The 57,671-nt window shown below is 36.4% G+C and carries 47 protein-coding genes (2 of these 47 only partly in view); 22 read left to right on the plus strand and 25 right to left on the minus strand.

All coding sequences use genetic code 11. The annotated features are described in order from the left end of the window. The 3 genes in view from ahcY to tsaE are tightly spaced (at most 51 nt apart) and all read left to right on the plus strand, a layout consistent with a single transcriptional unit that may run on beyond the window. Nucleotides 1–986, plus strand: partial view of an adenosylhomocysteinase gene (gene ahcY, locus ACFIKG_RS02065; RefSeq protein ID WP_375651657.1) — the 3' portion only. It extends 412 nt beyond the left edge of the window; only the last 986 of its 1,398 coding nucleotides appear in the window; the start codon falls outside the window, past its left edge; it ends in the stop codon at nt 984–986. Between the two features lie 33 nt (nt 987–1,019). Then, nucleotides 1,020–3,485, plus strand: a complete 2,466-nt coding sequence (locus ACFIKG_RS02070) for a PAS-domain containing protein (protein WP_375651658.1) — start codon at nt 1,020–1,022, stop codon at nt 3,483–3,485. A 51-nt stretch (nt 3,486–3,536) separates the two neighbouring features. Beyond that, nucleotides 3,537–4,007 carry a tRNA (adenosine(37)-N6)-threonylcarbamoyltransferase complex ATPase subunit type 1 TsaE gene (tsaE, locus tag ACFIKG_RS02075; protein WP_375626156.1) on the plus strand — a complete coding sequence of 157 codons (471 nt, stop codon included), beginning with the start codon at nt 3,537–3,539 and terminating at the stop codon, nt 4,005–4,007. A 777-nt stretch (nt 4,008–4,784) separates the two neighbouring features. Here the strand turns inward: tsaE and trxA are convergent. The 6 genes from trxA to ACFIKG_RS02105 form a co-directional block, all read right to left on the minus strand. Beyond that, nucleotides 4,785–5,108 (minus strand): thioredoxin, encoded by a 324-nt coding sequence (gene trxA / locus ACFIKG_RS02080; RefSeq protein ID WP_375625497.1) that lies wholly within the window; start codon nt 5,106–5,108, stop codon nt 4,785–4,787. 175 nt (nt 5,109–5,283) lie between these two features. Continuing rightward, nucleotides 5,284–8,760, minus strand: coding sequence for a double-strand break repair helicase AddA (addA, locus tag ACFIKG_RS02085; RefSeq protein ID WP_375651659.1), 3,477 nt, complete (start codon nt 8,758–8,760; stop codon nt 5,284–5,286). 2 nt (nt 8,761–8,762) lie between these two features. Then, nucleotides 8,763–11,882, minus strand: a complete 3,120-nt coding sequence (gene addB / locus ACFIKG_RS02090) for a double-strand break repair protein AddB (protein WP_375651660.1) — start codon at nt 11,880–11,882, stop codon at nt 8,763–8,765. Nucleotides 11,883–12,783: 901 nt separating this feature from the next. After that, nucleotides 12,784–14,358 carry a peptide chain release factor 3 gene (locus ACFIKG_RS02095; protein ID WP_375651661.1) on the minus strand — a complete coding sequence of 525 codons (1,575 nt, stop codon included), beginning with the start codon at nt 14,356–14,358 and terminating at the stop codon, nt 12,784–12,786. Further along, on the minus strand, nt 14,358–16,019 hold the full coding sequence (locus tag ACFIKG_RS02100) for a lysine--tRNA ligase (RefSeq protein ID WP_375625501.1): 1,662 nt from the start codon (nt 16,017–16,019) through the stop codon (nt 14,358–14,360). The genes ACFIKG_RS02095 and ACFIKG_RS02100 overlap by 1 nt, the downstream gene beginning before the upstream one ends. A 374-nt stretch (nt 16,020–16,393) precedes the next feature. Next, nucleotides 16,394–17,629, minus strand: a complete 1,236-nt coding sequence (locus ACFIKG_RS02105; protein WP_375651662.1) for an argininosuccinate synthase — start codon at nt 17,627–17,629, stop codon at nt 16,394–16,396. 170 nt (nt 17,630–17,799) lie between these two features. Between ACFIKG_RS02105 and ACFIKG_RS02110 the strand changes: the two genes are divergently transcribed. Beyond that, complete coding sequence (locus ACFIKG_RS02110) at nt 17,800–18,441, plus strand: LysE family translocator (RefSeq protein ID WP_375626147.1); 642 nt, start codon at nt 17,800–17,802, stop codon at nt 18,439–18,441. Nucleotides 18,442–18,944: 503 nt separating this feature from the next. Here ACFIKG_RS02110 and rlmN read toward each other — a convergent pair. The 6 genes from rlmN to lptC form a co-directional block, all read right to left on the minus strand. Continuing rightward, entirely contained in the window at nt 18,945–20,171 is a 1,227-nt protein-coding gene (gene rlmN / locus ACFIKG_RS02115; RefSeq protein ID WP_375625504.1) for a 23S rRNA (adenine(2503)-C(2))-methyltransferase RlmN, read from the minus strand. Between the two features lie 42 nt (nt 20,172–20,213). Then, a complete protein-coding gene (locus ACFIKG_RS02120; protein WP_375625556.1) occupies nt 20,214–20,717 on the minus strand; it encodes an invasion associated locus B family protein in 504 nt (167 codons plus the stop codon). 1,699 nt (nt 20,718–22,416) lie between these two features. Then, nucleotides 22,417–22,881, minus strand: a complete 465-nt coding sequence (gene ptsN / locus ACFIKG_RS02125; protein ID WP_012754449.1) for a PTS IIA-like nitrogen regulatory protein PtsN — start codon at nt 22,879–22,881, stop codon at nt 22,417–22,419. 909 nt (nt 22,882–23,790) lie between these two features. Beyond that, nucleotides 23,791–24,585 (minus strand): LPS export ABC transporter ATP-binding protein, encoded by a 795-nt coding sequence (gene lptB, locus ACFIKG_RS02130; protein WP_375626142.1) that lies wholly within the window; start codon nt 24,583–24,585, stop codon nt 23,791–23,793. Nucleotides 24,586–24,591: 6 nt separating this feature from the next. Continuing rightward, entirely contained in the window at nt 24,592–25,191 is a 600-nt protein-coding gene (locus ACFIKG_RS02135; RefSeq protein WP_375651663.1) for an LptA/OstA family protein, read from the minus strand. A gap of 76 nt (nt 25,192–25,267) precedes the next feature. Further along, nucleotides 25,268–25,912 (minus strand): LPS export ABC transporter periplasmic protein LptC, encoded by a 645-nt coding sequence (gene lptC, locus ACFIKG_RS02140; RefSeq protein WP_375626138.1) that lies wholly within the window; start codon nt 25,910–25,912, stop codon nt 25,268–25,270. A gap of 184 nt (nt 25,913–26,096) precedes the next feature. On the opposite strand from lptC, the gene ihfB reads away from it, so the two are divergent. The 7 genes from ihfB to ACFIKG_RS02175 all read left to right on the plus strand — a co-directional run bounded on the left by ihfB (nt 26,097) and on the right by ACFIKG_RS02175 (nt 32,009). Further along, a complete protein-coding gene (gene ihfB, locus ACFIKG_RS02145; protein ID WP_012754445.1) occupies nt 26,097–26,375 on the plus strand; it encodes an integration host factor subunit beta in 279 nt (92 codons plus the stop codon). Nucleotides 26,376–26,382: 7 nt separating this feature from the next. Next, nucleotides 26,383–26,679, plus strand: coding sequence for a LapA family protein (locus ACFIKG_RS02150; RefSeq protein ID WP_375651664.1), 297 nt, complete (start codon nt 26,383–26,385; stop codon nt 26,677–26,679). Nucleotides 26,680–26,854: 175 nt separating this feature from the next. Beyond that, complete coding sequence (locus ACFIKG_RS02155) at nt 26,855–27,790, plus strand: class I SAM-dependent methyltransferase (protein ID WP_375625509.1); 936 nt, start codon at nt 26,855–26,857, stop codon at nt 27,788–27,790. 2 nt (nt 27,791–27,792) lie between these two features. Beyond that, the gene (locus ACFIKG_RS02160) at nt 27,793–28,647 is read left to right on the plus strand and encodes a TrmH family RNA methyltransferase (protein WP_375625510.1); all 855 of its coding nucleotides are present in this window, start codon (nt 27,793–27,795) and stop codon (nt 28,645–28,647) included. After that, a complete protein-coding gene (gene lspA / locus ACFIKG_RS02165) occupies nt 28,637–29,140 on the plus strand; it encodes a signal peptidase II (protein WP_375626131.1) in 504 nt (167 codons plus the stop codon). The genes ACFIKG_RS02160 and lspA overlap by 11 nt, the downstream gene beginning before the upstream one ends. Before the next feature lie 1,119 nt (nt 29,141–30,259). After that, complete coding sequence (locus ACFIKG_RS02170; RefSeq protein WP_375626129.1) at nt 30,260–31,033, plus strand: Bax inhibitor-1/YccA family protein; 774 nt, start codon at nt 30,260–30,262, stop codon at nt 31,031–31,033. A gap of 112 nt (nt 31,034–31,145) precedes the next feature. Next, the gene (locus ACFIKG_RS02175; RefSeq protein ID WP_375625513.1) at nt 31,146–32,009 is read left to right on the plus strand and encodes an endonuclease/exonuclease/phosphatase family protein; all 864 of its coding nucleotides are present in this window, start codon (nt 31,146–31,148) and stop codon (nt 32,007–32,009) included. 5 nt (nt 32,010–32,014) lie between these two features. Here the strand turns inward: ACFIKG_RS02175 and polA are convergent, their stop codons facing one another. The 6 genes from polA to ACFIKG_RS02205 all read right to left on the minus strand — a co-directional run bounded on the left by polA (nt 32,015) and on the right by ACFIKG_RS02205 (nt 38,834). Then, nucleotides 32,015–34,924 carry a DNA polymerase I gene (polA, locus tag ACFIKG_RS02180; RefSeq protein ID WP_375648192.1) on the minus strand — a complete coding sequence of 970 codons (2,910 nt, stop codon included), beginning with the start codon at nt 34,922–34,924 and terminating at the stop codon, nt 32,015–32,017. Nucleotides 34,925–35,245: 321 nt separating this feature from the next. Next, nucleotides 35,246–35,950 (minus strand): DNA polymerase III subunit epsilon, encoded by a 705-nt coding sequence (gene dnaQ / locus ACFIKG_RS02185; RefSeq protein WP_375625515.1) that lies wholly within the window; start codon nt 35,948–35,950, stop codon nt 35,246–35,248. Between the two features lie 4 nt (nt 35,951–35,954). Further along, nucleotides 35,955–36,539: a dephospho-CoA kinase gene (coaE, locus tag ACFIKG_RS02190; RefSeq protein WP_375625516.1), complete on the minus strand. Its 585-nt coding sequence runs from the start codon at nt 36,537–36,539 to the stop codon at nt 35,955–35,957. Continuing rightward, a complete protein-coding gene (locus ACFIKG_RS02195) occupies nt 36,536–37,408 on the minus strand; it encodes a shikimate dehydrogenase (RefSeq protein ID WP_375626122.1) in 873 nt (290 codons plus the stop codon). Before ACFIKG_RS02195 ends, coaE begins: the two co-directional genes overlap by 4 nt. After that, nucleotides 37,401–37,997 (minus strand): Maf family nucleotide pyrophosphatase, encoded by a 597-nt coding sequence (locus ACFIKG_RS02200; protein WP_375625518.1) that lies wholly within the window; start codon nt 37,995–37,997, stop codon nt 37,401–37,403. Before ACFIKG_RS02200 ends, ACFIKG_RS02195 begins: the two co-directional genes overlap by 8 nt. A 12-nt stretch (nt 37,998–38,009) precedes the next feature. Continuing rightward, nucleotides 38,010–38,834 (minus strand): pyruvate, water dikinase regulatory protein, encoded by an 825-nt coding sequence (locus ACFIKG_RS02205; RefSeq protein WP_375626120.1) that lies wholly within the window; start codon nt 38,832–38,834, stop codon nt 38,010–38,012. Nucleotides 38,835–39,381: 547 nt separating this feature from the next. Between ACFIKG_RS02205 and rho the strand changes: the two genes are divergently transcribed. The 6 genes from rho (at nt 39,382) to ACFIKG_RS02235 (ending at nt 46,350) form a co-directional block, all read left to right on the plus strand. Continuing rightward, nucleotides 39,382–40,647, plus strand: a complete 1,266-nt coding sequence (gene rho, locus ACFIKG_RS02210; protein ID WP_375625520.1) for a transcription termination factor Rho — start codon at nt 39,382–39,384, stop codon at nt 40,645–40,647. A gap of 31 nt (nt 40,648–40,678) precedes the next feature. Further along, the gene (gene mnmE / locus ACFIKG_RS02215; RefSeq protein ID WP_375626117.1) at nt 40,679–41,986 is read left to right on the plus strand and encodes a tRNA uridine-5-carboxymethylaminomethyl(34) synthesis GTPase MnmE; all 1,308 of its coding nucleotides are present in this window, start codon (nt 40,679–40,681) and stop codon (nt 41,984–41,986) included. Between the two features lie 106 nt (nt 41,987–42,092). Next, nucleotides 42,093–43,961, plus strand: coding sequence for a tRNA uridine-5-carboxymethylaminomethyl(34) synthesis enzyme MnmG (gene mnmG / locus ACFIKG_RS02220; RefSeq protein ID WP_375651665.1), 1,869 nt, complete (start codon nt 42,093–42,095; stop codon nt 43,959–43,961). Continuing rightward, entirely contained in the window at nt 43,961–44,608 is a 648-nt protein-coding gene (rsmG, locus tag ACFIKG_RS02225; RefSeq protein ID WP_375625523.1) for a 16S rRNA (guanine(527)-N(7))-methyltransferase RsmG, read from the plus strand. The genes mnmG and rsmG overlap by 1 nt, the downstream gene beginning before the upstream one ends. Nucleotides 44,609–44,614: 6 nt before the next feature. Beyond that, nucleotides 44,615–45,412 (plus strand): ParA family protein, encoded by a 798-nt coding sequence (locus ACFIKG_RS02230; RefSeq protein WP_273722360.1) that lies wholly within the window; start codon nt 44,615–44,617, stop codon nt 45,410–45,412. A 32-nt stretch (nt 45,413–45,444) separates the two neighbouring features. After that, nucleotides 45,445–46,350, plus strand: coding sequence for a ParB/RepB/Spo0J family partition protein (locus ACFIKG_RS02235; RefSeq protein WP_375648197.1), 906 nt, complete (start codon nt 45,445–45,447; stop codon nt 46,348–46,350). Nucleotides 46,351–46,375: 25 nt separating this feature from the next. Here the strand turns inward: ACFIKG_RS02235 and ACFIKG_RS02240 are convergent, their stop codons facing one another. The 7 genes from ACFIKG_RS02240 to dapF all read right to left on the minus strand — a co-directional run bounded on the left by ACFIKG_RS02240 (nt 46,376) and on the right by dapF (nt 52,336). After that, entirely contained in the window at nt 46,376–46,888 is a 513-nt protein-coding gene (locus tag ACFIKG_RS02240) for a hypothetical protein (protein ID WP_375626112.1), read from the minus strand. A 74-nt stretch (nt 46,889–46,962) separates the two neighbouring features. Then, nucleotides 46,963–47,361: a hypothetical protein gene (locus tag ACFIKG_RS02245; protein WP_375626110.1), complete on the minus strand. Its 399-nt coding sequence runs from the start codon at nt 47,359–47,361 to the stop codon at nt 46,963–46,965. A gap of 65 nt (nt 47,362–47,426) precedes the next feature. Then, nucleotides 47,427–48,188, minus strand: coding sequence for a hydroxyacylglutathione hydrolase (gloB, locus tag ACFIKG_RS02250; RefSeq protein ID WP_375626108.1), 762 nt, complete (start codon nt 48,186–48,188; stop codon nt 47,427–47,429). A 62-nt stretch (nt 48,189–48,250) separates the two neighbouring features. Continuing rightward, nucleotides 48,251–48,937: a septation protein A gene (locus ACFIKG_RS02255; protein ID WP_375626106.1), complete on the minus strand. Its 687-nt coding sequence runs from the start codon at nt 48,935–48,937 to the stop codon at nt 48,251–48,253. Then, on the minus strand, nt 48,934–50,187 hold the full coding sequence (gene ftsY, locus ACFIKG_RS02260; protein ID WP_375626104.1) for a signal recognition particle-docking protein FtsY: 1,254 nt from the start codon (nt 50,185–50,187) through the stop codon (nt 48,934–48,936). Before ftsY ends, ACFIKG_RS02255 begins: the two co-directional genes overlap by 4 nt. A 14-nt stretch (nt 50,188–50,201) precedes the next feature. After that, on the minus strand, nt 50,202–51,485 hold the full coding sequence (gene mtaB / locus ACFIKG_RS02265; RefSeq protein WP_375626102.1) for a tRNA (N(6)-L-threonylcarbamoyladenosine(37)-C(2))-methylthiotransferase MtaB: 1,284 nt from the start codon (nt 51,483–51,485) through the stop codon (nt 50,202–50,204). Further along, a complete protein-coding gene (gene dapF / locus ACFIKG_RS02270; protein WP_375625532.1) occupies nt 51,485–52,336 on the minus strand; it encodes a diaminopimelate epimerase in 852 nt (283 codons plus the stop codon). The genes mtaB and dapF overlap by 1 nt, the downstream gene beginning before the upstream one ends. Before the next feature lie 224 nt (nt 52,337–52,560). On the opposite strand from dapF, the gene ACFIKG_RS02275 reads away from it, so the two are divergent. From ACFIKG_RS02275 to sucD, 5 genes are all read left to right on the plus strand, one after another. After that, nucleotides 52,561–53,106 carry an AprI/Inh family metalloprotease inhibitor gene (locus tag ACFIKG_RS02275; protein ID WP_015857108.1) on the plus strand — a complete coding sequence of 182 codons (546 nt, stop codon included), beginning with the start codon at nt 52,561–52,563 and terminating at the stop codon, nt 53,104–53,106. 98 nt (nt 53,107–53,204) lie between these two features. Beyond that, nucleotides 53,205–54,404: a cell division protein ZapE gene (zapE, locus tag ACFIKG_RS02280; RefSeq protein WP_375651666.1), complete on the plus strand. Its 1,200-nt coding sequence runs from the start codon at nt 53,205–53,207 to the stop codon at nt 54,402–54,404. A 288-nt stretch (nt 54,405–54,692) separates the two neighbouring features. After that, entirely contained in the window at nt 54,693–55,655 is a 963-nt protein-coding gene (gene mdh / locus ACFIKG_RS02285) for a malate dehydrogenase (protein ID WP_375651667.1), read from the plus strand. Nucleotides 55,656–55,745: 90 nt separating this feature from the next. Further along, on the plus strand, nt 55,746–56,942 hold the full coding sequence (gene sucC, locus ACFIKG_RS02290) for an ADP-forming succinate--CoA ligase subunit beta (protein WP_375651668.1): 1,197 nt from the start codon (nt 55,746–55,748) through the stop codon (nt 56,940–56,942). A 3-nt stretch (nt 56,943–56,945) separates the two neighbouring features. Next, nucleotides 56,946–57,671, plus strand: partial view of a succinate--CoA ligase subunit alpha gene (gene sucD, locus ACFIKG_RS02295; RefSeq protein ID WP_375625535.1) — the 5' portion only. 177 nt of this gene lie beyond the right edge of the window; only the first 726 of its 903 coding nucleotides appear in the window; it begins with the start codon at nt 56,946–56,948; its stop codon lies off the right edge, out of view.

Raw genomic sequence — 57,671 nt, forward strand, 5'->3', positions numbered from 1 at the left:
ATATTTTAATGGGAAGTCGTGCAGAACAAAATAAAGATATCCTATCGCATCCCAAAACAGAAGAAGAAGAAATTTTTTTCAAACAAATACAAAAGCGTATTGATGCAACGCCAGGATTTTTTACACGACAGCGCGCAGCAATTAAAGGTGTAAGCGAAGAAACCACAACAGGTGTAAACCGTCTTTATCAGTTACAAAAAGAAGGGCTTTTGCCTTTTCCTGCTATTAATGTCAATGATAGCGTCACTAAATCAAAGTTTGATAATAAATATGGATGTAAAGAATCATTGGTCGATGGTATTCGACGTGGAACAGACGTGATGATCGCTGGTAAAACTGCCATTGTCTGTGGTTATGGTGACGTAGGAAAAGGTTCAGCAGCATCTCTTTCTGGTGCTGGGGCTCGTGTTAAAGTAACAGAAATTGATCCTATTTGCGCTCTTCAAGCAGCTATGGATGGCTATGAAGTTGTTAATTTGGATGATGCTGCTTCCAGTGCTGATATTATCATCACGACAACAGGCAATAAAGATGTTGTTCGTTTAGACCATATGCGACAAGTAAAGGATATGTGTATTCTTGGCAATATTGGTCATTTTGATAACGAAATCCAAGTCGCAGCCCTTAGAAATTTGCCATGGACAAATATTAAACCACAAGTTGATATGATCACCTTTCCCGATGGAAAACGCATCATTTTGCTCTCTGAAGGGCGTTTGTTAAACCTCGGGAATGCGACTGGGCATCCCTCTTTTGTCATGTCAGCCTCGTTTACTAATCAAGTTTTAGCGCAAATTGAACTTTTTACCCGTGCAGAACACTATACAAATGAAGTCACTGTTTTGCCTAAACATCTTGATGAAAAAGTTGCACGTCTACATCTTGATCGGTTAGGAATAAAATTAAGTGTTTTATCAGAAGAACAAGCCGCTTATATTGGAGTCACACCACAAGGACCTTATAAACCAAACCATTACCGTTACTAAACATTTCCTTGGGTTAAAAAAGGGTAAGATGTCGTGCGCAGCTTTGGTGACTATAACCCCAAAGAAAAAGCTCAAAAAATGATTCGAATCTATGCGTATATATTTTGCCTTTTTTTCTTTTTTTCTCCAACATGCGCTGTTGCTCAGTCATTGGAAGGTTATTTACCATTTTTCTTCACTTTACTAGATGGTCCATGGCTGCTTTTAGCGCTGTGTGGAGGAATTTCTTGTGCTTCACTTCTCACGTGTCTAGCTGTTATTATGTGTGCAAAAAAAACTGCACAGAAGCCATTGAAGATAATTCAGGCAAATTTTTCTGAAAAACTTAAATATTATGAATGGCTTCTGGAAGAAACCGAGCAATTCCTTCTTATTTGGGAAAATCCAACAACCTTACCCCGTGTCGTTGGTGCCCTTTCTGCATTGCAAAAAATAGGAATCGATCAGAAAGATTTTCAGCGTTTTGAGCTCTGGGTTGAAGAAAATTCTCTGCGAGAACTTGATTATGCATTGACTCAACTACGTTGTAAATGTCACCCTTTTGATCTTTCTATCACCACCACAAACAATGTACTGCTACAAGTTACAGGCGTCATCGCAGGAACAGTCGCTATTGCTCGTTTTCAAGATATCTCAAAACAACAGAGTGAAAATGCTCGTTTACAGAAAGATATCGCCCGCCTTCTTACTGAACTGAGAATGCAGCGTAATCTTCTTGATCTTATTCAAGAGCCCGTATGGATAAAAGATTGTGAAGGAAAAGTTTGTTTTATCAATCGCGCCTTTAGAGAAATGACAGACTTTCGTGAAGGCAGTGATGAAGTGGGTGATCTTTTCAATGAGAATACACAACGCAAAACAGATGAAACAGAAACAATTTTTCAAGAACATGTTCACACAGTTATTGATGGAGAACGACATCGTTTTCATCTCACACGTATTACAACAGCCGAAGGGATGGCAGCTTTTGCGCGTGATGACAGCGCATATGAAAATCTTGCTCATGAATTACGTTATGTTCTTCAAAGCCATTGTGAAACACTTGACCAAATTTCAACAGCTGTAGCTATTTTTGATACAAACCAAAAATTAAAATTCTGTAATCATGCTTTTAAAGTTTTATGGCCGTTGGAGACTTCCTTTTTAGAAAGTGAACCAAGCCATACATTATTTCTTGAACGTCTACGTGAAAAAGGGCTCATTGCTGAACACCCCGATTGGCGCGCATGGAAAGAAGAACTTTTTAAAGCCTATCGACAAACAGAATCGAACCAACAAATTTGGAATCTTCCAGATGGGCGTACGGTGCGTGTTATCTCGAACCCTCATCCACAAGGAGGTGTCACTTGGCTTTACGAAAACCTTACAGAAAAAATTGATCTTGAACGCCGTTATAATACACTTATTAAAATACAAGGTGAAACACTTGATAAACTTTCCGAAGGCGTGGTTGTTTTTGGTACCGATGGACGCCTTCGTTTATCGAATCCTGCCTTGTCGAAATTGTGGTCGCTTCCTTATAATTTACTGGTAGAAGGGACCCATATTACACAGTTACAAAGCCATTGTTCAGCCTTAACCTTAGGACAAGAATGGGATCAATTTACCAAATTCATTACCGGTTTTGCTGAAAAACGTGAAACATATTCAGGTCGTATAGATCTTAAAAATGATATGATTATTGACTATACTCTGGTTCCTCTTCCCGATGGACAAACAATGCTTACTTTTGTGAATGTTACAGACACTGTCCATGTTGCGCGTGCTCTTCAAGAAAGAAATGAAGCATTAGAAAGTGCTGATCGTTTGCGTAATGAATTTGTCCAACATGTTTCCTATGAATTGCGTACACCTCTCACCAATATTATTGGATTTTCGGATATTTTACGTGATCAAATTTTCGGCTCTATCAATAAACGTCAACAAGAATATCTTGGGCATATTCATTCAGAATCAGGAACTCTTTTAAATATTGTTAACGATATTCTTGATCTTGCTACCCTTGATGCAGGCATTATGGAGTTGGACATAAAATCGGTTAATATTGCAGATGCTATGATACAAGCAGTAGCACGTATAGAAGATCGCCTTAATGGACGCCATATTACGCTTTTACAACAAATTTCTCCTTCCTTAAATTCCATTTCTGCTGACGAAAAACGCTTGCATCAAATTTTTGTGAATGTGCTGAGTAATGCTATTAATTTTGCAACGGAGGCGAGCACTATTGAATTTTGCGTTGATGAACAAGATGATAATATTGTCTTTAGCGTTCACAATGAAGGCTCTGATATTCCAAAAGACGTCCTTGATCGTATTTTTAAACGTTTTTCTTCTCATTCACACCATGGCGGGCGTGCAGGAGCGGGTCTTGGCCTTTCCCTTGTGAAGAGTTTCGTTGAACTACACGGTGGACATGTTGAGATTCTTACCGGTTCTGGAAAAGGAACAACAGTTAAATGTTTTTTCCCACTTCCCAAAGGAGATAAGATTTTTTAATTTCAATCTTTATTATAACAAAAATTTTTCATCCATTTCATGGAACCCTTAATGAACTTTAGTTTTTTTCTTGAAAATGAAGAGGCAACAAAGCTTTTTGCACAACATTTAACCCTTTCTTTAAAGCCGGGGGATCTTGTAACGCTGCAAGGAGATCTTGGGACTGGAAAATCAACTATTGCACGTACAATCATCCAAACACTTGCGAACGATAATACTATGGATGTTCCAAGCCCTACTTTTACTCTTGTGCAAAGCTATCAACTTCCACAGTTTGAAATTATTCATGCTGATCTTTACCGCCTTTCTATGGCAGAAGAAATTGATGAATTAGGGCTTCATGAAGCTCGTGAGAAAAATATTTTACTTGTTGAATGGCCAGAAAGAAATACAGCTCTTTTAGAACTCGCCACTTTTGCACTCACCTTACACTATAAAGAACATGGGCGTCATGTAACACTCAGATCAGCACAACATTCCATTGAACGTTTGCAACAGTCTTTTGCAATTCGTACATTTTAAAAAAACATCGACATGAGCATGAACATCATCATTTTTTAATTGATAATACCTCAATACGTACCGAAATTTGAGATGATGAACAACATAAAGAAGTCCCTCATGGATGTAATCAACTATGAAGATGAGATGAAATACTGGCTCTTTTATATAACAATGACATAAATTGCAAAGGACATCCGTTAATTTATAGCAATTTATCAATTTATTTTAGAGAATGTTTTTTGCCTTTCATACTTTTAGTAAAGGCTTCAAAAAAAGTCTTTTGATTCTAGAGAATAGTGTAAGAGAATTTTAAATTGAAGTGGTAACCCTTTAGAAGAGCATTATATAACCTATAGTGAATTGCTTGCTTCTTTCTGCTTAAAAATTGTGAACTTCAGAAAAGTAATTTGCAAAGTTTTTTCTTAAAATCTCCTTTCATGATTGCAAAGGACTCCAAACAAAAATCTCCTTATTTCTAGATTGATATTGCCTTTTTATGTGTTGAAAGCACTATCTATCTCTATAGTCTTATTCAAGAAGAAAATACCTTTATGAAATTATCATTCACCCAATATTTTTGACGCGCATATAAGGAAAGAATTGCCTATATTCTTCATACAGGGCAATTTTTTATAAAAAATAGTCAATTGAATCATGCATAAAAGTACGAATTCTTAAATTCATTTAACATTTTGATTTTATTATCTTTTTATTATAATATAATGCAAAAAAGAATGTTTAAAAAATCAAAAGGAGAGACAAAGCTTCTCTCCTTTATAGTGATTATATGTGGAATTAACTAAGCCCATCTTTTATCCATTCAGAAAGACGTCCTTTAGAGGTAGCACCAACCATATTCGATGAAATATTTCCATTTTTAAACATTAATAATGTAGGGATAGAACGTACTCCGTATTGGGTAGCCAGTTCCGGATTTTCATCAATATTTACCTTAGCAATTTTAACTTGATTTTGCATTTCCATTGAAATTTCATCCAAAATTGGAGCAATCATTTTGCAAGGGGCGCACCATTCTGCCCAAAAATCAACTACAACAGGGGTGGAAGAGGTTAGAACTTCACTTTCGAAATTGTCCTTATCAACTTTTATACACGTCATTGATTTATCCTTTATATTCACTCTTTATAGATTGGTATGATAACAATTCATATCAAGTTATTGCAAAGATAAATTATTAAAGGACTTTTTTACACCAGAGATTGTGCATTGTGTTTGTTTGGGCGATTTTATGAAAGTCAAAAAGCGTAAGGATACTTTGAAGGAAAGGAATAACTTATAAGGCAACTTCACCAAGAAATGCCTCGAGTTTTTCTGGAGAAAGCTTAAAAATTTTGGCTTCTTTACTGTAGATAAGCAGAGCTTGGATATCTTTATCAGGATGAATAGCTTGTAATAATTTTCGGTAAAGAGCCATTTGCAACCAGTGATGGGAAGCAATAGCAGCTTCATTTTCTGGCGGGGTTCCTGTTTTAAAATCGGCAAAGATGATGCTGTTTTGCGTGATGTAGAGACGGTCAATTTGACCAGAAATTGCGTGTTCTTTTCCACGAATTTTTACAATACCCATTAAGGAAACCTCAGCACGTGAATGCTCAGAAAAAAGGGGCTTGAGGTAAACATGATCTAATATTTTCCAAACATGGCGAAGAGCATCTTCTCTTTGGCTCTTATACCAATGAGAGGCTTTGATATTGAGATAGTTTCGAGCATAGTCTCGACGTTTTTGGGGGGGGTAATCGGGTAAATATTGTAATAATCGGTGAACGATATTACCATATTCAATGAAAAAAGCTCTGTTAGTGTTTGTTTCTCCTAAAACAGGGGAGATGGTAAGCTGTTTTGGACTTGAGGACAGCTCTGTATCAGCTTCAATGGCAAGGCTCGCGACTGAGGGTTTTAACGGTTTTGGTAGCACTGGCTCTTCTGGTACTTTATGGGAGAAAAAAGCAGGCAAAGGTGGTAAGGTTTGGCATTCAGCGCAAGGGACTTTTGGGTTTATAGAAGCAGAAGAAGGAGGTGTAATACAATAACGCCAAGCTGCAATATCTTCCGCAGAATCTTTTATAGCAAGAGCATGCGGTTCAAGGGCTTTTTTTACCAGTTGTAACCATGTATGAGATGGCGTTTTCTGTCCTTTATATCCACAAATAAACAAGCGATCCTCAGCGCGGGTCATTCCTACATAAAGAAGGCGCCTATATTCTTCTTCTGCACGCTCTTTTAAGTGTGAAATTGCTTGTTTAGAGAGTTTTGTATCAAACTTTTCATTGGGACGCCAAATAAAGGTTTGTTTTCCGTTCCATTGTGCATTGTTTAAAGGAACTTTAAGCAAGTGAGGCGCATGCTGAGGATGCCAAATCGCACTACCAGGATCAACTAAAAACACAATAGCAGCCTCTAGTCCTTTTGCAGCATGAACAGTCATAATGCGGATTTCTTCATTATTTTGTTCAAATTCACGTTTAATTTCTGGTTCACTTGCACTTAATGTTTCTAAAAAAGCTTGTAATCCTGGTAATCCTGTTTTTTGAATAGTGAGCGTATAATCCATAAAAGCATCGAGCACATCATTTGCTTCAGATCCTAAACGAGACAGAATTTTTTGTCTTCCCTTATCATTATTCAAAATATGGCTATAAAACTCGAAAACCGGTATTTTATCCACTAAAGCGCGATAATGGTTTAGCTTTTCAAAAGCATCTTTAAAAGATATCTGCGATGATGCGTGCGTACATAAGCTTTGCCAAAGAGAGCCGGTGCGGTGTGCAGCAAGCTGATAGAGTTCCTCTTCACTAAGAGCAAAAAGGGGGCTTTTTAAAACACAAGCAAGAGAAAGATCATCTTGTGACTGCAAAACAAAACGTGCAAGCGCCATTAAATCACGGATACTAATATGTTTGGTAAGCTGTAAACGATCAGCCCCTGCTACGGGAATATTGCGGTGTTTAAAAGCACGGGTAAGAGCTGAGACAAATTGATCACGTTTACGAACCAATATCATAATATCACTTGCCCGTATTAAGCGTCCTTTTGCTGGAAGCATTTCACCTTTTTGTAACCAGTTGGCAATAGTTTCAGCAATTTTTTCTGCTAAACGAACTTCAGGGGTATCTAAATGATCAACGCTTAAATGCCAATCATGAGGAAATTCACTCGTCTCTCTAGAAATTGCATCCCATATAACAACTTCACCGGGACTATGAACACGAATAGCTTCATGCACCGTTTTTGTATTTTCTGCCGAAAGTCCTTTATAGTTTTCTGGTGTTTCAAAAACAATATCAACGCTTTTAAGAACATCCGCTGTAGAGCGAAAAGAGTAATGCAGTTGTATTTTTTCAAATTGTTGATTGGTTTGCTGCACTTTTTTTTGAATGATTCGTCCATTTTCAGCAAAATTTTCTGGAGCTGCGCCTTGAAAAGAATAAATAGATTGCTTTTCATCTCCAACAGCAAAAAGAGTCCGTATATTTGTTCGTTGGCTATAACCTGAGAAAAACTCTTGTGCCAACAGTTGAATAATTTGCCATTGCTCAGGATTAGTGTCTTGTGCTTCATCAAGTAGAATGTGATCAAGCCCACGATCAAGTTTATAATGAACCCATTGGCTTGCACCTTTACGCTGTAACAAATGAAGTGTACGCTCAATAAGGTCGTCAAAGTCTAAGAAGCCATTGGCCTTTTTTAGATTCGTATAGATTTTGAGATAAACAGCACATAACTGAAAAGCAGCCATATTGAGAGTAGCAACTTTTGCGCATTGATATTTCTCTAAAAGAATAGAAATCTTTTTTTGTTTATCTTCAAGCATTTGTTGAATAAAAGGCCAAATTTCATCTGATTTTTTACGAGATAAATGTGAAAAATTACGCGGCTCACCTTTTGTTGTAAAATAAATATCAGAAATAATATTGAGAATATTTGTCTCATCATGCACCTTTTCTAATTGGGAAAGTTTTTCCACCATATCCTTAAAGCTTTGACTACCATTGATTTCACAATGCTTAAGAGCATAAAGAGGAAGGCGCGCTGTTTGTTTAATTTGTTCCAGCAGATATTGATTTGTTTCATTGGGCGCTAAGTTAAAAAGCGCGCGCAATTTTTCTTCTCCATTTTCAGATAAAAGAGAAGATAAAAAATCAGACAATTTATGTTGCTTTTCAGTTGCTTCATAGAGCAATTGGTTAAAAGTATGTTCGCTAATAACTTGAAGTAACTGTTGCAAAGCAGGTTGTACATCACGACGGGCTAAAAGTTGACGACGGGATTCTTGTCGTAATTTTTTTCGACTGATATCATCGGGAAGTTCAAAATGCCCTGCAATATTGGCTTCTAACATAAATTGATGCAAGAGAGATTCACAAAAAGCATGAATCGTTTGGATTTTTAAGCCACCAGGCGTTTCGAGAGCACGCGCGAAGAGTTGTCGTGCATAAGTTAGTTTTTGCGCATTAACAGGTTTTTTTTCAAACCGTGTTAAGGTTTCTTGCAGCTGTGCATCATCGAGTTCATTCCAACTGGAAAGCGTGCGAAAAATTCGTGATTGCATAACAGCAGCAGCAGCTCTTGTATACGTAAGGCATAAAATACGTGCTGGAGGCGTACCGTTTAAAAGCAAACGGATAACACGTTCACTTAAAACGTGGGTTTTTCCAGATCCAGCATTTGCAGAAACCCACACGTTTTTTTGGGGATGTGTTGCTGTTGCTTGTGCATCAAGAGCGGCTTCAGGAATAGAAAAAAACGTCATGATTACTCTTCTTTATGAAAACCACTTGACCATTCCCACAACCGAGCCAAATGGTCGTAGTCACCTTCATATCGTTTTGACATGGGGACAGCATGTGAAAGATAACCTTGTTGTGGATTTTTATAATAAGTTATGAGTGCGATAAGATTTTCCCATGCATTGTCAGCAAGATCAACAGCACTTAGATGAGTTTTTCCGTCTTTTTTCTTTAAAAGAATTGATTGGGATTTAATTTCACCTTTTTTGTTAAGAGGAATGTAAAATAAATTTGAGGGGGTAAAATCTTGAAAATCTGGGAAGCCCCCTTGTATGAGTAAAGCTGTTTCTAAAGCCAATTGCGGAAATAATAATTCACGAACTTGTTTTGATGAAGGAGGGGTTCCGGTTTTGAAATCTAGAATTTCAACCGTTTTATCTGGCAAAACATCAAGACGATCAGCACGTCCTGAAAGGGTTACTCCTGTTGTTCCTATAGGAATTTTTTGTGATACCACTTCCGAATATCGCTCTCGCAGTCCTAAACTTTGTTCCCATTGAATAAAGCGTGGAGCAAGATTTTCAAAACTATTCCACCAAATTACTTCAATATCGGGTGGAAAATTGAATTTATCAAACTCTTTACGTCCAATAGAAAGCAGTACATTGAGTGCATTTGCATCATTTGGATTTTTTATTTGTGTGCAAAAGGCTGCAAGAATAGCGTGATAAAGTGTTCCACGTTCTGAAGCGCTAGGATCATGAATAAGTTCTTTAAGTGGTTTGAGCCGTAAGATTTTTTTAGCATAAATAGCATAGGGATCATATCGTAATGTTTCTATTTCAGTAACTGAAAAATGACGCGGGCGTATATCAAGAGGCGGAGCAGGGCAAGGACGTTCCACCTCAGAAGTTATGCTTGTATGATCAAGCATCTTTGCCCAATGGCGTAGTATTTCACCTCGTTCACGGATTTGTTCCCAAACCTGTTTTCCTACAACTGTTTCCATGCGTTGTAGCCAGCGTGAAGGAATGGAAGGCGTATGATTAACGCGCAATGCGCGACTCATCACCACTTTATCCATTCCCATCGCCCATTGAAAATCATGCGCGGAAAGACCTATACGCTGCTCTGGTGGTTCCAGAGTCAACATCATTTTCATCGGTCGCGATAAAAAAGCATCATTTCGGGTTGATATCGGCCATGACCCTTCATTAAGACCGCCGATGACCACTGTATCAACTGTTTGCAAACGTGATTCCAACGTACCCCAGATGAATAAACGTGGATGTCCTCCAGGCGAAGGTGTGACAGAACGGGTTGCTATTATGGCAGAAAACATAGCGGGCCATTCGCAAAGATGAAATGTTAATCCGGATTGATCACTGACCAATTCACGCAAAAATTTTGATAGGGTTTGTCCTGCTTCGTGTTGATAAAGATGTGCAAGAGAATTATCCTCATTGCGCCCAAAATTTTCAAAAACTTCAACAGTTGCTATTGCAGCTTCGTTGATGGTGCATTCTTTCTCTTGTTTCATAAGAGATATTAAAGGTTCAACAGCTTTCCTCAAAAGATGACAAAGGAAACGTGCTTCTTCACATTTCTGCTGATCAAGAGCGTTGATTTCAGAACTATTATGAAAGTGCGTTTCAATCCATTTTTCAAGAAATTGATCACATTCGCAAAGATTGATGCGTCCTGTATTCCCTCGAAGAACAAAAAGTTCAAAATTTTCTGCCATTTCCCGTAAACGATGACGGTTTTGTTGGAGTGTTGTCAGTGGATGTTTAAGAAGAGAAAGAAAAGCAATGGGATCATCGGGTTGCAACACATTTTCTAAGATAAGTCGTAAGAGAGTTACAGGCAATGTTTGTGCAAGTGGTATTCCGCCTGAATCATTTGCTTCAATTCCAAATCGCTGTAATTCCACAGCAACACGGCGTGCTAAATTACGGTCGTTTGTAATAAGGGCTGCAGTTTTTTGAGGTTCTTCAATAGCTTTGCGTAAGGTAACAGCAATCGCGAGAGCTTCTTCACGTTCATTTATAGCTTCAATAAATGACCAATCTGCACAAAGATTTTCATAATCGTTACGGACAATTTGTACCCATTTATCTGTTGTAGAAGCTGGTCGGAGTGCTTCTGATAAAAGAGCCATTCGTTTTTTCTTTGTTATACTTTGTTGGCCAATTTCGCAAACATGATGACGTTGACACTCCATGAGAGTTAGAAGTTTTTTTAAATGATATTGAGGATGGCTAAAAACATTTTCTGCAAGATCAAAAAAATCACAAGCTGTTTTTTCTTCATTGCTTGTGCTTAGTGCATTCCATTGTTCTTCATCCATATGAAGATCAAGGCCAGGCAGAACAACAGCCCCCTTTGGTAGAGAAGCGATAACCTTTAAAAGATGAGAAACTGCGGGCATAGAACCTGATACACCAGCTGCAATGATCGGTTTATCAGGCGGCATACGTCGTAAAGTCTCTGCATGCATTGTGAGTGCTTGATTACGCCATTCCGCGGGATTACTTCGTTGTCTTTCTGTCAAGATTTTTGGCCAATTTTGCGTAACAATAGTCAAGAAATCGAGCGTTATTTGCCACCATTCAGCGACCATATCAGATGCAATATTTTTAAGTTTTGACCAGTCTGCTCCTTCTGTTTCAATTTCGTCCATCAAATGTGCTAAATCTTGCGCGAGCCAAATAGCATCAGCACTATGAGCCGGAATAAGCACATCTTCTGTACAAAACATGGCACGCAGATGCGCAGGCAAATTTTCACGCCATGGACGGATAAGGCGCGCTAAAAGTAAAAGACGTTCGCTTTCTCCAATAGGTGGATCGAGAGCGCTGGTATGATTTTCAACAAAAAGGAAACTGTCTTCATCTACATCTCCTAGAGCACGAATGGTTGGCAAAAATGTTGATTGTGTATCACTTCTTTCAACAAAAGCTAAACGCAAAGCGCGAGCAGCACGACGTGTTGGAACATAAATAAGGCTATCAGCAAGGGCAGTTTGAATATCTCCACTGGAAGCGAAATTATCAATAAGGCTACCAGAAAGTAGTGCATCAACAAAGTGAGGCAAAAAAGCAGTTCCCGGAGAAATAGAAAAGACACGCGGTTTATAGGTCATATGATCTCATATTTGGGATAACAAATTTCAGCTTATTGATTATTTGTATTATTTTGACTGTATACAATATTTATACAAGGAAAAACTGAAAAGCTATATTTATACAGCAGATTTTTTAGTTTAAATTTAAAAAAATATTGAAGTAAATTATATGTCTTAAATCATCGCGAAAAAATATATAAAATTTTTCTGATATTTTTCAACGTAGAATTGGCTACAGTTTATTCTCTAACTCAAATAGGTAATATAAAAATAAATATTAAAGTTTTAAAAGGTGCTAGGGGTACCAATGCATTGCAGCTCTTTGAATATAATAAATTTACCGTATTCTTTATACAGTGCAATCTGAAAATATCCTTTACATACCCCACCATTTTCAGAAAAAAATAATATGTCCACCTTTAACAGCGAAAATAGATTACTTTTATGGAGAGAGTTTTGCAAAAGTTTATCGTGCAAGCCTCTATCTTGCTAGGATCACATCCCTTATGCAAAATAGAATGCCCAAAAATATCATTATGTTGCAATTTTATATGTTTGTTTTTAAATAGACATCTTTCATTGTACTTGAGCTTACCTCGTAATGTCGTCCTGTAAATAATATAAATGAATAGTATAATGTAAACTTCCGTGAATAGGATAAGATACATCACACACCACCATCGTTACATCATAACGCTACAAACCACCATAATCACTTTTTTACCCTCGCCCAATATTTTGAAAGCTCTTGGCTATAGAGAAAATTTATAAGAGGCTTTGTATTTCTTGCTTCAAGTGTTTTTACGCACACACCAATCCTACTTATGACGTGAAAACAAATGATTTTGATTGTTTCAATATGAAAAACGATAAATTATCATTATAAATCAAATTATTGTAGAAAATATTTTTCTTTATTTTAAGAGCGTACTTGATAATCTTTAAAAGCAGAAAATTTTATTTTAGGAGCTCTTTCTGCCTCATAATTCAATGAAAAATGGTTCTCCGCTAAAAAAACTGGATCACCTTCTAAATCATACGCAATAGCAGAGCGGTGATTGTTAAGAAACTTTTGCAACTCATCTTTGCTCTGCGCTGAAATCCAACGACATAAATTAAAGCGCGCAGACTCAAAATTCACTGGCAAAGAATATTCTATTTTTAATCGTTCTTTTAAAACATCAATTTGCAAGGCACCAATAACACCAATGAGAGAAGGCGACCCATCATCAGGAATAAACAATTGTACAACCCCTTCTTCAGCCATTTGTTGCAAAGCTTCCTTGAGCTTTTTTGCTTTCATTGGATCGCCCAAACAAACACGACGCAAAATCTCTGGTGCAAAATTTGGTACTCCCTTAAAGAGGATATCTTCTCCTTCAGTCAAAGTATCGCCAATACGCAATGTTCCATGATTAGGAATCCCTACGATATCACCGGCATAGGCTTGGTCAGCAATTTGGCGTGAACGCGCAAAGAAAAATTGTGGAGCCGAAAGTGTCATCGGTTTTCCTGTTCGAACCAACTTTGTTTTCATACCACGTTCAAGTGTTCCCGAACATACCCGAAAAAATGCAATACGATCACGATGATTAGGGTCCATATTCGCTTGAATTTTAAAAACAAATCCCGTCATTTTAGGTTCCATGGCTATGACATTGCGCTGATCTGCACTTTGATCACGAGGACTTTGACCAAAATCAATAAGCGCATTGATCAAATCCCGAACACCAAAATTTCGTAAAGCTGAACCAAAATAAACCGGAGTCATATGACCTTCACGGAAAGCTTGAAGATCAAAATTCTTGCAAACACTTTGAGCGAGTTCTACCCCTTCAATAAAAGTGGAACGTTGATATTCAGGGAGTAAATGGACAACCTCTCTGGGATTTGAAACTATCCGCTGTGTTATCTCATCATCTTTTTGACGAAAACGATTATGATGAAGGTCATAGGTACCAACAAAATCTTTACCCGTACCAATTGGCCATGTTATAGGCGCAGTATCAAGAGCAAGCTTTTCTTCAATTTCATCTAAAAGCTCTATAGGATCACGTGCCTCACGATCCATTTTATTGATAAATGTAACAATAGGAATATCCCGCATCCGACATACTTCAAACAATTTCAGTGTTCTTGGCTCAATTCCGCGTGCCCCATCCAATACCATGATAGCACTATCAACAGCTGTGAGAGTGCGATAGGTATCGTCCGCAAAGTCCTCATGTCCTGGAGTATCTAGGAGATTAAAAATATGATTTTCATATTCAAACGTCATCACCGAAGTCACAACGGAAATACCACGATCACGCTCAATATTCATCCAATCAGAACGGGTTTGAATACGATCTTTTTTGGCTTTTACTTCTCCTGCAAGTTGAATAGCACCACCAAACAATAAAAGCTTTTCTGTTAATGTTGTTTTCCCCGCATCTGGGTGAGCAATAATTGCAAATGTACGGCGTCGCTTTACTTCCTGCACTCTTCGTTCCATTATTCCTCCGTCGGCCGTGCAAGTGTTTCAGCAATCAGTGCACGCATTTCATTAATCCCATAAAGCGCTATAAATGATCCCCATCGTGGACCTCGCTCTTGTCCAAGAAGGACTTCATACAACATTTGAAAAAAAACATTGGAAACACCAGGCCCACCTTCAGGGCTTTTTTTGCTATGATCTTGATAACGTTCCGTTAATCGTGCAACATCAAGAAGCATATTTTGTAACATGTTGCCATCAATAGTTTCAGGTAAATTAGCTAATTTTTCCTCAATTTGTGCTAATGTTGCTCGTTCGCTATCATCTGGTATACGAAATTTCTTGTTTGGTTTAACAAAAACATCAAAATATTTAATAGCAAACTTCACCAATTGATCAAGTTCTGGATAAGTTTGTGCATTTGCTCCTTTAGCGTAACGAGAAATAAAACCCCAAAGAACTTCTGCATTCTCCGCATTTGAAGCACTTACCAAATTTAGGAGCATCGCAAAGGATACAGGCAAATCAACCTGCGGTGGACAACCATTATGAATATGCCATACAGGATTATTCAGACGCTCTTTCCATTCTTGGCGACCATAGGCTGAAAGATGCGCATAGTATTCATCAACCGCTTTAGGAATGACATCAAAATAAAGCCTTTTTGCTGTTTTAGGCTTTGAAAACATATAAAGCCCTAAACTCTCTGTTGGAGCATAAGTAAGCCATTCATCAATGGTTAAGCCATTTCCCTTGGATTTGGAAATTTTCTGCCCTTTCTCATCTAAAAAGAGCTCATAGTTGAATCCTTCTGGGGGCTTTCCACCTAATACTTTACAAATTTTAGAAGAAAGATTTGTGGAATCAATAAGGTCTTTTCCTGCCATTTCATAATCAATGCCAAGCGCTGTCCAACGCATTGCCCAATCTACCTTCCACTGACACTTAACCTTGCCCCCTGTAACCTCTGTTTCTATGGTTTCTCCTGTTTCTGGCTCAATATAAGTAACTGTACCTTTTTCAACATTACGCGCAATCATCGGTACCTGTAATACTTTTCCAGAAAAGGGAGAAATCGGTAGAAAGAGTGAATAGGTCGCTTGCCGCTCTTCACCTAATGTTGGTAAAATAATTGCCATAACCTTGTCATAACAGGCAAGAATTTTCAAAAGCGTTTCATCAAAACGACTGGAACTGTAATAATCCGTAGCACTTGCAAATTCATAATCAAAACCAAAACGATCAAGGAAAGCCCGTAACCGGGCATTATTCGCTGCCCCAAAAGAAGGATAATCATCTCCAAAAGGGTCGGGTACACGGCTCAACGGTTGACCAAGATAATGTTCCATCCTTTCGCGATCAGGCACATTCTCAGGAATCTTGCGCAAACCATCCATATCATCAGAAAAACAAAGCAATTTTGTTTTTACTTTATTCTCCGTAAGAATATGAAATGCATGACGCACCATGGTTGTACGTGCAACTTCCCCAAAAGTTCCAATATGCGGTAAACCAGAAGGGCCATAACCTGTTTCAAATATCACACTGTCTGGATAACCCGTCTTTTCATACCGTTTGATAATCTTACGTGCTTCTTCAAATGGCCAAGTTCTCGATTGAGAAGCTGCATCTTTTAATTCAGGCGTAAGGTTAAGGGTATCACACTGATCACGCATCATTATTTGTCCTAAAAATTACACTCTTTCAAAATAGGGTGTATGGTTCTTGAATTTATTCGTCAATAATAGCAAGCAAAAAGATGAAAATTTCTTTATACTCTTAAGTCACAATACAAAAACCGCCCTCGCTATAAACATATTTTGTTCTGATAAAAATCAAAAACATTCAATATTATAAAGCAAAATTGACTTGTTTTGATTATCGAAGCCTTCATTGCTATTATTATCATGGGTTTTGCTTATTATATTTATTAGCGCAAAAGATAAGCTTCTAATATTGAACGAAAGAACGGTAAAAACCAACAGAAAAAATGCTTCAACTAGGCATTTCATACAAAAGCACTAATCCACATTACACTTGTCACCGTAACTTTCTATTTCTTTTCTTTATCGCCTTGATGACGCATTGCTAATGTACGCAAACGTAAAGCATTTAATTTAATAAAACCAGTTGCATCTCTTTGATCATAAGTACCTTGATCATCCTCGAAAGTTACCAACTCACTCGAATAAAGTGATTTTTTACTTTGGCGCCCTTCAACAATCACGTTTCCTTTATAGAGTTTTAACGTGACTTCACCTTCAACATGTTCTTGAGATAAATCAATAGCTGCCTGCAGCATCTTACGTTCCGGCGAAAACCAAAATCCATAATAAATGAGTTCTGCATAACGTGGCATCAATTCATCTTTCAAATGAGCTGCACCACGATCTAGCGTTAAAGATTCTATAGCTCTGTGAGCCGTTAAAAGAATGGTCCCCCCTGGGGTTTCATAAATACCCCGCGACTTCATACCCACAAAGCGATTTTCTACTAAATCTAACCGACCAATACCATTATCGCGCCCATAATGATTTAATTCTGCAAGTAAAGTTGCAGGAGATAAATTTTTTCCATTGATTGAAACAGCATCACCTTTTTTAAAGCCAAGAGTGATTCTTGTTGCTTGATCTGGAGCATCTTCTACCGAAAGAGTACGCATATGGACATATTCAGGAGCAGGAAGTGCTGGATCTTCTAAAATCTTTCCTTCTGATGAAGAATGCAATAAATTTGCATCCACTGAAAAAGGTGCTTCGCCTTGCTTATCCTTTTCTACAGGAATTTGATGTGTACGAGCAAATTCAAACAGATCTGTCCGACTCTTAAAATCCCAATCACGCCATGGAGCAATAATCTTTATATCAGGGTTAAGAGCATAAGCGGAAAGCTCAAAGCGCACCTGATCATTGCCTTTGCCCGTTGCCCCATGAGCAATTGCATCTGCTCCCGTTTCCTTAGCAATTTCAATAAGGCGTTTTGAAATAAGTGGGCGTGCAATTGATGTTCCTAAAAGGTAAGTCCCCTCATAAACGGTATTGGCTCGAAACATCGGAAAAACAAAATCACGCACAAATTCTTCACGCAAATCTTCAATATAGATTTCTTTAACACCTAACATTTCAGCTTTACGACGAGCAAATTCTAGCTCTTCCCCCTGCCCCAAATCCGCTGTAAAAGTTACAACTTCAATGCCTAGCGTACTTTGCAACCATTTGAGAATAATTGACGTATCCAATCCCCCCGAATAAGCCAAAACAACTTTTCTAATATTTTGCCACTTCTTCATTTCAAAGTTCTATATGAGCTGCTCTTTTATTTCTACCTAGAAATCAAAACAATGCAACAAGTATAAAAATAAATTCTCTTTAAGCAACATTAAAAAGACGCAAAAAAGGTAAATAAAAACGCTTTAGAGTGTAAATAATGAATACTGCTTAAAAATAAAAGGAGATTTACGTGTCATTTCTACCGGAGTGGTCTATTGTTGTACAATTTGCTTTAGCATCGTTGATTTTAGCACTTATTCCAGGACCTGATATGATGCTTTCTGTAGGACGAACCATTACACAAAGCAAAAAAGCTGGAATTATGTGCGCCTTGGGTAGTGCAACAGGGTTTGCCATTCAAGTTACCGCTGTAGCACTTGGCTTATCAGCGCTTATTTTTGCTGCACCACACACTTTTATTCTTCTAAAAATTGTTGGCGCCTTTTACCTTTTATGGTTTTCCTTTCAAGCGTTACGGAGAAATCCGACATTTTCCTTTGAACAGACATCTTCTAAATCTCAAAGCGCTAAACGTAACTATCTTGCTGGTATTGGAATCAATCTTTTAAATCCTAAAGTTATACTCTTTAACGCCACATTTTTACCACAATTTATCAATGCGGATGATCCTATGGCAACACAAAAGCTACTCTTTTTAGGACTCTCTTATATTCCTATTTCTTTTCCCATTACAATTTCTATCGTTTTTACAGCGCATAAATTTACCAAAATTCTCAATAAAAATCCTCTTTATATTCGCTTTCTCGACTGGCTTATTGCTGGTACTTTTACTATCTTTGCCCTCCATCTCCTTATAGTTACAAAACATTGATTTATAAATGTAATTTATCGTTTTTAATTTAAATGAGAACAAAAATATTGTAGGATTCTCTCATTTTAAACCTGTTTATTTTGAATCAAACAATATCTTTCCCTTGTACGTTATAAGCGAATCGGGAGTTTTCGTGTGTAAAGCGAAATCTTTTTAAAGAACGTAATAAACAAAAGAGTGAGGCAATATACAATCTCCACTTTTTAAAAGATATTACCGTAGATGCTTTTAAAAGTCATAAAATAGAATTAAAAGGTATGGTAATAATATGGAAATTAGTTAAGACCCTTAAGACTTCATATTGCCTCTAAATGAGGTTTCCTCCTCATTTTAGAGATTACGCAAACAGACTACTATATACAATATTTTCCCCCATTGAGCATATAAAAGCTGAAACTGTTCGTCTAGCACTTATCCATCTTAATCTCTGTCTCACACATGCTATTATATGCTGATTTACTGAAAAAAAGCATAGGCTTTAATATCGCAGAAAGTTGTATTAACTAATGACCAATGGCATTTTCAAGTCGCAAACGTTCAGATTTCCGTAAACGCTCTGAAGCTGATTTAAGTTGTCCACATGCCGCTAAAATATCGCGTCCACGCGGTATCCGAATAGGAGAAGCATAGCCCGCTTGATTAACAACATCAGCAAAACGCTCGATTTGCTCCCAATCAGAACACTGATAATTGCTCCCTGGCCACGGATTAAAAGGGATTAAATTGATCTTAGCAGGAATCCCTTTCAATAACTTAATCAATCCCTTAGCATCATCTAAACTATCATTGATATCTTTCAGCATAACATATTCAAAAGTGATTCGTTTTGCATTGGAAAGACCAGGATAATTACGGCAAGCGTCCATTAATAAAGCAAGCGGATATTTTTTATTAATGGGAACAAGCATATCCCTTAATGTATCGTGTACTGCGTGGAGTGAAATCGCCAACATAACACCAATTTCTTCTCCGGTTCGGATAATTCCAGGAACAACCCCACTGGTTGAAAGCGTAATCCGACGTTTTGATAAAGAAAGCCCGTCACCATCAGAAGCAATCAATAAAGCTTTTTTAACAGCTTCAAAATTATAAAGAGGTTCTCCCATCCCCATCATAACAATATTGGTAATTTTGCGACCTTCAATGGGAACTATTGCCCCATCAGGGTTATTTTTATCAGGAAAATCACCCAAACAATCACGTGCAACCAATAATTGTGCCAAAATTTCTTCCGCAGTCAGATTGCGAACAAGCATCTGCGTTCCCGTATGGCAAAAAGAGCAAGTTAACGTACACCCTACTTGCGATGAAAGACATAAAGTACCACGTCCTTCTTCAGGGATATAAACCGTTTCAATTTCAACAGGCCTTCCAGCTCCACGTGCAGGAAAACGTAAGAGCCATTTACGCGTACCATCTTTTGATATTTGTTCTCCAACAATTTCTGGGCGCGCAATGGAGAAATGACACTTAAGTGTTTCTTGCATTGCTTTAGAAATATTCAGCATCTCATCAAAATTTGAAACGCCACGCACATAAAGCCAATGCCAAAGCTGACGCACACGCATACGCGTTTGATGCTCTGGTACACCAACTGTCTTTAAAGCCTGCACCATCTCATTTTGCGACAAACCAATTAAAGAGAGCTTAGAACTCTCCTTCACGATCACATTATCTGTTTCTCGCGCAAAACATGAACCAACTGGTCTAAGGTCATAGGAAATGGCCATTGCTTTCCAATTCACATCACTATTTTAGAAATTATCAAAACCTTAATGGCACTTTTGAGCTGCATTTAATGCAGCAGTGATCCCTTTTAAGGAATAAGTATAAGTGGTATGCGTTCCTCGTTTTGATATCGCTTTCACTGTCATATTGCTTCCTGCACGCATAGCAGAAACAAGCTGCTTTTCTAGCTCTGATGAAGCCAACCAAGCTGAGGAATCTTTCGTGAAAAAATCAAAGTCCTTACCTCCAATGGTCACTGTCACTCTCGACCCTTCTTGAAGGGTATAACCAGCCATAAACTGCGGTTCAAACGAAATAGGTGAATGAGAACGCTTGGTAACCAAGAAAAAATTATCACCATGATTAACTGTCGTTGGAAGAGCCTTCAAAGGTACCGATAACACATAGCAAATCGTATTTTTGGGCGATTTATAAGAATAGGCTCCCCACGCTTCAAATTGATTTAAACGGCTTGGCGTTTGTGCACATGCCACGCCCGCTGTAACAAGAACCATTACAGATGCAGCAATAACAGTCTTTTCAAACATCTTCATTTAGCTCACTTCTTTAGTCTCTAACAAGATTCTCTTCATTGGAAAAATTCAACAAAAACTCCTCGATATTCATGTGTTATTGTCTTAATTCCTTCAATAAGCGAAATATTTTCACACTAACCAGAATAGATTTCTACGTTTCATTGTGACCTTTTAATCGTTACCAAAACATAAACTTCTTATTCAATAATCACATTAAAAAATAACATCTTCATTTTACGCTACTCATTTCGTTTTTGTATAAAAAAAGATTTCTTTAAGCTATAGAACTTCAAAACGAGATGAAAATATACCATCACTCTGTTAAGAAATAAACCATACTCTTTATGTCACAAGCAATCTGATGCAAAATTTTGAAAATACACACCGTACTCCCCGCAAAAAAGCTTAATCGCCTTACGGATATCACTCCTCGACTTTATGCATTCAATACATTTATGTTCGCAAAATACTCCATCTTTCACCCATTATAGTGCATTCATACTTCGTATTCAATATCGTCCCGATAACACTTTTTCTCAATCTTCAAAATATCTTGTAAAAATAATAAAATATTATCAAGATATTAATAATAAAACATAAAGAATTCAGATTCTATCTCAATAATCACATACCACTTTGTTTCTTTTGATCTTATTTCCCTATATATTTTATCTCCAATTATTAATTTCTAAAATGATTTTAGTAGCTTATAATAGCTTAATCATATTATTTTAATATGTTAGACGACATTTTCCTTTCTGTTATAAAAAACTTCCTAAGAATTCTTTTGAAAAGTTTCCTTCTCTTATTTCTAAGTAATTTATCAACAAAAATATAAAACCTTTTCTACAGCAATTCTAACCTTATCATTTTTTAACAACATTTTAATCAATTAAAGTGGATCTTAATAAATCTTCCCATGCACAAAGCTGTTTCACCCAACCTAAAGCTATAACTTTCATTTTTACCCCTTTCTTGTACAGTTTTTATCCACACGCTAATTCCGTTTACAACATGCAAGAAAATGGTTTTGATTGATTCAACATAAACAGGTTTGAAGTGAGAGAATCTTACAGTATTCGCATCTCTCATCCAACATGCAAAATAGTTAATTATATTTATAAATCAATATCTTGCTATACTGAGCATACACTCTTATTTTTTCTTGAGCATTAAAATATTATCCCTAAACACTCAAACTCAACTTACGAAAAATTCGATGCATAAATAAACTTTTCTGTTGATTTCTTTCCCGCTTTCAAAGGACGAAGATTCTTAATCCAATCTGGACTGAAAAAGTTTGGATTCTTGTCGAGCAGTCTACTCTTGTCTTCCTACTTATTTGATTTACTTAACCAAAAGCTCTACAGACAAGTCCTGCTTAAGAATATTTACCACACATTCTAAAAGCATTTAATATATTAAGAAGACTTACATGCCTTATCTCTCCACACCTCAAATGATGGCTTTTTACAGTATAACAGGATAAATGAATCCACGAAGCATAATGTTTAGATGCTTTAATATACAAGAACAAGAAAAAACAAGTACTTCGTTTTGTTACTTGCTCTTTAAAAAGAAAGTTCGCTTAGAAACGATTTCTCAAAATTGCATGACATAACCTTTTGTTATCAGTCTTTTAAGATAAAAATTATATTATTTTCTACATTCCGTGGTGTATACCTTGCAACTTATGCACTCATAATATCTTCTAAGCTGCATTTGATTCTGAAGTTTGAATCAGTAAAGCATAAAGCGCATTAGCATTATGCGTATTGCGCAACTTTTGCACAACATCAGTGTGACGCAAAACACGTGCGATCTGTGATAAAGCTTTTAAGTGATCCGCACCAGCATTTTCAGGTGCTAAAAGGAGAAAAACGAGATCTATAGGTTCGTCATCGAGAGCTTCAAAATCAACAGGACTTTCAAGACGTGCAAATATACCAATGATCCGATTAATATCAGGTAATTTTCCATGAGGAATTGCAATACCTCCGCCCAAACCCGTTGAACCAAGCTTCTCACGCTGTAAAACAACATCAAAAATCACATGCTCACTAAGACCTGTTAGCTTGGAAGCTTTTTCGGCTAAAATTTGCAGAACCTGTTTTTTCGAATTAGCCTTAAGAGCCGGAATGATCGCTTCCGGTGCTATTAACTCACTCAAATTCATACTTTAATTTTCCTCTTACACGCTAAAATGCTCATCAATAAACCTATAAACAGTATAGATACTTAATGTTCTTTCACTTTTCGCAACATCGCATGTGTTTTTACTTTTCAATTTATAATGGATGATGGCTCAATACATCTCATATCACTTCTATCACAACAATAAATAGTATTCGGATCATCATTAACGGCATGAGAAACCAAAGAAATGAAGTTGTTCATAAAGTTAATTTCCTTACGACTCTAGAAAAGGTCATTATTCATAAATTTATTAAACTTGTCATAAGAGTTGATGTATAATTCGCCATCAGAGTTTTTCTTTCTTTAAAAATGAGCCCTTAAATTAAGATGAAAAGCATACTGAGCAAAATGGACCTTTACTTTGAAAATTATTGTATAGCTTGAACATCGCCTTATAACAAGAATATAAAGGTTTTTAGAGATTTAATGATTAGTTTAAAAGATTTATAGATTTATCCTGATATCTGTAGCCCAGCTCCTATTTTCAAATAGGCCATATAAACCAATAAAATACGACAACTCCTATTGAATAACCGCAATATATAACCGGTGCTCCCATCAAAATACCTAAAACGGCATCATCGATATATTATTTGATTCGACAGAAAAAAATATGATAAATATCTCTTACCTTTCAATAATGCACGCATTTATTAAGAGCTTCGTTTATCACTCATTATCAAGTTAATCTAGTGATATCTTTCTATAATACAATCATGAGCAAGCTAAACTTATAAAACAACAAATTAACCTCTAATGATGAAGCCTTTTTCACCGCTCAATAACAACATTAAGGTTATAGTCATAAAAGAAGTTTTGGCATAAATAAGGAGATTTTCAGTAATAATGTTTGGTTAAATTTAAATGGAAACTCGTGAAAGCTGTAAAATCAAAGAGAAAATTGATTTCCCAAATAAATTCTGCGTACATCAACGTTGTTGATAATATCATTAGGACAACCATGAACTAACACCCGCCCTGTATGAATAATATAAGCGCGATCGACAAGCCCTAATGTCTCACGCACATTATGATCCGTTATTAAAACACCAATACCACGCCTAGTTAAATGACGAATAAGTTGTTGAATATCGAAAATAGCGATAGGATCAATTCCTGCAAATGGTTCATCAAGTAACATAAAATGGGGACGAGAAGCTAAAGCGCGCGCAATTTCAAGTCGCCGACGTTCACCTCCAGATAACGAAAGTGCAGACATTTTACGCAAATGATCAATTTTAAATTCATGTAAAAGGCTATCTAATTCTTCACGTTGTTTAAGGCGATCTTTTTCAACGACCTCTAAAACAGCTTTAATGTTATTTTCTACTGAAAGACCACGAAAAATCGAAGCCTCCTGTGGAAGATATCCAATACCTAAACGTGCACGTCGATACATCGGAAGATGTGTAATATCAAATCCATCAATTTTAATGGATCCTCCATCAGATTTTATGAGCCCCATAACCATATAAAAACAAGTTGTTTTACCTGCCCCATTAGGACCTAAAATGCCAACGGCTTCTCCCGTACGAATGCCAAAAGAAACACCATTAACAGTTCGTCTTCCTCGATAAATTTTAATCAAGTTACTGGCAATCAAGGTCCCTTTTAAGGGATTTTTTGAAGCTTCACTTTCAAGATTATACCTATCGGTCTGTCTTTTTCTTTTGATTCCAAACATGAAATCTTAATGGCCATTCTTTTGATTTTGTTTTAAAATAATAGAAACACGACCTTTTTTCTTAGGCGTCTCACAACCTTCTAAAAAAGCCTTTCCGCTTTCCATATTTGCCGTTAGTTTGCACCCCGTGGCCACATTGTCACCATCAGTTAACACAACATGACTCCCTGTCAAACTCATTATTTTTGACTTTCCATCAAAAACGCCTTTATCACCCGTAGCAATTTGCGTAGCAATTTTTATATAAACTTTTCCTAAAGCTTCCATTTTTTGTATACTCGACGAACCAAATAAAGAAACAGATGATGCCTTTGTATCTTCCTTGTTTTTATCAATTTCTTTATGTGCTTTATCGTAGTAAACAACTAATTTTACCGTTCTTAAAAGACGTTCACCTTGCACCACTGAAACATCACCTTTAAAAAGCGCTATCCCTTCTTTATCACGTATTTCCAAAGAATCTGCATGAAGTTCTACCGGTTCTTTGTCGCTTGATAAACTTATTCCAAAATGAGCCACTTCAGCATATCCTAAAATTGCTCCTCCTCCTAACATTCCCATGCTAAAAGCTAACGTCACACCTATCCATCTTTTGTACGATTTCATTATTTCAATTCTTCTGTTTGTATATACACATACTTCTCTTTATAAATATCCTTTGAAGATTCAAATTGATATTACGTCATTGCTTTTGAAGCACTAAATGCACACCACCATGGAAATACATGTTTTTTCCTTTTTCTCGAATTTGTAATGCATTTGCGGCAAGATGCAAACCGGCTTGCTGAATATTAACACGTTGGTCTGTTTTTAACTGTCCCTCGGATAAATTAATACTCGCTGACATAAATTGTGCCATCATCCCATCATTCGTCGTAATGGTGAATGGCTTGTCCAACTGTAAAAAACCATTAATATTATCGTAAACCCCCCCTTGTGCTGCAAGAAAAACCTGTCTTTGTTGACCCATAAATGCTTTAGCTGTAATGTTTTGTAATCCAATCATTCCAGAGTGTGTATGGTCTTGAAATGCCTTTTCTGCTTTAAGCCAATAAGGTTCATGAGCACGCGTATACCCTTCTAACTTTGGATTGAGCATCGTCAAATTCACCACGCCACTTTCTTCATTATTCAAAGGCATAGAATCAGAAGTAACGGGAACCAAGAAAAACGTAAACCAACAAAAAACCAGCGCTGAAATCAACGCTAAGAGAGGTAAAAAAAATTTTAATATGCTAACGCGACGCGAATGACGGGATGCTTTTTTAAAAACATCTCCGAAAGATGATTGCGTCGAAAAGGCTTCATAATGATTGTGTACGGACATACTCTCCTAATCTCTTAAATACTCCGCATTTTTAATCTGTATAACCTTTATAGAAGGTATTTTCAAATTTTGTTTCTTGCAATTTGTTTTTTCTTCGTTTTATTTTGCTTTTATCCGTTTATATATTGTAATATGTATGAAGTGCACAATTACAAAAAAATTTTTGTGTGAAAGTGAGGCTATTGTGGTAAAATCAGAGCTTGTGCAAATTATCGCTCGTCATAACCCGCATCTTTTTCAACGGGATGTGGAGAATATTGTAAACGCTATTTTTGAGGAAATTTCAACAGCACTTGCAAATGGCAATCGTGTTGAACTTCGTGGATTTGGAGCTTTTTCTGTAAAAAGCCGTTCAGCCCGTAATGGACGTAATCCACGAACAGGTGAAGCTGTTTCTGTTGAAGAAAAGTGGATTCCTTTTTTTAAAACTGGCAAGGATTTACGCGACCGTCTTAATCAGTGAGAAACTTATGATAATTAAACGTATTCTTCTAACAAGTATCGGTGTGATTCTTGCAGCTTTTTTGATTGTTTTTATCGTTGCTAATCGTCAAATGGTTCCGTTAACCCTTGATCCTTTTCGAGCAGATTCTGAAAGTTTTACTTATCATGCTCCCCTCTTTATATGGCTCTTTATTTTCTTTGGTTTTGGTATTTTATTAGGGAATCTGATCAGTTGGTTTTCCTATCACAAATACAAAAAAGCTCTCAAAAAAAGTAACGCCGAGATAGAGAAATTGAAAATGTCTATCACAAATCTGGTGTAATGGTATTTTAATTAAATCTTTTCTCTTCTCTCTGTATTTTATATTCAGTACAGAGTTAAAGGTGCTCTTTTCTTTTTTATACATATTTTAATTGGCTTTAGCTCTTTTGCACTTTTACGAAACACTTAAGAACTTTATAATATATTTTCATACCTCATATACCGTGATACAAAACATGCCCGCACAATGCTTTCAATCCTCCTCCCATAACAATAGATATCCGCAGGAAAAGTTGCCCCTTATTTTAGAAACAGGTGTAAGTGAAAACTATGCTCTCATTGATTCTGGTCATGGACAAAAATTAGAACGTTATGGAGCTTACCGCATTATTCGACCAGAAGGTCAAGCACTATGGAAACCCGCTTTACCACAAAAACAATGGGCTGATGTTGATGCTATTTTCACAGGAAACCGTGATGAAGAAGGGGTTGGTCGTTGGCATTTTCCTAAAAAGCCACTTGATGAAACATGGACTCTTTCTTGGAATGGATTGCCTTTTCTAGGCCGTTTTACTTCCTTTCGTCATGTGGGGGTTTTTCCTGAACAAGATGCCCATTGGCGCTCTATGGAAAAACAAATTGTTAAAGCCGAACGTCCTATAAAATTGTTGAATCTTTTTGGCTATACAGGTATTGCCTCTTTGATTGGGGCACGAGCGGGTGCGAATGTTACCCATGTTGATGCTTCTAAAAAAGCCATTGCGTGGGCAAAAGCTAATCAAGAAAAAGCAGGATTACCAGATCATTCTATTCGCTGGATTTGCGATGATGCTATGAAATTTGTCGAGCGTGAACTGCGTCGTAAGAAAAGCTATGATATGATTCTTCTTGATCCCCCTGCTTATGGGCGTGGACCCCATGGTGAAATTTGGCAACTGTTTGATCATTTACCCGCTATGATCACAAATTGTCGTAAACTTCTCTCTGATAAACCGCTCTCTGTTGTCCTTACAGCTTATTCTATTCGTGCTTCCTTCTTTGCACTTCATGCTTTAATGCGTGATGCATTTGTAAATCTTGGTGGTACGGTCGAATCAGGAGAACTCATTTTGCGTGAAGAAGTTGCAGGACGTGCTCTTTCTACTTCTCTTTTTAGCCGTTGGATTGCTTGAATATGTGTAGACCCAAAACTGGTAGAGTGAAAGAAATTACCTCTCTTAGCAACCCCATCATAAAAGATCTTAAAGCACTTAGCCAAAAGAAAAACCGTAATAGAGAAGGTCTTTTCATGGCAGAAGGATTGAAATTGGTCATTGATGCTCTCAATCTCGGCTGGACAATACAGACGCTTATTTTTTCTAAAAGTAAAATCGGTAATGCTGCTATCGAAAATACTGCCGCACATGCTGTAGCCAACGGTGGTTTTGTTATTAAAGCCTCACAAAAGGTTATGGAATCACTTACCCGACGCGATAATCCACAAACAGTTATTGGTATTTTCAAGCAAAAATGGCACTCTCTTGAAATGATAAAAGGACAGATTAAAGATGTTTACATCGCGCTTGATCGTGTACGTGATCCTGGAAATCTTGGTACCATTATTCGAACTGCTGATGCTGTAGGTGCTAAAGGTGTTATTTTAATTGGCGAAACAACAGACCCTTTCTCGCCTGAAACGGTCCGTGCAACCATGGGATCTATTTTCTCTGTGCCACTTTATCGTCTTGATGAAAGCGCCTTTTTAAACTGGTCTGCTCACTTTAAAGGTATGATCGTTGGAACACATCTCAAAGGATCTCTGGATTATCGCACACTTGATTTCAAAAATGGCCCTATTATCCTTTTAATGGGGAATGAAAAACAGGGATTATCAGATCTTCTTACAAATCGGTGTGATAAACTTGCGCGTATTCCACAAAGCGGACGCGCAGACTCGCTTAATCTAGCTGTAGCAACAGCTGTTATGCTTTATGAAATCCGTCGCCCCTATTTAATACTGGAACCATGTGAGGAAAAATATGACGCCTAAATCACTCCCTTTTCTTCTCTTGGGTTTGGCTTTTACAGTACTACTTGATCAAGCTGTCAAATACTGGGTTATGCACAATATGCCTTTAGGAACAGAAATTTCGCTTATTCCTTTTCTTTCCCTTTATCATGTGCGTAATTCTGGCATTGCATTTTCGTTTTTTTCTTCCTTTTCTCACTGGGTAATCATCGCCATCACAATCATTGTGATTATCTTCCTTCTATGGCTATGGAAAAATACTGAATATAATAAGTCTTTAATGCGCTTTGGCCTTATCCTTATTATTGGGGGAGCAATTGGCAATCTCATTGATCGTATTCGCTTTCATCATGTCACTGATTATATACTCTTTCATATTGATGATATTTTTTATTTTGCTATTTTCAACCTTGCAGATAGTTTTATCACTCTCGGTGTTATTGCCATCCTTATTGAAGAATTGCGCGCTTGGATGAAAGCAAAAAATCATTCTAACAATACATCTTCTCATTGATATGCTCATTGTCTTAGAAAACAGAGATCATTGACCATCATAAGCCTGATTATAAATTGATTTTTCTTGGATAATTCTTGCAGCTAATTGTTTTTCGTGTTTCTTTTCATAAGATTATAAAATCTTATTTTTCAACTTTACACTTCTACACTTGGTCAATGCAAAAGAAATGAACTCAAATAGAAATCAATATTTTTTATCCATATGTCCTCTATCAAATTCAGAGAGAAAATATTTTACAGCATTTAAAGTTCTATTATTTGCTTAGAACATTTGCTTTTCATATGTTTTTAGTTTTTACAGGTATTGTTTTTTACAGAGCCCTTCTTAAGTGCTTCGTTAAAAAACTCTCCTTTTTTGGTTTATATATTGTTTAATAAAAAACATTTTTTCAACTATCTTCAATGGTGTCTTCTTAAATCAACTTATTGATTATAAATATAAATTACCGTTTTTCATATTGAATAAAAGCCCTTAATAGCCTAAATCTCTTTTATTTGAAATCTGTTCATGCTGAATTTATTAAAACCATGTCTCTTGCAAGACACAAGCAAGTCAATAATCTTGATTTATGTAATATAAACAGATTTGCAACCAGAGAATCTTACGATATTCGGAATATTATCTAGCATACAAAAAGACAGTTTATCATTATATCTCAATATGTTATATAAATCCAATTCAATAGCTCTTCTAACCGTGCAAAACAGGTGCAATATTGAAGATTGAAAAATAGCGTTATGATAGTTGCCGCTCTTCTCATAAACGCAAAAATAGTGGATATTTTATAAAGGATTGTATTACATAGTTTCTGTGAATAATAAAAATTTTTGAGTGTAGTCTTTATTATCTTGTAAAAATATGGCGAAAAATGGAAACATTTTTTATTAAAATGAACCATTTCCTTACCAATTTGTAAGGTTCCTTGCTTATATAAATCTCTTGTAATTTTTAAATAAATCGCCATAATAAGAGCAGGTATACTGGAATTCTGTCAGTGATTCTTAAGGGTTTTTTGTATTTGCCAAATTAAAGCTTATGCCAAGCTTATCTGTATAATGACAGAGATACTTTTAAAGCCCTGTACCTGACGGAACATATGCTAAAGGATTTTATATTATGGCTAATTTTAAAGATTTACGTTCGGCACCTGCTTCTCATGCCGATGCATCAATTGATCAGGGATTACGCGACTATATGTTGGGTGTCTACAATACAATGGCCATTGGTTTGCTTATTACAGCTGCTGCCGCTTATGCAATTGTATCATTAGCAACGACAACGGATATGGGCCAAGCAGCAGCTCAGATCAATAGCAGTGTTTATCTAACATCATTTGGAGTAACATTTTATACATCGCCATTCTCTTACATTGTTATGTTTGCACCACTCATAGCAGTTTTATTCCTCAGTTTTAAAATTAATACATTGAGTACAAACGCTGCTCGTAGCCTCTTTTTTGGTTATGCTGCTCTGGTTGGTCTTTCACTGTCTTCAATCGTTTTGCGCTATACGACAGAAAGTGTTGTGCAAACCTTTGTCATTTCCGCCGCAACTTTTGGAGCTCTTTCACTTTATGGATACACAACAAAGCGTGATCTCACAGCAATCGGTTCATTCCTATTCATCGGATTGATCGGCTTGTTTCTTTCCATGATTGTGAACATTTTTCTTGGATCAAGCGCTTTGCAATTTGCTATCTCTGTAATTGGTGTTTTTATCTTTGCTGGTTTGACAGCCTACGATACCCAAAGCATTAAGTTGATGTATTATGAAGGAGATGAAAGCGACACCAGAGGACGTAAAGTTATTATGGGCGCGTTGAATCTTTATCTTGATTTCATCAATATGTTTGTCTTCTTGCTACAATTTCTTGGCTCAAACCGTGATTGATTGCAAAAATCATAACTTAATTAAAGAACCTTGTTTCTAAAAGAGACAAGGTTCTTTTGTTTTTAGTGTAAGTCTTTACCCTTTGTTTCTTAGGGACTATTCTTTTCGCAAAATGACAAAAATACCCTATAAGCAAAAATTTCCTTGGTTTACCGGTTTTATCCAACAAAAACTCCATAGCTCCTTTTTAAATGCAATTCACAGCCGTTCTCATCATCAATCAAACATCATCAATAAAAATAGTAATTATGATCTGACCGTTGCTTCCTATAATGTGCATAAATGTGTAGGTGTTGATAAAATTTTTAATCCTACAAGAATTGTCCGTGTTATTACTGAATTACAAGTTGATATCCTTGCTCTTCAAGAAGCAGATAGACGTTTTGGAGAACGCATCGGTTTGATTAATCTTCAGCTATTAAAAGCTGAAACCGGTTTGATTCCTGTACCTCTTAATACTATGTCACCTCATGGACATGGTTGGCATGGGAATGCTCTCTTTTTGCGAAAGGGATATGTACGTGATACTTTACAAGTCACTCTTCCTGGTATTGAACCACGTGGGGCTGTAATTGTAGAGTTGGAAATGGCAGCAGGCCCTATTCGTATTATTGCGGCTCATTTTGGCTTATTACGTTACTCTCGTAAACAACAAACAAAAATGCTCCTTGAAATTTTCCAAAAACGCTCCCTTATGCCTACACTCCTCATAGGAGATTTTAATGAATGGCGGATGGGAAAAGGCTCATCTTTAAATCATTTTTTCCCCTATTTTGATAGCACTTTTGAAGTTGTACCAAGTTTTCCCTCTCGCTTTCCTTTTTTAGCCCTTGATAGAGTTTTTTCTTTTCCACACCAATTGGTAACAAGTATTGAAAATCATCATTCACCGCTTGCACGCATTGCTTCAGATCATTTGCCTATCAAAGCCTATCTTAATCTTTCCAACGCAATCAACATTCTTAAAAATAAATAAAAAAATTAATGTGCTTCATCCCAATTTTGAGCCGTCATGACTTTTACTTCAAGCGGTACAGATAAAGATAAAACCGGCATTGTAGCATTTTCCATAACATTTTTAACAACAGCCATGGTTCTTTTACTTTCTTCTTCTGTTACTTCAAAAATCAGTTCATCATGCACTTGCAGCAACATTTTTGCTGATAGTTTTTCTTCTTTTAAAGCATCTTCCATATGTATCATAGCGCGGCGAATAATATCAGCTGCAGAACCTTGAATTGGAGCATTGATAGCTGCTCGCTCATTAAGAGAACGAATTTTTACATTCTTTGCTTTTATTTCTGGATAATGGATACGACGTCCAAAAATTGTTTCTACATAACCATTTTCACGTGCAAAGATTTTGGTCTTCTCCATATAATCTTTAATTCCTGGAAATCTTTCAAAATACAGTTGAATATAACGACCCGCTTCTTGGCGTGAAATTCCCAATTGATTGGCTAATCCAAAAGCTGAAATACCATAAATAATACCAAAATTAATCGCTTTTGCACGCCGTCGTATATCTGAATGCATTCCTTCTATCGCAACGCCAAACATTTGTGATGCCGTTATAGCGTGAATATCATGCCCTTTAGCAAAAGCTTCTTTTAATGCTTTTATATCCGCAATATGTGCAAGAATGCGCAATTCAATCTGACTATAATCAGCAGAAAGTAACACATGTCCTTTGGGAGCAATAAAAGCTGTTCGAATTTTACGCCCTTCAGCAGTCCGCACTGGAATATTTTGCAAATTTGGCTCTGATGATGATAACCGCCCTGTTGATGTTATTGCCAAAGAATAATTCGTGTGAACTCGCCCTGTTTTTGAAAAAATATAAGAAGGCAAGGCATCTGTATAGGTAGATTTTAGCTTTGCAAGTTGACGCCACTCAATAATTTTACGCGGCAAAACATGACCTTCAGCAGCCAACTCTTCTAAGGTCTGTGCAGAAGTTGACCATTGTCCACCCTTAGTTTTAGCGCCTCCAGGTAATCCCATTTTGCCAAAAAGGATATCCCCTAATTGCTTTGGCGAAGAAAGATTAAACTTTTCATCAGCTTGTTTGTAAATTTCCTCTTCTAAAATCAAAGCAGCTTGTGCCAATTCTCCTGAAAGACGCAATAAAATCTGCCGATCAATAAGAATCCCACGTTCTTCCATTTTTGCAAGAACTTCTACAAGGGGTCGATCAAGACGCTCATAAATTTTTGTCATTCCACGAGCAACAAGTTGCGGTTTTAATACTTGCCAAAGGCGTAGCGTTATATCAGCATGTTCCGCCGCATAAAGGGTTGCTTGTTTTAAATCTACTTGTGCAAAAGAAGTAATTTTTTTTCCGTTATGCGTTAAATCTTTATAGGAAATTGGTTTATGCTCAAGCCAACGTTCAGATAAATCATCCATATTATGGGTTAATGTTCCAGCATCAAAAGCATATGATAAAAGCATGGTATCATCAAAAGAGCTTATCATAATGTCGTATTGCTTCATCACCAACCAATCATATTTTATATTCTGGCCAATTTTTAACACCGATGAATCTTCTAATATCGGTTTTAAAAGTGCTAAAGCTTTTCGGGTCTCAATCTGCGAGGCAATGCGCCCGCCCCTCAAAAGGTCCTCTTCTCCTTCATCAAAATGTTCAAGAGGTATATAAGCTGCTTTTTCTGGCTGTAATGCGAGTGAAAAACCAACAAGCTTTGCTTGCATCGGATCAAGAGATGTTGTTTCAGTATTAAAAGCGAAAAAACCCTGCTCTTGTGTTTGTGATAACCAATCTTTTAAAATTTCCTCATCAAGAATTGTTGTATAAGCATCTCTTGTAATTTTTTGAGTCAGCGCTTGATCTTTACGTTTTTGTGCAAAAACTTGTGGAGAATTTTCAGAAAAATTATGAAGAGATGCGCGCTCAGTATTATTGATATCAGAATCATGCCTGTGGCTCAGTTTTTCCCATTCAACATCTATATCAAGGGCATCAATAACAGCTGCATCGCATGACGTTGCCTCTGCCACGCGACGCGTTAATGTTGAAAATTCCATCGCTTTCAAAAAAGCAATTAAACGTGGACCATCTTGTGGCTCCAAAACAAAATCATCTAAATCATTATCTATAGGAACATCTGTTTTAAGCCTAACAAGTTCACGAGAAATTTTAACTTGTTCTCTATAAGCTTGAATGTTTTCGCGTCGTTTTGTTTGTTTAATTTCTGTTACGTTTTGCAATAAAAGATCAAGAGAATCAAACTGATCTAACAACTGAGCTGCAGTTTTGGGACCAATACCTGGAATACCTGGTACATTATCTGTTGAATCTCCAATTAATGCTTGTAAATCAATCATTTTTTCAGGCGCAACACCCCATTTTTCTACAACTTCTGAGATACCTATATGTTTGTCTTTCATTCCATCATACAAAGATACATGCGTATTTACGAGTTGCATAAGATCCTTATCAGAAGAAATAATGGTTGTTTTTGCCCCAACCTTTGTTGCCAATTTTGCATAGGTAGCAATCAAATCATCCGCTTCAAAGCCTTCCTTTTCAATACAAGGCAAATTAAAAGCCTTCGTTGCTTGGCGTATTAGCGCAAATTGAGGAATTAGATCTTCAGGAGGTTCAGCGCGATTCGCTTTATATTCAGGATAAATTTGTTTCCGAAAAGTATCAGATGAATAATCAAAAATAACAGCAAAATGTGTTGGAACAATACCAGTAGCTGTATTACGAGCATCACAAAGTAATTTCCATAACATATTGCAAAAACCAGCTACTGCTCCTACAGGAAGTCCATCCTTTTTACGTTTTAAAGGCGGCAAAGCATAATAAGCACGAAAAACATAGCCTGATCCGTCAACCAAAAAAAGATGATCTGTTGCTTTCATGACAATTCTATTTCTCCATTTCAGCTAAAAAACAAATTACCTGTATATATTTTTTTTCACTTTTATTTTTATTTTTTCATTTTGCCTCTAAAAAGCCATTTTTTCTTTTCATAACACATGAAGTCGTTGCACTTTATATTAAGTACCTAGAGCTTTTCTTTGCTGTTACAGGATTAATAGCTTTCATTTTGCTCCTCCTATGATAGCTGAGGTACGATGTAGCGACAGGGTCGTTGTGGTGTTCCCCTCCCCACAACGACCATTTTTTTGACATCCATATTCTTTAATTTAAATAGTGATTTTTTTAGAGAAAAAATGATGTTATTCATGAATTTTAAAGTTATTCCACAGAGCTTTTTCACCTATCTTGTTGATAAAATCAGCGTGCAACCTTTTTTCTTGCGGACTCAATCTTGAAGGTAAAGCCTGTGGGCGAATTTTAACTGCATAAGATGTATCTTTATCATTCTGGATATGTTCAAGTCCCCTTCTGTTATCAAAACCCAATACACCTTGCTTTCCACCGATCAGTTCAATATAAACATCGGCTAAAATCTCTGCATCAAGCAAAGCACCATGAAGAACACGATGGCTGTTATCAATTCCAAAACGTTTGCATAAAATATCAAGAGAATTAGGACCCATAGGGAATTTACGCCGTGCCATAGCCAATGTATCAAGAATATTATCAACACTGATAAGCGGTTTGTTGACGCGTTTTAATTCTGCGTTAATAAAACCAATATCAAAACTCGCATTATGCGCAATCATTGTCGCACCTTTGATAAATTCCAGAAATTCATCAACAATATCACTAAAACTTTTCTCGTTTTTTAGGCGTTCATTGGTTAATCCGTGAATTGCTACAACTTCATCAGGAATAATAACGCCTTCAGGGTTTAAATAAACATGAAATTGTCGCCCCGTAAGATAACGATCAACCATTTCTACACAACCAATTTCGATTATGCGATCTTTTTCTTTATCTAAACCTGTTGTTTCTGTATCAAAAATAATTTCCCGCATGACTTCAATTCTTTAGTTTTTTTATCACATCAAAAACCTGTTGACGTGTATTCTCTAAATCTTTCCCTGTATAAATAATAAAATCAGCACGTTCTCGTTTTTTTTCATCCGGCATTTGTCGAGCATTGATAAAGGCAAATTTTTTCTCATTCATACCTTGGCGAATCATTACACGTTCTTTTTGTATTTCTGGTGGAGCAGAAACAACAATAACGCTATCCACACGACTTTCACCATTTTTTTCAAACAGAAGTGGAATATCAAGAATAACTAATTTTTTCCCTTGTTTACGCGCTATATCAATAAATTCCCTTTCTTTTTCTTGCACCAAAGGATGAATTATTTTTTCTAATGTTTGTAATTTTTCCTTATCATCAATCAAAATTTCAGAAAGTTTCAAACGGTTAACTTCACCTTTTTCAACAACACCAGGAAAAATACTCTCTATGAATGACAAAACTGGCTCACTTTTATAAAGCCGTTGTACTGCTTCATCAGCACTAAAAACAGATATACCCGCTTGCTTGAAAAAATCAGCAACTGTTGATTTTCCCATAGCAATTGATCCCGTTAATCCTATGATCTTCATTCTTTCTTTTCACTCATATCCTCTAAAATAGCTGTCCGTAATGTTTTTGTTACCTGTGGTCTTATTCCAAACCACTGTTCAAACCCTATAACAGCCTGATGTAGAAGCATCCCAAGTCCATCAACCGTCTTGAGATCACAAGCTTTTGCCTGTTGTAAAAAAGGAGTTATTAATGGTGTATAAATAATATCTGTTACTAACGCCGTTTTTTTTGCTTTATGAAAATCGCAAAAAAAAGAATCACTTTTTTCTTCTGGATTTTTTATGCCAATAGAGGTTGTATTAACAATCAAATCAGCTTGATGAAGTATTTCATGGATTTTATGCCAATCGTAAACTTTAATGTATTTTCCAAAATGCTGAGCTAAATTATCAGCGCGTTGTTTTGTACGGTTAATCAAATAAATCTGTTCAAATCCGCGTTTTTCTAAGGCATATATGATAGCGCGTGCGGCACCACCTGCTCCAAAAACAAGAGCTGTTTCTCCTCCCCAATCAGATGCAAAATCATCAAGATTAGCGCTAAAACCATAGGCATCGCTATTCGTGGCACAAAGCTTATCTCCTTCATACCAAAGTGTATTAACAGCACCAATCATTGTTGCTCTCTCATCTTTATAATCTGCTAAACGAAAAGCTTCCTGTTTATAAGGCAAAGTAACATTTCCTCCACAAAAACCTATTTTTTGTAAAGATGCAATAAAATGACTGAATTTTTCAGATGTTACTTCTTGTGCAAGATATTCTCCTTGTAAACCATATTGTTTAAGCCAAAAATTGTGAATTTTAGGCGATTTTGAATGATGAATTGGAGAACCAACAACAAAAGCACGCGGATAATTTATTTTTTTTATTGTTAAGTCAACCATCAATAATTCCTAAATGACGCAGTTTTATGAGTAGAGGCAGCAAAGGTAAACCAACAATGGTAAAAAAATCTCCTTCAATTTTTTCAAAGAGATGAATCCCTTCCCCTTCAATTTGATATACTCCCACGCTGTTTAGAACATCTTTTCCTACGCGTGCTAAATAATGTTCAATAAATTCTGACGAGAGCAAACGGACGGACATATGTGCACTAAAAGCTTCAACCCAAATTTTTTGACCATTTTTAAATAAAGCTACCGCACTATGAAGAGAATGGGTTTTTCCTGATAACTCACATAAACGTTGATGTGCTTCCTTAATATTTGTTGCTTTGTGAAAAACTTTACCTTCCAAATCAAGCACTTGATCACAACCAATAACGAAAGCATCAGGAAAACGATCTGAAACATTTTTTGCTTTTGCACTCGCAAGAAAACAGCTGAGTTCTTTAGATGTTTTTTCTTTTGCTTTTTTTTCTACTTCTCTTTCATCAAAAGAAGCTCCTTCAATGAAAAAATTTAAACCTGCTTTTTTTAATAATTTTGCACGATAAAAACTAAGAGATGCTAATATTAACGTATCTGCGTTCATGAGAATTTTCTCTCATTTTCCTTCACGAAATCGTGATAAAAGTTCAAATATTGCAGCAGCAGTTTCTTCAATAGAGCGTCTTGTGACATCAATAATAGGCCAACCAAAACGTTCGCAAATGCGTTTTGCATAGATTAATTCTTCAGCTATGTTGATACGATTTGTATAACTATCAAGAGCAAAACCTTCTCCCAAATCTCGATTTTGACGAATATGTGAGATTCTTTCAGCTGAAGCAATTAAACCAATAATTAAAGAATTTTTTGCCTCTAAAAGGGATTCTGGCAAATCAATATTAGGAATAAGAGGAACATTAGCCGTTTTTATTCCGCGATTTGCTAAATAGATACTTGTTGGCGTTTTAGAGGTTCTTGAAATTCCAACAAGGATCACATCTGCTTCGGATAAGCTACTGGAAGACTGTCCATCATCATGCTCTATTGTAAAATCCAGTGCTTCAATACGGCGAAAATAATCTGCATTAAGATCATGTTGTGCGCTCGCACGTAAATGTGTTGGCATTCCAAGGTAAGACTGAAAAGCATTTAAAACAGGATGCAATATATCAATACAGGGAACTTTTATTTTTTTACACTTTTTTTGAAGGAGAAGTTTAAATTCTTCATCAATCATTGTGTAGAGAACAATACCTGGCTCTTGTTGTATTTCATCAAGAGCTTTTTGTAACTGTATTTCATTACGAATCATAGGATAGATATGCTCTGTTACCTGACTCATTGTATACTGCGATGCTACAGCTCTCCCAACAGAGATTAACGTTTCTCCCGTTGCATCAGAAAGCATGTGTAAATGAAAGATTTTTTTTTCTTTTGTCACAGAAATTTTAACTCCTTGTTAAGATATGTGTATATATCCTTACCGTTTTTTATAAAACTAAAATTTAGGAAAAATTCTTCGTTTTTATACACAAATTAAATGCTTGTGATAATTTTATACCTCTTATAAAAAAGAGGGGATAATATCTTTAAGATAGTGTTATTTTTATTCTTTTTTTTAGTCCCTTTTGTGGATAAAATTGGGGATAAATAATAATCCACACTAAACACAGTTATAAATAAGAAGAATCCCTTCTTTAATATAAATTTATTAATATAAATTTCTGTAAAAAATACTTTTGAATAGCATTTAATTAATGCTATAACTCTAACTCATATTTTTGTTATAAAATAAATTAAACACTATTTATATTTTTTCAATTTTTTCATATAATTACTTAATATTACAGGGATAAATTTCATATAAATGGTACTTGCAGATTAAAAAAATTGAGTGTAAAATATTTTTCTTCTTAAGAATATTTCGTTCATAAATTTCCATAAATTATTTAAGATAATCTTCTCCTTAATTACAAAGAGCATATTTCATGCAAAAAATGAAACTACAAGAACTTAAAAGCAAAAATCCCGTTGAACTTGTTTCTTTTGCTGAAACATTAGAAGTTGAGAATGCCTCTCTTATGCGCAAACAAGAATTAATGTTTGCTATCTTGAAAAAACTTGCTCTACAAGATGTAGAAATTATAGGAGAGGGTGTTGTTGAAGTTTTACAAGACGGATTTGGTTTTTTGAGATCTGCTGACGCTAATTATCTTCCTGGTCCCGATGATATTTATCTTTCACCAGCACAAATACAGTCATTTTCTTTAAAAACAGGCGATACCATTGAAGGTCCTATACGTAGTCCAAAAGAGGGAGAACGTTATTTTGCTCTCCTTAAAATTAATACAATTAATTTTGAAAAAACTGAAAAGATTCGTTATAAAATTCACTTTGATAATCTTACTCCTCTTTATTCAAATGAGCGTTTCCAAATGGAAATACAAGATCCTACAGAGAAAGATATGTCATCACGCGTGATTGATTTGATATCTCCATTGGGAAAAGGACAAAGAGGGTTAATTGTTGCTCCTCCTCGGACAGGAAAAACAGTTTTACTTCAAAATATTGCTCATTCTATTACCACTAATCATCCTGAATGTTATCTCATTGTTCTTTTAATTGATGAACGACCAGAAGAAGTTACAGATATGCAGCGTTCAGTAAAAGGAGAAGTGGTTTCTTCTACTTTTGATGAACCTGCAATACGTCACGTACAAGTAGCAGAAATGGTCATTGAAAAAGCCAAACGCCTCGTTGAATATGGACGCGATGTTGTTATTCTTCTTGATTCTATTACACGTCTTGGACGTGCATATAATACAGTTGTTCCTTCTTCGGGGAAAGTTTTAACAGGTGGTGTGGATGCAAATGCTCTCCAGCGTCCAAAACGTTTTTTTGGTGCAGCACGTAATATTGAAGAAGGTGGATCTTTAACCATTATTGCAACGGCTTTGATTGATACAGGAAGTCGTATGGATGAGGTTATTTTTGAAGAATTTAAAGGAACAGGTAATTCTGAAATTGTTCTTGATAGAAAAGTTGCTGATAAGCGTATTTTCCCTGCTATGGATATTTTAAAGTCAGGAACGCGTAAGGAAGAACTTTTGGTAGAACGACAAGATTTACACAAAATTTTTGTTCTTCGTCGTATTTTAGCATCTATGAATGTAACAGATGCAATTGAATTTTTGATTGATAAATTAAAGCAAACAAAAAACAATAGTGAATTTTTTGATTCAATGAATACGTAGAGTCATTAAAGTTTTTATTAGGATAAAACCTGTGGATACAATCTTTGCTGTTTCGAGTGGATTGTTACCTTCAGGGGTTGCAGTCATTAGGCTTTCTGGTCCTCATGTTGTGGATATAGTTAAAACGCTTTGTGGTCGTTTACCTAAAGCACGTTTTATGCATTATGGAAATCTTACTGCTCGTGATGGGAGCTTTTTAGATTCTGGTTTAACTGTTTTTTTTCCTGCTCCTCATAGTTTTACGGGGGAAGATTGTGCAGAATTCCATTTACATGGAGGAAAAGCCGTTGTTAGTCGTTTTCTCGATGAATTGTCGACATTTTCTGGATGCCGTATTGCAGAAGCAGGTGAATTTTCACGTCGTGCTTTTATGGAAGGAAAATTAGATCTTGTTCAAGCAGAAGGTCTTGCTGATTTAATAGAAGCAGAAACGGAAAGCCAACGGCGTTTAGCTGTTATGGGTACAAGTGGACATTTAACGACGCTTTATCGTGATTGGCGTCATAAGCTTATGAAGGCGCGTGCTTTTATTGAGGCAGAACTTGATTTTGTTGATGAAGCAGATATTCCCAACGCAATATCTGATAAAGTTTGGAAAGATGTTGAGGATCTTTGTACTTCTATTCGTGAATATATTATTGAAGGAGAGCGTGCGAGTATTTTACGTGATGGATTAAAAATTGTTATTGCTGGTGCTCCAAATTCTGGAAAATCAAGCATTATGAATCGTCTTTCAGGAAGATCTGTTGCTATTGTAACGGAAGAAGCAGGAACAACCCGTGATGCTTTAGAAATGAGAATTATTCTTGGTGGTTTACCTATTTTTTTAACGGATACTGCTGGTTTTAGAAAAACAGAAAATAAAATAGAACAAATGGGAATAGAAGTTGCTAAACAGCATGTTAGGGAAGCTGATTTAGTTATTTTGGTTTATGATATAGGAAATCCTGAGCAAGTTGATTTACCAGAAACATCGGCTGAAATATGGTGTGTTGGCAATAAGCTTGATCTTTATGAAAAAAATGATCAGCATTGGTCTATACAATTTTCCGCATTAACTGGTTTAAATTTTGATTATTTTATCAAAGAACTTGAATCATTTTGTCATCATCGTGCTTCTGAAATTGGAAATATTGTTCCGGCGCGTAAAAGACAACTTCAATTATTAAAGGAGGCTGTTAAAGAGATTGAATATTCTCTTAATTATCATTCTCTTGATCTCAGTTTACGTGCAGAACATCTCCGTTGTGCAAGTGATTTTATTGGAAAAATTACAGGAGATATTGATGTTGAAGATTTGCTTGATATTATTTTTTCAGAGTTTTGTGTTGGTAAATAATGATTCACGTGAAACATTGATTATTTAATAGACAGATTATAAAGATTATGTAATTTATATACTGTTTCACGTGAAACCTTAGAATATTTTCTACGGAATGAATTAAATGCAATCATATGATGTTGTTATTGTTGGTGGTGGTCATGCTGGCTGTGAAGCGGCTTCAGCTTCAGCGCGTGTAGGAGCCAAAACAGCGCTTGTTACACATAAAATATCAGCACTGGGAACAATGTCGTGTAATCCTGCTATTGGTGGTCTTGGAAAAGGGCATCTAGTTCGTGAAATAGATGCATTAGATGGTCTCATGGGAAGAGCAGCAGATGCTGCTGGAATTCAGTTTAGACTACTTAATAGACGTAAAGGACCGGCAGTAAGAGGACCACGGACGCAAGCGGATCGACAACTTTATAAAAAAGCAATTCAAAAATTATTAAAAGAACAAGAAAATCTTACTCTTATTGAGGATGAAGTTATTGATCTGGTCGTTAAAGATAATTGTGTATCAGGTGTTATTTTAAAAAAACAAGGAACAATTTTATCTGGTGCTGTTGTTTTAACAACAGGGACATTTTTAAATGGCTTTATTCATATTGGTGATAAAACATGGGCTGCTGGACGTATGGGAGATCAGTCAAGTGTGCAACTTGCTAAACGTTTAAAAAATTATCATATAAAATTTGGTCGATTAAAAACAGGAACCCCTGCTCGTTTGAGTAAAAAAACAATTGCTTGGGATCATCTTCCAAAACAACAAGCAGATGAAAATCCCATTCCCTTTTCTCTTTTAACAGAGAAAATTGAACAACCACAAATTGAATGTGCAATAACACGTACAAATGAGAAAACACATCAAATTATTCGCGAGAATATTTATCGTTCTGCTTTATATTCTGGAAATATTGAAGGGTTAGGACCACGTTATTGTCCTTCTGTTGAAGATAAAATTGTGAAATTTGGAGAACGTGATGGACATCAGATCTTTCTAGAACCAGAAGGATTAAATGATGATACTGTTTATCCAAATGGTCTTTCTACTTCTCTTCCTGAAGATGTACAAATTTCTCTATTGAAAACCATTGAAGGGTTGGAAAATGCTGTAGTTTTGCAACCTGGTTATGCTATTGAATATGATTTTGTTAATCCACAACAATTAACGAGAAGCTTAGAATTACGTTCTTTACCGGGTTTGTTTTTAGCAGGCCAAATTAATGGTACAACAGGATATGAGGAAGCAGCAGCACAAGGACTTTTAGCTGGGTTAAATGCGGCACGTAAAGTAGGTAAATTAGATGAAATACTTATAAGTCGTTCTACCGCTTATATTGGTGTTATGGTTGATGATTTGGTTTCACGTGGTGTTTGTGAACCTTATAGGATGTTTACATCACGTGCTGAATTTCGTTTATCTTTACGATCTGATAATGCTGATACGCGTTTAACACCTTTGGCACAAAAATGGGGTATTGTGAGTGAAATACGTTGGGAATGTTATCAGAAAAAACAAGAACTCCTTGATCAAGCACGATCAATATGTCAAAATCTTTTTTTAACACCCAATGAAGCTTCTGCTCATGGATTACACGTTAATCATGATGGAATTCGGCGTTCCGCTTATGATTTTCTTGCGTATCCTCATATGACTTTAGAGCGTCTTTCAGATTTTTGGCCACAATTACAAACGGTTGATTCTAAAACAGCAGAATCTTTAGAAATTGAGGCACAATATGCGGTTTATTTAGATAAACAAGCACAAGATATTGCTTCTCTTCAGAGAGATGAGCGTTTAGAAATTCCTTCTTCTCTTGATATTCAGGCAATTTCAGGTCTTTCAAATGAACTTAAATCAAAAATTCAAGAAGTGTCGCCGCGTTCAATTGCTGATGCACAAAAAATTGATGGCATGACACCCGCCGCGTTATCGCTTATTATTACATATATTCAACGTCAACGACGTGAAAAGGCTAAAACAGCTTAATGGATTTTTCTACAGAAAAAAAATATCAACAATTATTAAATATTGTTCCTTCTGTTTCACGTGAAACGATGGAAAATTTAATTCAGTTTGAGTCTTTAATACTTCAATGGAATGCACATATTAATTTGATATCTGCTACAACAATACCAGATCTATGGACACGGCATATTCTAGATTCAGCACAAATTTTTCCTTTGTATGCTCATTCTTTACATTGGTGTGATTTAGGATCAGGAGGAGGTTTTCCTGCAATTGTGATTGCTATCTTTTTGAAAGAAAAAAAAGTAGGACATATTAATCTTGTTGAAAGTAATGGGAAAAAAGTTGCTTTTTTGCGAACAGTTATTTCTCAACTTAATCTTCCAGCAACGGTTTATCACGCTAGAATTGAAGATGTATATCAAAAAATTCCCGTATCTGATATTATAACGGCACGGGGATTAGCGCCGCTCAATAGTCTTCTACAACTTATTTTTCCTTTATTAACAGAAAAAACAATCGCTCTTTTGCAAAAAGGTCGGGATTACGCTACAGAAATAAAAAATGCCTCTGCCAATTGGCACTTTGATCTGTTAAAACATAAAAGTAAAGTTGATGAAAATTCTGTTATTTTGGAAATTTCTCATATTCGATCATATAGAGGGTAGAGCAAAATGAGCGAAACACGAATTATCGCTATTGCAAACCAAAAGGGTGGAGTCGGAAAAACAACCACAGCAATTAATCTTGCAACAGCTTTAGCGGCTATAGGTGAAAATGTCCTTATTATGGATGTTGATCCACAAGGTAATGCTAGTACAGGTTTAGGGATTGATCGTAATAACCGTCCTTTGTCTTCTTATGATGTTTTAGTTTCGGGAGTTTCAATTACACAGGCGGCTTTAAAAACAGCAGTACCCAATCTTTATATAGTTCCCTCTACACTTGATCTCTTAGGTGTGGAAATGGAAATTTCTTCATCACAAGATCGCATACAACGCTTACGTAAAGCACTCTATGATGATCCGGAAATGGAAAAAAAATTCAATTATATTTTAATTGATTGTCCCCCCTCCCTTAATCTTTTAACACTTAATGCTATGGGGGCTGCGGATTCTGTTTTAGTGCCTATGCAGTGTGAATTTTTAGCACTTGAAGGTTTAAGTCAATTACTTGAAACAGTAAAACAAGTGCGATCCGTACTTAATCCATCTTTAGAAATCCAAGGTATTGTTCTAACAATGTATGATGGACGTAATAATCTTTCAAATCAAGTTGTTGAAGATGTACGTTCTTTTATGGGAGATAAGGTTTATCGCACTGTTATTCCACGAAATGTAAGAGTATCAGAAGCGCCCTCTTTTGGAAAACCTGTATTGCTTTATGATCTCAAATGTGCTGGGAGCCAAGCTTATTTGCGTCTAGCATCAGAAATGATTCAACGTGAAAAACAAGCACGTGCTGCTGCTTAAAAAAATAAACTAAAAATTTAAAGAGCAAAATTATGAATGATGATCAATCAAAAAAAAGACTGGGTCGTGGATTAGCGGCATTAATTGGGGATATCAGTTTAAACAGCGATCTTACACGTTCATCAAATACTGACAAATTTACAGAGTCCAATACAGTTTCTTCTGTTTCTGAACGATTTGTTCCACTTGAATCTATTTCGTGCAATCCACATAATCCGCGACGCCATTTTACCGATTCAGAACTTGATAATTTAGCACAATCAATTCGCCAGCACGGTGTTGTTCAACCTGTTATTGTAAGACCATCACGTGATCATCCTCATCGGTTTGAATTAATTGCTGGCGAACGGCGCTGGCGTGCTGCACAGCGAGCCAATTTAAATAAATTACCGGTTATTGTTCGCGATGTAGATGATAAAACGGCTTTGGAATTGGCAATTATTGAAAATGTTCAACGTGCTGATCTTAATCCTATCGAAGAAGCAATGGGATATGAAATTTTGCTGAATGAACATGGATATACGCAGGCAGATTTAGCGCAAGTTATTGGAAAAAGTCGCAGTCATGTTGCTAATACGCTTCGTTTGTTAAAACTTCCACCAAAAGTACAACAATTCTTAACCGATGGGCAACTCTCCGCTGGTCATGCACGTTGTCTTATCACTGTTGAGAATCCACAGGATTTAGCTGAAAAAATTATTCGCGAAGGGCTTTCTGTGCGCCAAACAGAAATACTTGCGTATGAACAGGCAAATCCAAAAGTCAAAAAACGAACTGCTGTTGAGAAAGATACAGAAACAAAATCTTTAGAAAAATTACTTGCAGACGTGATCGGAATGAAAGTGACTATTCGGCATGGCAAAAAAGGTGGTGATTTAAAAATACGCTACTCTTCATTAGAACAATTAGATGATATTTGCCGGCGTTTGCAAAACTAATTAATTATCTAAAATAGCACGAATTCTATTTACAACGACTTTTTAAAATAGCAAGTATTCTATACGTATATTTTTTACCAAACTCTAAATTGTTTGAAACTACAGTATTTTTTTCATCAAAAGAAATCCCCTCTTTTTTAAGAAGTTCAAGAGGAGCTAAAAGCATTGTTAATGTTGCTTGAAGGGCGATGGTTCCTATAGCAAAATCTTTAGGTGTTATATTATTTTTTCTTAAAATATTCATTAATTTTGGTTGATTAGAAATAGAAGCTACGAATCCTTCAATACTGTTGTCGTGTTCAATTTCAATATCAGGTTCTTTTTCGGTATCGGATACTTTTGATTCTGATGGTGAACTTTCACACTCTTCTTTATTAATTTGTTCCATTTTTAAAAGCAAATCTTCTGTTAAGGTATAATTTGCAATAATATACGGGAACTCAAATCGATAGTCTGTTTTCTTTTCCTCTGCCATTGTTAGTTGAGTATGTATCACGAAAAGAAAAAGGAGGAACAAACGTAATACGAACTTAAGCATGTTTAAAAGTTATCCTTTCTTCTTCGAATTTCAGCAAAGACTTCTCCGTTTGTTAAGTCAATTAATTTTTAAAGTTAACAGCCACAAATTTTTTCTACAACAGTATATACTCTATACATATGCTTTTTACCAAATTCCAAATTGCTTAAAAATACGGTGTTTTTTTCATCAAATTCAGCCGAGGTAAGTATCAATAACGTTCCCGTAAGCGCATTGCAACCAAGAAAAAAATCTCTAGGCGTGATGTTATTGTTTTTTAAAATATTCATTAATTTTGGCTGATCAGAAATGTAAGTGGTAAATTCTTTAATAGTATTGTTACATGGGGTATTAGATGCTTTTAACTCTGGCAGTAAATTTTCATATTCTTTTCCAATTTGTTCCATTTTCAAGAGAAAATCTTCTGTTAAGGTATAATTTGCAATAATATACGGGAACTCAAATCGATAGTCTGTTTTCTTTTCCTCTGCCATTGTTAGTTGAGTATGTATCACGAAAAGAAAAAGGAGGAACAAACGTAATACGAACTTAAGCATGTTTAAAAGTTATCCTTTCTTCTTCGAATTTCAGCAAAGACTTCTTCATCTGTTTCTTCTTCCATTGCGAGGTTTCTTCGCAACACACTATCATCCCATCGGAGAAAGGGATTGGTGGCTTTTTCTTGCCCTAAGGTTACTGGTAAAGTCATAGCGTTTTTTGCACGTAGCAAAGAAACTTCTTCCACTCTTTGACGAAGTTTTTGATTATGTGGATCAAGTGTTAATGCGAAAAGAGCATTGGTTTTGGTATATTCATGACCACAATAAAGAAGTGTCTTATCGGGAAGTTGACGAAGCTTTTTTAAAGAGTTCAGCATTTGAGCAGGTGTTCCTTCGAAAAGGCGTCCACAACCAAGTGAGAAAAGTGTATCTCCAGCAAAGAGCAAACCTTTTTCAGGAAAATAATAAGATAATGCGCCCAAAGTGTGACCAGGTGTTGAAAGAGCTAAAAGTGGGTGAGAACCAAAGAGAAGTTTTTCATCAGGTTGAAGTGTTTGATCAAGATGATGAATCTTTTCTTTTTCTGCTTCTGGTCCGATAATCATAGCGTTGTATACTTGTTTTAATTCTTCCAATGCTTCTACATGGTCGTGATGATGATGAGTTACAAAAATAGTCTGAAGTGTCCAGTTACGGCGTTTTAAGGTGTTATGAATAGCTTCACTTTCAGGTGCATCAATTGCAGCTGTGTAGCCACTTTTTTCATCATGAATGAGTACACCAAAGTTATCTTTTCGACAAATAAACTGTTCAATCAACATGTTTTTCTCCTGAACAGTGTTTGGTAATGAATCTATAAAATAATATATAGTGGTGGATTTTTTTAAGAATCAGATTTGTCCTCTTCTGTGAAAAGTCCTTTTGAATGTTTCAGAATGATAGGCATTTGGGTAAGCATAAAGAGGATTGTTAGGGGCATAACGCCAAATACTTTAAAACTTGTCCAAAAATTATCGCTAAAATTGCGCCAAATGATTTCATTCAAAAGGGCAAGAAAAACGAAAAAGAATGCCCAACGATAGGTAAGTTTTTGCCAGCCTAAATCATCAAGTTTTAATGTAGAATCAAGAGCATAACGTAAAAGTGGTTTTTTAAAAAACATACCACTAAAGAGGATGAGCGCAAATAAGCTATTAATAATTGTTGGTTTCATTTTGATGAAAGTATCATTATGAAGCCAAAGAGTTAAAAATCCAAAGAATAGAACAAAGATTCCTGAAATAAGGGGCATAATAGGAATTTGTCGTGCAAGGATCCATGATAAGCTTAGAGAAATAATAATAGCTATCATAAAAATAGCTGTTGCAGGGAAAATAGGTTTACTAAAATTTTGAAAAAATCCAATGTTTTTTATCAACCATTCGCCCTTATAATTAGCCAGAAAAAAGGCGACTAACGGCCCCATTTCCAAGAAAAATTTTATGGTTGGTGAGAGAGGGGGTTTCTTATTGTTATTCATATTTTTTTCAGAATTATTCTGTGAATTAGAGTTAGATAAAGGCTGTTTCATGTATGTTTTCCTGCGATAGTTTCGGCAAAGTCAGAAGCAGAAAAAGGTTGAAGGTCTTCAATATTTTCTCCTATACCGATAAAATAAACGGGTAATTTATATTTTGCTGCTATAGCGACAAGAATTCCTCCTCGTGCGGTCCCATCCAGCTTTGTCATGACTAAACCATTAACACCAGCAATTTCACGGAAAATTTCCACTTGGTTGAGTGCATTTTGTCCGGTAGTTGCATCAAGCGTTTGAAGGATTGTATGGGGTGCTTGGGGTGTGTGTTTCTTTAAAACACGAATAATTTTTGCTAACTCATCCATCAATTCAGATTTATTTTGTAAACGCCCTGCTGTATCAATAATTAATACATCACTGTTTGCTTTTTTTGCTTTTTCATAAGCATCAAAGGCTAAGCTGGCGGCATCTGCACCCAATTTTGTCGAAATAACAGGAGAATCAGTACGTTTACCCCAAATATGCAATTGCTCAATAGCTGCGGCTCGGAAAGTATCACCAGCTGCAAGCATAACTTTTAATCCCCCTGCTGTTAATTTTGCTGCAAGTTTTCCGATTGTTGTCGTTTTTCCAGTTCCATTTACACCTACCAGCAAAATAACATGAGGTTTATAGCTGAGATCAAGCTCTAATGGAATTGCAACAGGTTCCAGAACTTTTTTGACCTCATCAGCTACAATAGTATGAATATCGTCTGGGGAAAGATCTTTTCCGTAACGACTGGAAGCTAAAGTATTTGTGATGCGTGTCGCCGTTTCTACTCCAAGATCAGCTTGGATAAGGATATCTTCGAGCTCTTGCAATGTATCTTCATCAAGTTTTCTTTTAACAAAGAGGTCGCCAATTGATCCGCTTAGGCGTTGTGAAGAAAGGGATAGACTTTTTTTAAGGCGCTCAAACCACGCTATCCTTTTTTGTTCAACAGAAAGTTCAGATAAAATTTCTTCATTCTTTTTTTCACGGACGTTGTCTGTGACAATAATTTTACCAGAAAGAGGAATTTTATCAGAATGAGATTCTAGAAATGGAGATTTTTCATCATATTTTGTAAGTGTTGACTCTCGATTTTTTGTTTGTTCTTCTTTTTCTGTGTCTATAGAGATTTGGTTATTTTTTGTCCTTTCATTTTTGTCTTTATTTTTTTCCATTACATCGCTTTTATCAGGAATAGAAATCTGTTGTTCCATTTCCTGCTCTTGAGATTTGTTAAAAGAGAATATTTTTTTTATAAAAGATTTCGTCATAAGAATTTTCCTGCTCAAGCAGCGTTTAATTTTGGAAGGATAGCAATCAATTTATCGCCATCATGATCAACGATAAGGGCTTGAACAATTGTTCCTGCTTTTGCACCTTTAACTTGTACAAGAGTATAATCTTCCGTTCGTCCGATTTCATCTTTTTCAACGAGAATTGTTTGTAGACTGTTTTGTAAATGAGCAAGATGCTTTTGGTAAGCCTCCTCACCTGCTTTACGTAATTTTTCAGCACGCATCTTAACTATTTTACGGTTGATTTGTGGCATACGTGCGGCAGGTGTTCCTTCTCTTGGACTAAAGGGGAAGACATGGAGATGGGTTAAATTACAATCTTTGATTAAAATAAGACTGTTTTGAAACATCTCTTCTGTTTCTGTAGGAAAACCAGCAATTAAGTCGGCACCATAAACCATTGTAGGACGTTTGGCACGCAATTCTTGGCAAAATTGAATAGCATGTTCGCGTAAGTGTCGCCGTTTCATCCGTTTTAAAATCATATTATCACCTGCTTGCAAAGATAAATGCAAATGGGGCATGATCCTTGTTTCATAAGCTAAAAGATTGATGAGTTCTTCGTCTGCTTCAATTGAGTCAATAGATGAGAGGCGTAATCGCGCTAAGTCAGGGACATGATGCAAAATTGCTGAAGTTAATTTTCCTAGAGTAGCTTTTCCAGGAAGATCGTGACCATAACTTGTAAGATCAACACCTGTAAGGACCACTTCTTGGATACCCTCACCTACCAGCTTTTTAATTTGTTCTATGACAGCACCCATGGGAACTGAGCGAGATGGTCCTCGTCCATAAGGAATAATGCAAAATGTACAGCGATGATCACATCCATTTTGTACCTGTACAAAAGCGCGGGTGCGCTCTTGCATTGCACTGACCATATGTGGAGCAATTTTTTGTACTTCCATAATGTCATTGATACGCACTTTTTCGGAATGGTTAATACCAAAATCAGGAAGTTGACGATAAGAATGGGCGTGAAGTTTATCTTCGTTTCCTAAAACGAGATCCACTTCTGTCATTGAGGCAAAATTTTGCCCTTCTGTTTGGGCTGCACACCCTGTTACAATGATACGTGCATGAGGATTTTCACGTCGTGCTTTGCGGATAGCTTGTTTTGCTTGTCGTACGGCTTCGGCAGTGACAGCACAGGTATTAAAGATAATAGCACCATCTTTAAGCTGATCTAGCCCTGAAGAAGTACTTTCTTTGCGAATGATTTCCGATTCGTAGCTATTAAGTCGACAACCAAAAGTTACAATTTCTATTGCCATCAGGAGTGATCCTTTTTGTAGCACCCTGTTAGAGGGCTTAAAAAACCACTAAATTGATATTTTATTGGTCCTATCATAATAACGTGATCGTCTTCTCGGTAAAAAATATTAAGTGTTCCCTTTGGTAAGTTTACATCAATATGGCGTTGTGTGAGACCACGACGATAAGCAGCCACTGCACTTGCACAGGCAGCACTCCCACATGCTTGTGTTAATCCTGCTCCTCGCTCCCATGTCCGTAAATTTAGACTTTTCTTTGACGTTATGCAAGCAATGGAAATATTGCACTGTTCGGGAAATAGGGGATCATGTTCAAGTTTCGGCCCATATTTTTCTAATGGAATATGTTGAATATCATTTTCAACAAAAAAGATAGCATGGAGATTGCCAATGGATATGAGACAAGCATCTTTTAGGGGACCAGCCGTAATTTCTACGTGATTGGTATCAACTATTTCACGTGAAACAGGCATCTCTTTTGCATTGAAATTTGGGCATCCCATATCAACAGAAATGAGATTATCGGTTTGATATTTCCCTTCAATAATTCCAGCGGGAGTTTCTAAACGAAATTTTTCACCAAAATTGTGATTTTTAAGCCATGCAACAACACAGCGGGTACCATTGCCACAAGCTTTAGCCATTGATCCGTCGGCATTCCATATTTCTATGCGGAAGTCGGCTTTTTTCTGGGTTGGTGTGTGGATAGCCATGATTTGATCAAAATGCATTTCGGGATCTGCCGACAAAGCGAGGATTGCTTGCGATGTAAGAGTATGAGTGCTTTCACGCATATCAACAACAATAATTTGATTTCCAAGACCGTCCATTTTGCTAAATGGCGTTTTCATGAAACTTCTCTATTTCTAATGATTACTTATAAAGAGATATATGACTGAAAATCTTATAAATTTCTAGTGTTTAATAAATATAAAATTGGGTACATAAATTATTTCGTTTAAAATAAATGATTTTAACCTATTTTTTTAATTTGTTAATTTATCTTTGTAACTATAACAAATATTCACTTAATTTCTTTGTGAACTTATTTATTGTCGTGGGAGAGAGTACAGATATGTCGTTTTCAAAAATTTCGTTTTTCGTTGCACTATCAACTGTAATGCTTTTAGGGGGATGTTCAACAACACGGTTTGACAGTAATGACGGTAGTAACGCATTAGAAGTTTTTTATCCATCTCAACAAATGACAACATTGGAAGTGTCTGATCTGTCATCTACTTCTTCGTCGATATCTGAGGCAGCAAACGCTTCGATGTATGAGAAGGGAGATTCTCAGAGTGATGGACGAATGGCTAGTCTCGAATTGCCAAGTAATGCTACTGATTTATTTCCTGCAAGTGTTGCTGGTGTATGGAATCTTTCTATGGGGGGTAAAGTTTGCCGGATCGCAACGCCGCAAACAAAGTTTGGACAAGGGTACCGTGCTGGTCCTTTACACTGTCCAGGAATTGCTTCTCAAGTGAGATCGTGGGCTGTTAAAGGAAAAAGATTATATTTTTATAATAACTCTGGACGTGTTATCCTTGCTCTCTACTCTTCAAATGTTGATCGTTTTGAGGGACGTACACTTGATGATCATCCCGTTGTTTTAAGTCGTTAAATCATTTTTGATCGTTTATGAAAAACTAAGCTAGACGGACAGATTCGTGAAAAGTATTTATATTTTTCATTGAGAACGGTTTGAAAAAGGTTGTTTGGATGATTCTCGTTTCAACACGTTATAAAGAGCTTGTCTCTAAAGGAGAGGTTTGTTTTGACCCCGCTCAATTAGCTGTAACAGAATATTTTGATCATTTATTAAAAAAAATTGCGGAACAAAACATCTCTCGTCCTTGGACTTGGAAATTTTGCTCTTTCTTTAATAGAATATTTAAAAGAAAAAAACAAAATATTTCTTGTGTTGTAAAACAAGGGGATGAAAAGGGTTCTTTTCAGGGATTATATGTTTTTGGTGAAGTAGGACGGGGCAAAACTATGCTGATGGATTTGTTCTTTTCTTGTTTGCCTAAAGGTCATAAAAAGCGTGCTCATTTTAATGATTTTATGACTGATGTGCATGAGCGTATTAATTTTTATCGTCAAGCATCTGGGGGTAAAAAATTTAAACAAGATAATCCTATTTTAGCTGTTGCTGAAGATCTTGCACGAGAAGCAAAGGTACTTTGTTTTGATGAGTTTAGTGTAACAGATATTGCTGATGCTATGGTGTTGGGGCGGCTTATTTCTGCTTTGTTTGATAAAGGAATTTTCTTTGTTGCGACTTCAAATGTGGCGCCGGATAACCTTTATTGTAACGGTTTAAATCGTGAACTCTTTTTGCCTTTTATTCAAGTTTTGAAAGCATATGTTCGTGTTGTTAATCTTGATGCAAAAACAGATTATCGTCTTGAAAAATCAAATCTACAGCCTGTGTATGTAGCACCTTTAGGAAAAAAAGCAGATGAATGCATGGATCAAGCATGGGCACTTGTATTGCAAGGACATAAGGAGATATCTGATGAGCTTTCTATAAAAGGGCGCCTTATTCCTATTCCGCGCGTTGGTGCAGGATGTGCACGCTTTGATTATGGAGATTTATGTGCAAAGCCTTTGGCAGCGGCTGAGTATTTGGTATTAGGGGAGCGTTATCATACGATTTTTATTGATAATGTACCGGTCATGGATGATACATGTCGCAATGAAACAAAACGGTTTATTTTGCTTATTGATATTCTTTATGAGCGCCACATACGGTTATTTATGTCGGCAGCGGCAGAGGTGGGGGATTTGTATAAAGGGAATGCACAGATTACGGAAACATTTGAATTTCAAAGAACACAGTCACGTCTTTTTGAAATGCAAAGCCACGATTATTTAAAACTTTGGGAAGAACATTTTCTTTTGAAGAAGAAGCATTGATTATACTTTTACCTTTACGTAAACTGTAAAAACAATAACTCTTTGAAATTAAAGAAACGTAATAATTCTGTTGTATTTTTTTTAAATTCACTTTATCGATACATCGTGATAATTTTCTAATAGTTGTTTCAGCGGAGGTTTGTTGTTTCTGTAAGGAGAAAAATTTGTAAATTTCATTTCTTTACTCCTTTTTATGATATTGTTTGAATATGGTTGAAGTCAAAAATATTCAGTATAGGGACGCTGATGGGTGTGCGCTGAATTATCTAAAAGTTAGGAAAAAATAAAATGGCACGAAAAAAAATAGCTCTCATTGGTTCAGGTATGATTGGTGGTACTTTAGCACATATTATTGGGCTTAAAGAACTTGGTGATGTTGTTTTATTTGATATTGCGGAAGGTGTGCCACAAGGTAAGGCTCTAGATATCGCCGAATCTTCTCCCGTCGACGGTTTTGATATCAGTTTAAAAGGTGCTAATGCTTATGAAGCAATTGAAGGATCTGATGTTGTTATTGTAACAGCAGGCGTTGCGCGAAAACCTGGTATGAGCCGGGATGATCTTTTGGGCATTAATTTAAAGGTGATGGAACAAGTTGGAGCTGGAATTAAAAAATACGCGTCTTCAGCATTTGTTATTTGTATTACCAATCCCCTTGATGCGATGGTGTGGGCATTGCAGAAATTTTCAGGTCTCCCTACACATAAAGTGGTTGGTATGGCTGGTGTTCTTGATTCAGCACGTTTTCGTCATTTCTTATCTGAGGAATTTAAGGTCTCTGTTAAAGATGTGACAGCGTTTGTTTTAGGAGGGCACGGTGATTCAATGGTTCCTCTCGTGCGTTATTCAACGGTTGGTGGTATTTCTTTGCCTGATCTTGTAAAGATGGGCTGGACGACACAGGAAAGAATTGATCAAATTATCCAGCGTACCCGTGATGGTGGTGCAGAAATTGTTGGTTTGTTAAAAACAGGTTCTGCTTATTATGCACCAGCAGCTTCTGCTGTTTCTATGGCTGAGGCCTATTTAAAGGACACTAAGCGTGTTGTGCCTGTTGCAGCTTATCTTTCAGGAGAATATGGGGTTAATGATACCTACGTTGGTGTTCCTGTTGTAGTTGGTGCAGGTGGTGTTGAGCGAGTCATTGAAATTGATCTTGATAAAGAAGAAAGAGATGCTTTTGATCATTCAGTAAATGCAGTTAAAAAGCTTTGTGAAGCTTGTATTGCTCTTGTGCCTAGTCTCAAGTAAATTGAACAAGATTTAATTCATTAAAACTAAGTATTTAGAATATTAAAACTTTAGGATTAATAATGATCCATAAAAGAAAAGGACAAATGCATGAATATCCATGAGTATCAGGCCAAACGTCTGCTTCATGAATATGGAGCACCAATTGCAAATGGTGTCGCTGTTTATTCTATAGAGCAAGCTGAAAAATGGGCGGAAAAATTGCCCGGACCTCTCTATGTGGTTAAAAGTCAGATACACGCTGGTGGTCGTGGTAAGGGTAAGTTTAAAGAACTTGGTCCTGATGCAAAGGGTGGTGTTCGGCTTGCAAAATCTGTTGAAGAAGTTGTTGCAAATGTTCAAGAAATGCTTGGTAAAACTTTGGTAACCAAACAAACGGGTCCAGAGGGTAAGCAGGTCAATCGTCTTTACATTGAGGATGGTGCCGATATTGAAAGGGAGCTTTATCTTTCACTTTTGGTTGATCGTGGCGTTGGTCGAATTGCTTTTGTTGTTTCAACAGAAGGTGGAATGGATATTGAAACGGTTGCTGAAGAGACACCAGAAAAAATATTCACGCTTCCCATTGATGCTGTAGAGGGTGTTACTTCTGCTGATTGTGCGAGACTTTGTGATGCATTGAAACTACAAAGTAGTGCGCGAGAAGATGGTGAAAAGCTTTTTCCGATTCTCTATAAGGCATTTTGTGAAAAAGATATGAGCCTTTTAGAAATCAATCCGCTTATTGTGATGAAAGATGGTCGTTTACGTGTTCTTGATGCAAAAGTTTCTTTTGATAATAATGCTCTATTTCGTCATCCAGATATTTTAGAATTACGCGATCTTTCAGAAGAGGATCCAAAAGAAATTGAAGCATCAAAGCATGATCTTGCTTATGTTGCTCTTGAGGGTACAATTGGCTGCATGGTTAATGGTGCGGGTCTTGCTATGGCAACAATGGATATTATCAAACTCTATGGAGCTGAGCCTGCAAATTTTCTTGACGTTGGTGGTGGAGCGTCAAAAGAAAAGGTGACAGCTGCTTTTAAAATTATTACGGCCGATCCAAATGTTAAGGGCATTTTGGTTAACATTTTTGGTGGTATTATGCGTTGTGATGTCATTGCTGAAGGTGTGGTTGCTGCTGTTCGTGAGGTTGGTTTAAAGGTTCCCTTAGTTGTTCGTCTTGAAGGCACTAATGTTGAGCAGGGTAAAGCAATTATCAATGAAAGTGGTTTGAATGTTATTCCTGCTGATGATTTAGATGATGCTGCTCAAAAAATTGTTGCAGCCGTGAAGGGAGCTTAAGCTATGTCGATTCTTGTGAATAAAGAGACAAAAGTTCTAGTTCAAGGGCTTACAGGAAAAACAGGAACATTTCATACAGAACAGGCGCTTGCTTATCATGGTACGCAAATGGTTGGGGGTGTTAATCCTAAAAAGGGTGGAGAAACATGGGAAGGTTCAAAAGGCGAAACTCTTCCTATCTTTGCTAATGTTGCAGAAGCAAAGGAAAAAACAGGCGCGGATGCTTCTGTTATTTATGTTCCGCCTGCAGGGGCTGCGGCAGCTATTATAGAGGCTATTGAAGCTGAAGTTCGTTTAATTATCTGTATTACGGAAGGTATTCCCGTTATGGATATGGTTAAAGTGAAGGCGCGGTTAGAAAACTCAAAGTCTCGTCTTATTGGTCCTAATTGTCCTGGTATTCTTACACCAAATGAATGTAAAATTGGTATTATGCCTGGTTCTATTTTTAGAAAAGGTTCTGTTGGGGTTGTTTCGAGGTCGGGAACTTTAACTTATGAAGCCGTTTTTCAAACGAGTCAGGAAGGTCTCGGGCAAACAACTGCGATAGGGATTGGTGGCGACCCTGTTAAGGGCACTGAATTTATTGATGTGTTGGAAATGTTTTTAGCGGATGATGAAACTCAGTCTATTGTTATGATTGGGGAGATTGGTGGTTCTGCTGAAGAAGAAGCAGCACAGTTTCTGCAAGATGAAGCAAAAAAAGGTCGTAAAAAACCAGTTGTTGGC

The organism is Bartonella sp. LB28NMGDW, from assembly GCF_042194435.1.
Taxonomy (GTDB): domain Bacteria; phylum Pseudomonadota; class Alphaproteobacteria; order Rhizobiales; family Rhizobiaceae; genus Bartonella; species Bartonella grahamii.

Bases quoted from the DNA above. Each gene is read 5' to 3' on its own strand.
- tsaE (WP_375626156.1), top strand. From the start codon at position 3,537: ATGAACTTTAGTTTTTTTCTTGAAAATGAAGAGGCAACAAAGCTTTTT.
- trxA (WP_375625497.1), bottom strand. From the start codon at position 5,108: ATGACGTGTATAAAAGTTGATAAGGACAATTTCGAAAGTGAAGTTCTA.
- addA (WP_375651659.1), bottom strand. From the start codon at position 8,760: ATGACGTTTTTTTCTATTCCTGAAGCCGCTCTTGATGCACAAGCAACA.
- addB (WP_375651660.1), bottom strand. From the start codon at position 11,882: ATGACCTATAAACCGCGTGTCTTTTCTATTTCTCCGGGAACTGCTTTT.
- ACFIKG_RS02095 (WP_375651661.1), bottom strand. From the start codon at position 14,358: ATGGAACGAAGAGTGCAGGAAGTAAAGCGACGCCGTACATTTGCAATT.
- ACFIKG_RS02100 (WP_375625501.1), bottom strand. From the start codon at position 16,019: ATGATGCGTGATCAGTGTGATACCCTTAACCTTACGCCTGAATTAAAA.
- ACFIKG_RS02105 (WP_375651662.1), bottom strand. From the start codon at position 17,629: ATGAAGAAGTGGCAAAATATTAGAAAAGTTGTTTTGGCTTATTCGGGG.
- rlmN (WP_375625504.1), bottom strand. From the start codon at position 20,171: ATGGCCATTTCCTATGACCTTAGACCAGTTGGTTCATGTTTTGCGCGA.
- ACFIKG_RS02120 (WP_375625556.1), bottom strand. From the start codon at position 20,717: ATGTTTGAAAAGACTGTTATTGCTGCATCTGTAATGGTTCTTGTTACA.
- ptsN (WP_012754449.1), bottom strand. From the start codon at position 22,881: ATGAATTTGAGTGAGTTAATAGCACCGGAAGCGATCATTCCGGCTCTT.
- lptB (WP_375626142.1), bottom strand. From the start codon at position 24,585: ATGTTTGGAATCAAAAGAAAAAGACAGACCGATAGGTATAATCTTGAA.
- ACFIKG_RS02135 (WP_375651663.1), bottom strand. From the start codon at position 25,191: ATGAAATCGTACAAAAGATGGATAGGTGTGACGTTAGCTTTTAGCATG.
- lptC (WP_375626138.1), bottom strand. From the start codon at position 25,912: ATGTCCGTACACAATCATTATGAAGCCTTTTCGACGCAATCATCTTTC.
- ACFIKG_RS02150 (WP_375651664.1), top strand. From the start codon at position 26,383: ATGATAATTAAACGTATTCTTCTAACAAGTATCGGTGTGATTCTTGCA.
- ACFIKG_RS02155 (WP_375625509.1), top strand. From the start codon at position 26,855: ATGCCCGCACAATGCTTTCAATCCTCCTCCCATAACAATAGATATCCG.
- ACFIKG_RS02160 (WP_375625510.1), top strand. From the start codon at position 27,793: ATGTGTAGACCCAAAACTGGTAGAGTGAAAGAAATTACCTCTCTTAGC.
- lspA (WP_375626131.1), top strand. From the start codon at position 28,637: ATGACGCCTAAATCACTCCCTTTTCTTCTCTTGGGTTTGGCTTTTACA.
- ACFIKG_RS02170 (WP_375626129.1), top strand. From the start codon at position 30,260: ATGGCTAATTTTAAAGATTTACGTTCGGCACCTGCTTCTCATGCCGAT.
- ACFIKG_RS02175 (WP_375625513.1), top strand. From the start codon at position 31,146: ATGACAAAAATACCCTATAAGCAAAAATTTCCTTGGTTTACCGGTTTT.
- polA (WP_375648192.1), bottom strand. From the start codon at position 34,924: ATGAAAGCAACAGATCATCTTTTTTTGGTTGACGGATCAGGCTATGTT.
- dnaQ (WP_375625515.1), bottom strand. From the start codon at position 35,950: ATGCGGGAAATTATTTTTGATACAGAAACAACAGGTTTAGATAAAGAA.
- coaE (WP_375625516.1), bottom strand. From the start codon at position 36,539: ATGAAGATCATAGGATTAACGGGATCAATTGCTATGGGAAAATCAACA.
- ACFIKG_RS02195 (WP_375626122.1), bottom strand. From the start codon at position 37,408: ATGGTTGACTTAACAATAAAAAAAATAAATTATCCGCGTGCTTTTGTT.
- ACFIKG_RS02200 (WP_375625518.1), bottom strand. From the start codon at position 37,997: ATGAACGCAGATACGTTAATATTAGCATCTCTTAGTTTTTATCGTGCA.
- rho (WP_375625520.1), top strand. From the start codon at position 39,382: ATGCAAAAAATGAAACTACAAGAACTTAAAAGCAAAAATCCCGTTGAA.
- mnmG (WP_375651665.1), top strand. From the start codon at position 42,093: ATGCAATCATATGATGTTGTTATTGTTGGTGGTGGTCATGCTGGCTGT.
- rsmG (WP_375625523.1), top strand. From the start codon at position 43,961: ATGGATTTTTCTACAGAAAAAAAATATCAACAATTATTAAATATTGTT.
- ACFIKG_RS02230 (WP_273722360.1), top strand. From the start codon at position 44,615: ATGAGCGAAACACGAATTATCGCTATTGCAAACCAAAAGGGTGGAGTC.
- ACFIKG_RS02235 (WP_375648197.1), top strand. From the start codon at position 45,445: ATGAATGATGATCAATCAAAAAAAAGACTGGGTCGTGGATTAGCGGCA.
- ACFIKG_RS02240 (WP_375626112.1), bottom strand. From the start codon at position 46,888: ATGCTTAAGTTCGTATTACGTTTGTTCCTCCTTTTTCTTTTCGTGATA.
- ACFIKG_RS02245 (WP_375626110.1), bottom strand. From the start codon at position 47,361: ATGGCAGAGGAAAAGAAAACAGACTATCGATTTGAGTTCCCGTATATT.
- gloB (WP_375626108.1), bottom strand. From the start codon at position 48,188: ATGTTGATTGAACAGTTTATTTGTCGAAAAGATAACTTTGGTGTACTC.
- ACFIKG_RS02255 (WP_375626106.1), bottom strand. From the start codon at position 48,937: ATGAAACAGCCTTTATCTAACTCTAATTCACAGAATAATTCTGAAAAA.
- ftsY (WP_375626104.1), bottom strand. From the start codon at position 50,187: ATGACGAAATCTTTTATAAAAAAAATATTCTCTTTTAACAAATCTCAA.
- mtaB (WP_375626102.1), bottom strand. From the start codon at position 51,485: ATGGCAATAGAAATTGTAACTTTTGGTTGTCGACTTAATAGCTACGAA.
- dapF (WP_375625532.1), bottom strand. From the start codon at position 52,336: ATGAAAACGCCATTTAGCAAAATGGACGGTCTTGGAAATCAAATTATT.
- ACFIKG_RS02275 (WP_015857108.1), top strand. From the start codon at position 52,561: ATGTCGTTTTCAAAAATTTCGTTTTTCGTTGCACTATCAACTGTAATG.
- zapE (WP_375651666.1), top strand. From the start codon at position 53,205: ATGATTCTCGTTTCAACACGTTATAAAGAGCTTGTCTCTAAAGGAGAG.
- mdh (WP_375651667.1), top strand. From the start codon at position 54,693: ATGGCACGAAAAAAAATAGCTCTCATTGGTTCAGGTATGATTGGTGGT.
- sucC (WP_375651668.1), top strand. From the start codon at position 55,746: ATGAATATCCATGAGTATCAGGCCAAACGTCTGCTTCATGAATATGGA.